At 45.3% G+C, this 56863-nt stretch carries 57 protein-coding genes (1 of these 57 cut by a window edge); 33 read left to right on the plus strand and 24 right to left on the minus strand.

Annotated elements, in window-relative coordinates; translation table 11 throughout:
* The first annotated feature begins 88 nt into the window (after nt 1-88).
* The gene (locus tag NDI35_RS13825) at nt 89-262 is read left to right on the plus strand and encodes a hypothetical protein (protein WP_445313237.1); all 174 of its coding nucleotides are present in this window, start codon (nt 89-91) and stop codon (nt 260-262) included.
* 404 nt (nt 263-666) lie between these two features.
* Here NDI35_RS13825 and NDI35_RS13830 read toward each other — a convergent pair whose 3' ends face one another.
* Complete coding sequence (locus NDI35_RS13830) at nt 667-3603, minus strand: CBS domain-containing protein (protein ID WP_445313238.1); 2937 nt, start codon at nt 3601-3603, stop codon at nt 667-669.
* Nucleotides 3604-3919: 316 nt separating this feature from the next.
* On the opposite strand from NDI35_RS13830, the gene psbZ reads away from it, so the two are divergent.
* The 6 genes from psbZ to NDI35_RS13860 all read left to right on the plus strand — a co-directional run bounded on the left by psbZ (nt 3920) and on the right by NDI35_RS13860 (nt 9250).
* Nucleotides 3920-4111, plus strand: coding sequence for a photosystem II reaction center protein PsbZ (gene psbZ, locus NDI35_RS13835; protein WP_190735314.1), 192 nt, complete (start codon nt 3920-3922; stop codon nt 4109-4111).
* Between the two features lie 220 nt (nt 4112-4331).
* Nucleotides 4332-4925, plus strand: a complete 594-nt coding sequence (gene ribH, locus NDI35_RS13840) for a 6,7-dimethyl-8-ribityllumazine synthase (RefSeq protein WP_333209091.1) — start codon at nt 4332-4334, stop codon at nt 4923-4925.
* Nucleotides 4926-5138: 213 nt separating this feature from the next.
* Complete coding sequence (gene rimO / locus NDI35_RS13845) at nt 5139-6449, plus strand: 30S ribosomal protein S12 methylthiotransferase RimO (RefSeq protein WP_333059616.1); 1311 nt, start codon at nt 5139-5141, stop codon at nt 6447-6449.
* 774 nt (nt 6450-7223) lie between these two features.
* Nucleotides 7224-8711, plus strand: coding sequence for a DEAD/DEAH box helicase (locus NDI35_RS13850; protein WP_445313239.1), 1488 nt, complete (start codon nt 7224-7226; stop codon nt 8709-8711).
* A 90-nt stretch (nt 8712-8801) separates the two neighbouring features.
* The gene (locus NDI35_RS13855; protein ID WP_445313240.1) at nt 8802-8987 is read left to right on the plus strand and encodes a hypothetical protein; all 186 of its coding nucleotides are present in this window, start codon (nt 8802-8804) and stop codon (nt 8985-8987) included.
* A 2-nt stretch (nt 8988-8989) separates the two neighbouring features.
* Nucleotides 8990-9250: a hypothetical protein gene (locus NDI35_RS13860; protein WP_445313241.1), complete on the plus strand. Its 261-nt coding sequence runs from the start codon at nt 8990-8992 to the stop codon at nt 9248-9250.
* Nucleotides 9251-9385: 135 nt separating this feature from the next.
* Here the strand turns inward: NDI35_RS13860 and NDI35_RS13865 are convergent, their stop codons facing one another.
* Nucleotides 9386-9946, minus strand: a complete 561-nt coding sequence (locus NDI35_RS13865; RefSeq protein WP_445313242.1) for a hypothetical protein — start codon at nt 9944-9946, stop codon at nt 9386-9388.
* A 397-nt stretch (nt 9947-10343) separates the two neighbouring features.
* Here NDI35_RS13865 and NDI35_RS13870 point away from each other — a divergent pair, with 397 nt between their 5' ends.
* The 3 genes from NDI35_RS13870 (at nt 10344) to NDI35_RS13880 (ending at nt 13288) form a co-directional block, all read left to right on the plus strand.
* Nucleotides 10344-11546, plus strand: a complete 1203-nt coding sequence (locus NDI35_RS13870) for a Coenzyme F420 hydrogenase/dehydrogenase, beta subunit C-terminal domain (RefSeq protein ID WP_445313243.1) — start codon at nt 10344-10346, stop codon at nt 11544-11546.
* A gap of 98 nt (nt 11547-11644) precedes the next feature.
* Nucleotides 11645-12679 (plus strand): M28 family peptidase, encoded by a 1035-nt coding sequence (locus NDI35_RS13875; RefSeq protein ID WP_445313244.1) that lies wholly within the window; start codon nt 11645-11647, stop codon nt 12677-12679.
* 186 nt (nt 12680-12865) lie between these two features.
* Nucleotides 12866-13288, plus strand: coding sequence for a leucine-rich repeat domain-containing protein (locus NDI35_RS13880; RefSeq protein ID WP_445313245.1), 423 nt, complete (start codon nt 12866-12868; stop codon nt 13286-13288).
* A gap of 69 nt (nt 13289-13357) precedes the next feature.
* On the opposite strand, the gene NDI35_RS13885 is transcribed toward NDI35_RS13880, so the two are convergent.
* The 4 genes from NDI35_RS13885 to NDI35_RS13900 all read right to left on the minus strand — a co-directional run bounded on the left by NDI35_RS13885 (nt 13358) and on the right by NDI35_RS13900 (nt 15128).
* Entirely contained in the window at nt 13358-13693 is a 336-nt protein-coding gene (locus NDI35_RS13885; protein ID WP_445313246.1) for a XisI protein, read from the minus strand.
* Complete coding sequence (locus NDI35_RS13890; protein ID WP_445313247.1) at nt 13681-14100, minus strand: XisH family protein; 420 nt, start codon at nt 14098-14100, stop codon at nt 13681-13683. Before NDI35_RS13890 ends, NDI35_RS13885 begins: the two co-directional genes overlap by 13 nt.
* A gap of 145 nt (nt 14101-14245) precedes the next feature.
* Entirely contained in the window at nt 14246-14617 is a 372-nt protein-coding gene (locus tag NDI35_RS13895) for a DUF2237 family protein (protein ID WP_445313248.1), read from the minus strand.
* Between the two features lie 49 nt (nt 14618-14666).
* Nucleotides 14667-15128 (minus strand): GNAT family N-acetyltransferase, encoded by a 462-nt coding sequence (locus tag NDI35_RS13900; RefSeq protein WP_445313249.1) that lies wholly within the window; start codon nt 15126-15128, stop codon nt 14667-14669.
* A 320-nt stretch (nt 15129-15448) separates the two neighbouring features.
* Here NDI35_RS13900 and NDI35_RS13905 point away from each other — a divergent pair, with 320 nt between their 5' ends.
* The 6 genes from NDI35_RS13905 (at nt 15449) to NDI35_RS13930 (ending at nt 20586) form a co-directional block, all read left to right on the plus strand.
* Nucleotides 15449-16030 (plus strand): TetR/AcrR family transcriptional regulator, encoded by a 582-nt coding sequence (locus tag NDI35_RS13905; protein WP_333210500.1) that lies wholly within the window; start codon nt 15449-15451, stop codon nt 16028-16030.
* A 9-nt stretch (nt 16031-16039) separates the two neighbouring features.
* Nucleotides 16040-17545: an efflux RND transporter periplasmic adaptor subunit gene (locus NDI35_RS13910; RefSeq protein ID WP_445313250.1), complete on the plus strand. Its 1506-nt coding sequence runs from the start codon at nt 16040-16042 to the stop codon at nt 17543-17545.
* Nucleotides 17546-17579: 34 nt separating this feature from the next.
* A complete protein-coding gene (locus tag NDI35_RS13915) occupies nt 17580-18212 on the plus strand; it encodes a Vat family streptogramin A O-acetyltransferase (RefSeq protein ID WP_445313251.1) in 633 nt (210 codons plus the stop codon).
* A gap of 46 nt (nt 18213-18258) precedes the next feature.
* Nucleotides 18259-18591 (plus strand): DUF2834 domain-containing protein, encoded by a 333-nt coding sequence (locus NDI35_RS13920; protein ID WP_333210506.1) that lies wholly within the window; start codon nt 18259-18261, stop codon nt 18589-18591.
* 41 nt (nt 18592-18632) lie between these two features.
* Complete coding sequence (devC, locus tag NDI35_RS13925) at nt 18633-19787, plus strand: ABC transporter permease DevC (RefSeq protein WP_445313252.1); 1155 nt, start codon at nt 18633-18635, stop codon at nt 19785-19787.
* Between the two features lie 61 nt (nt 19788-19848).
* Entirely contained in the window at nt 19849-20586 is a 738-nt protein-coding gene (locus tag NDI35_RS13930; protein WP_445313253.1) for a DevA family ABC transporter ATP-binding protein, read from the plus strand.
* Here NDI35_RS13930 and NDI35_RS13935 read toward each other — a convergent pair.
* The gene (locus NDI35_RS13935) at nt 20576-21823 is read right to left on the minus strand and encodes a methionine gamma-lyase family protein (RefSeq protein ID WP_445313254.1); all 1248 of its coding nucleotides are present in this window, start codon (nt 21821-21823) and stop codon (nt 20576-20578) included. The genes NDI35_RS13930 and NDI35_RS13935 overlap by 11 nt on opposite strands.
* Before the next feature lie 80 nt (nt 21824-21903).
* Between NDI35_RS13935 and NDI35_RS13940 the strand changes: the two genes are divergently transcribed.
* Entirely contained in the window at nt 21904-22716 is an 813-nt protein-coding gene (locus NDI35_RS13940) for an acyl-CoA desaturase (protein ID WP_445313255.1), read from the plus strand.
* A 362-nt stretch (nt 22717-23078) separates the two neighbouring features.
* Nucleotides 23079-23897: an acyl-CoA desaturase gene (locus NDI35_RS13945; protein ID WP_445313256.1), complete on the plus strand. Its 819-nt coding sequence runs from the start codon at nt 23079-23081 to the stop codon at nt 23895-23897.
* A 128-nt stretch (nt 23898-24025) separates the two neighbouring features.
* Here NDI35_RS13945 and NDI35_RS13950 read toward each other — a convergent pair whose 3' ends face one another.
* The 10 genes from NDI35_RS13950 to NDI35_RS13995 form a co-directional block, all read right to left on the minus strand.
* On the minus strand, nt 24026-24871 hold the full coding sequence (locus tag NDI35_RS13950; RefSeq protein WP_333078794.1) for an ABC transporter permease: 846 nt from the start codon (nt 24869-24871) through the stop codon (nt 24026-24028).
* Nucleotides 24872-25011: 140 nt separating this feature from the next.
* A complete protein-coding gene (locus NDI35_RS13955) occupies nt 25012-25923 on the minus strand; it encodes an ABC transporter permease (protein WP_333078793.1) in 912 nt (303 codons plus the stop codon).
* A 154-nt stretch (nt 25924-26077) separates the two neighbouring features.
* A complete protein-coding gene (locus tag NDI35_RS13960; protein WP_445313257.1) occupies nt 26078-27208 on the minus strand; it encodes an ABC transporter substrate-binding protein in 1131 nt (376 codons plus the stop codon).
* Nucleotides 27209-27429: 221 nt separating this feature from the next.
* The gene (locus tag NDI35_RS13965; RefSeq protein ID WP_445313258.1) at nt 27430-28560 is read right to left on the minus strand and encodes an ABC transporter ATP-binding protein; all 1131 of its coding nucleotides are present in this window, start codon (nt 28558-28560) and stop codon (nt 27430-27432) included.
* Nucleotides 28561-28816: 256 nt separating this feature from the next.
* Nucleotides 28817-29482, minus strand: coding sequence for a DUF4340 domain-containing protein (locus NDI35_RS13970; protein ID WP_445313259.1), 666 nt, complete (start codon nt 29480-29482; stop codon nt 28817-28819).
* A gap of 156 nt (nt 29483-29638) precedes the next feature.
* A complete protein-coding gene (locus NDI35_RS13975; RefSeq protein WP_445313260.1) occupies nt 29639-31780 on the minus strand; it encodes a GldG family protein in 2142 nt (713 codons plus the stop codon).
* A gap of 146 nt (nt 31781-31926) precedes the next feature.
* Nucleotides 31927-32829, minus strand: a complete 903-nt coding sequence (locus NDI35_RS13980; RefSeq protein ID WP_445313261.1) for an Rpn family recombination-promoting nuclease/putative transposase — start codon at nt 32827-32829, stop codon at nt 31927-31929.
* Nucleotides 32830-33022: 193 nt separating this feature from the next.
* Nucleotides 33023-33814 carry an ABC transporter permease gene (locus NDI35_RS13985; RefSeq protein ID WP_333372953.1) on the minus strand — a complete coding sequence of 264 codons (792 nt, stop codon included), beginning with the start codon at nt 33812-33814 and terminating at the stop codon, nt 33023-33025.
* 49 nt (nt 33815-33863) lie between these two features.
* Nucleotides 33864-37046 carry an ABC transporter ATP-binding protein gene (locus NDI35_RS13990; RefSeq protein ID WP_445313262.1) on the minus strand — a complete coding sequence of 1061 codons (3183 nt, stop codon included), beginning with the start codon at nt 37044-37046 and terminating at the stop codon, nt 33864-33866.
* Between the two features lie 314 nt (nt 37047-37360).
* Nucleotides 37361-37570, minus strand: coding sequence for a hypothetical protein (locus tag NDI35_RS13995; RefSeq protein WP_445313263.1), 210 nt, complete (start codon nt 37568-37570; stop codon nt 37361-37363).
* A 172-nt stretch (nt 37571-37742) separates the two neighbouring features.
* Here NDI35_RS13995 and NDI35_RS14000 point away from each other — a divergent pair, with 172 nt between their 5' ends.
* Nucleotides 37743-37940, plus strand: a complete 198-nt coding sequence (locus NDI35_RS14000; RefSeq protein WP_332970604.1) for a helix-turn-helix transcriptional regulator — start codon at nt 37743-37745, stop codon at nt 37938-37940.
* A 73-nt stretch (nt 37941-38013) separates the two neighbouring features.
* Here the strand turns inward: NDI35_RS14000 and NDI35_RS14005 are convergent, their stop codons facing one another.
* The 3 genes from NDI35_RS14005 to NDI35_RS14015 form a co-directional block, all read right to left on the minus strand.
* On the minus strand, nt 38014-38658 hold the full coding sequence (locus tag NDI35_RS14005; protein WP_445313264.1) for a Uma2 family endonuclease: 645 nt from the start codon (nt 38656-38658) through the stop codon (nt 38014-38016).
* Nucleotides 38659-38771: 113 nt separating this feature from the next.
* Nucleotides 38772-40415: a WD40 domain-containing protein gene (locus tag NDI35_RS14010; protein ID WP_445313265.1), complete on the minus strand. Its 1644-nt coding sequence runs from the start codon at nt 40413-40415 to the stop codon at nt 38772-38774.
* A 164-nt stretch (nt 40416-40579) separates the two neighbouring features.
* A complete protein-coding gene (locus tag NDI35_RS14015) occupies nt 40580-40786 on the minus strand; it encodes a hypothetical protein (protein ID WP_445313266.1) in 207 nt (68 codons plus the stop codon).
* Between the two features lie 253 nt (nt 40787-41039).
* Here NDI35_RS14015 and NDI35_RS14020 point away from each other — a divergent pair, with 253 nt between their 5' ends.
* Both NDI35_RS14020 and NDI35_RS14025 read left to right on the plus strand, forming a co-directional pair.
* A complete protein-coding gene (locus tag NDI35_RS14020; RefSeq protein ID WP_333065927.1) occupies nt 41040-41438 on the plus strand; it encodes a DUF4160 domain-containing protein in 399 nt (132 codons plus the stop codon).
* Between the two features lie 137 nt (nt 41439-41575).
* On the plus strand, nt 41576-42055 hold the full coding sequence (locus NDI35_RS14025) for a DUF2442 domain-containing protein (protein WP_445313267.1): 480 nt from the start codon (nt 41576-41578) through the stop codon (nt 42053-42055).
* 76 nt (nt 42056-42131) lie between these two features.
* Here the strand turns inward: NDI35_RS14025 and NDI35_RS14030 are convergent, their stop codons facing one another.
* Entirely contained in the window at nt 42132-42830 is a 699-nt protein-coding gene (locus NDI35_RS14030; protein WP_445313268.1) for a pirin family protein, read from the minus strand.
* A gap of 116 nt (nt 42831-42946) precedes the next feature.
* On the opposite strand from NDI35_RS14030, the gene NDI35_RS14035 reads away from it, so the two are divergent.
* The 3 genes from NDI35_RS14035 (at nt 42947) to NDI35_RS14045 (ending at nt 45395) form a co-directional block, all read left to right on the plus strand.
* Nucleotides 42947-43285, plus strand: coding sequence for a winged helix-turn-helix transcriptional regulator (locus tag NDI35_RS14035; RefSeq protein ID WP_333042695.1), 339 nt, complete (start codon nt 42947-42949; stop codon nt 43283-43285).
* Nucleotides 43286-43355: 70 nt separating this feature from the next.
* Complete coding sequence (locus NDI35_RS14040; RefSeq protein WP_445313269.1) at nt 43356-43754, plus strand: DUF4112 domain-containing protein; 399 nt, start codon at nt 43356-43358, stop codon at nt 43752-43754.
* A gap of 669 nt (nt 43755-44423) precedes the next feature.
* Nucleotides 44424-45395, plus strand: coding sequence for an IS110 family RNA-guided transposase (locus tag NDI35_RS14045; protein WP_445313270.1), 972 nt, complete (start codon nt 44424-44426; stop codon nt 45393-45395).
* A 27-nt stretch (nt 45396-45422) separates the two neighbouring features.
* Here NDI35_RS14045 and NDI35_RS14050 read toward each other — a convergent pair whose 3' ends face one another.
* Nucleotides 45423-46445, minus strand: a complete 1023-nt coding sequence (locus tag NDI35_RS14050; protein ID WP_445313271.1) for a threonine aldolase family protein — start codon at nt 46443-46445, stop codon at nt 45423-45425.
* A gap of 82 nt (nt 46446-46527) precedes the next feature.
* Between NDI35_RS14050 and NDI35_RS14055 the strand changes: the two genes are divergently transcribed.
* The 5 genes from NDI35_RS14055 (at nt 46528) to NDI35_RS14075 (ending at nt 50878) form a co-directional block, all read left to right on the plus strand.
* Nucleotides 46528-46740, plus strand: coding sequence for a DUF2997 domain-containing protein (locus NDI35_RS14055; RefSeq protein WP_445313272.1), 213 nt, complete (start codon nt 46528-46530; stop codon nt 46738-46740).
* An 11-nt stretch (nt 46741-46751) separates the two neighbouring features.
* A complete protein-coding gene (locus tag NDI35_RS14060) occupies nt 46752-47534 on the plus strand; it encodes a nucleotide exchange factor GrpE (RefSeq protein WP_445313273.1) in 783 nt (260 codons plus the stop codon).
* Nucleotides 47535-47554: 20 nt separating this feature from the next.
* Complete coding sequence (locus NDI35_RS14065; RefSeq protein ID WP_445313274.1) at nt 47555-49153, plus strand: Hsp70 family protein; 1599 nt, start codon at nt 47555-47557, stop codon at nt 49151-49153.
* A gap of 109 nt (nt 49154-49262) precedes the next feature.
* On the plus strand, nt 49263-50120 hold the full coding sequence (locus tag NDI35_RS14070; RefSeq protein WP_445313275.1) for an HIT family protein: 858 nt from the start codon (nt 49263-49265) through the stop codon (nt 50118-50120).
* 188 nt (nt 50121-50308) lie between these two features.
* A complete protein-coding gene (locus NDI35_RS14075) occupies nt 50309-50878 on the plus strand; it encodes an Alr1449 family protein (protein ID WP_445313276.1) in 570 nt (189 codons plus the stop codon).
* A gap of 91 nt (nt 50879-50969) precedes the next feature.
* On the opposite strand, the gene NDI35_RS14080 is transcribed toward NDI35_RS14075, so the two are convergent.
* On the minus strand, nt 50970-51524 hold the full coding sequence (locus tag NDI35_RS14080; protein WP_445313277.1) for a GNAT family N-acetyltransferase: 555 nt from the start codon (nt 51522-51524) through the stop codon (nt 50970-50972).
* 514 nt (nt 51525-52038) lie between these two features.
* Here NDI35_RS14080 and NDI35_RS14085 point away from each other — a divergent pair.
* The 4 genes from NDI35_RS14085 (at nt 52039) to NDI35_RS14100 (ending at nt 56558) form a co-directional block, all read left to right on the plus strand.
* The gene (locus tag NDI35_RS14085) at nt 52039-53211 is read left to right on the plus strand and encodes a DUF262 domain-containing protein (RefSeq protein WP_445313278.1); all 1173 of its coding nucleotides are present in this window, start codon (nt 52039-52041) and stop codon (nt 53209-53211) included.
* A 6-nt stretch (nt 53212-53217) separates the two neighbouring features.
* On the plus strand, nt 53218-54279 hold the full coding sequence (locus NDI35_RS14090; RefSeq protein WP_445313279.1) for an MAE_28990/MAE_18760 family HEPN-like nuclease: 1062 nt from the start codon (nt 53218-53220) through the stop codon (nt 54277-54279).
* 84 nt (nt 54280-54363) lie between these two features.
* The gene (gene ilvA, locus NDI35_RS14095) at nt 54364-55896 is read left to right on the plus strand and encodes a threonine ammonia-lyase, biosynthetic (RefSeq protein WP_445313366.1); all 1533 of its coding nucleotides are present in this window, start codon (nt 54364-54366) and stop codon (nt 55894-55896) included.
* A 164-nt stretch (nt 55897-56060) separates the two neighbouring features.
* The gene (locus NDI35_RS14100; RefSeq protein WP_445313280.1) at nt 56061-56558 is read left to right on the plus strand and encodes a DUF29 domain-containing protein; all 498 of its coding nucleotides are present in this window, start codon (nt 56061-56063) and stop codon (nt 56556-56558) included.
* Between the two features lie 74 nt (nt 56559-56632).
* On the opposite strand, the gene NDI35_RS14105 is transcribed toward NDI35_RS14100, so the two are convergent.
* On the minus strand, nt 56633-56863 hold the 3' portion of the coding sequence (locus NDI35_RS14105; RefSeq protein ID WP_445313281.1) for a DUF5615 family PIN-like protein. It continues 117 nt past the right edge of the window; 231 of the gene's 348 nt are visible here — the last part of the coding sequence; the start codon falls outside the window, past its right edge; its stop codon occupies nt 56633-56635.

Raw genomic sequence — 56863 nt, forward strand, 5'->3', positions numbered from 1 at the left:
TAGAAGTTAGAGGAAAAAGAGGAGATTACCCTACACAACGTATTAAATTCAAGTCCAGTCACCCGACTTAATATTTTGTTACATACTTATGGATTTTCCCGCCGACCTACTTACCGCCTTTGGGTTATTTCGCAGAGTTAAGGCGGATGTTCGATCGCTCGGAACCATCATTTTTGCTTTAGCTGTGCTATTTTTGCATCTGGCGATCGTTTTAGGCAAATGTTCCACCAATTCTATCTCTACCAGGTGTATTAAAACTTAATACAATATTTTTCCAATAAAAATCCCGCTCTTGTGGAACGGGAAAGCCATCAGGGTGCATCTATATGTATGTCACTATAACTCATAGGGGGTATAACCCCTCGTAGCTTTATCGAATCTTTACGATCACAAAATTTTTGTAAAGATTGAGGTTTTTAGTTGACGGATCAGCGGTTTTATGAAATTAAAATGGAAAATGCTGACATTTATAAAATCCAGTGAGTTTGCAAGGAGAATTGCGATTAAACCAGGAGCGCGCTGTTTTTTCACCTTAATTCTACAAATATCAATAATGTGCGATCGCCTGGTTAGCCTGTTTGGGATTTAAAACTAAAAATTTAGTAGAGTGCGTCAGCAATTAGCTAATCAAGTAGAGAAAAAATAACGCCCTGCTGACGCACCTTACTAAGCTTGAGGATAACGTTGTGCTAAGAAAGAGATAGCAGCAGCCCGATCGCCCAAATCGCCATCCAACCTCGCCGCCAACAAATCATCCAACATTCGTTTAAACCCAGGCCCCGGCTTATAACCCAAAGCCTTCAAATCGTTGCCATTTAAAGGCGGCTCAACATTCGCCCACCTGGTAAGATATTCCCAAATTTGGCGGCGTGCACTTCGCGGACTTTGTAGGGCGATCGCAATTAACACCGGCAATTCATAATTCCTCAACAGCAACACCAATTGACTCGGCAACTCGCACTTAGGCAAATTCTCTGCTAACTGCTTCTTTCCCGCTTCCAAAACTTCCAACCGCTTAATACTGTCAGCAGGTAACTGAAGATTTGCAGCCACCTTGCCGCGATATTCCGGCGCTAAATAAGCTATCAAAACTTCCAGCCGCATCTGCCAATCGGGAATATTGATAATGGGGAATGGGGAATGGGGAATTGGAAATGGGGAATGGGGAATGGGGAATAGGGAATTATCTCTTCCTTCTTCCTTCTTCCTTCTTCCTTCTTCCTTCTTCCTGACATCCGTTACATCCGTTACATCCGTTACAGAATCCGTTGCCGAACTTCCTTCTTCCTTCTTCCTTCTTCCTTCTTCCTTCTTCCTTCCTTGCAAACACCGATCGAGCAAACGCAGTTGCCGCCACAACTCCCTATCCAACTCCAAACTAGGATGAATACAGCGCAAAGCCTGCAAATCTCCCAGCATTTGCAAAGCAACTTTCCAGTACGGGGCTTGCAAAATGTATTTCAATTCGCTTTTGAGCCGAGTTTCCAAAGCCGGAGCTCGGCCGTTTTCCCCCTGAATTCTGTAATAAATCCCGCTGGCCAAAGCGTTGCGGATGTATCCTTCCGTCTGCGGCTCAATTTCAAACCCCAACCGCACCGCAAACCGCACAGCGCGATAAATTCGCGTCGGATCTTCGATAAAACTATTAGCGTGCAAAACTCGAATTTGCTTCGATTCCAAGTCCAGCAAACCGCAAAAAAAATCTAACAATTCGCCGCTGCGAGGAGCACCCAACCGCACAGCCAGCGCATTAATTGTAAAATCCCTGCGGTACAAATCTTGGCGAATTGAACTCGCTTCAACTTCAGGATTTGCAGCCGGATAAGGATAAAATTCAGTGCGAGCCGTAGCAATATCCACCCACAGCGAGCCGAAAGCAGAGTCTTTGTGCCACAAAAGCGCGGCGGTTTGAAATTGACCGTGAACGTCCAAACGCGAATCTGGGTAAAGTTTTTGCAGCGATGCAGCCAACTCGACACCAGCACCGGAATCGTCGGAACCGCACTTTCCATCCACAACCAAATCAATATCTGTTAGCGCCACTGTATCATCCGTGGCTAAGAGTAAATCCCGGACTGCTCCACCCACAATATAAAGTTGCCAGCCGCGGTTTTGGGCAATATTGGCGGCGATCGACAATAATTGCCATAATTCGGGACTGATGCGCGATCGCAACAACTGCTCAACCGATTCGGGCACGGCACAATAAGACAATTCTGCATTGCTTCCCCTGTCTCGCGCTTTTTGCTGGTGCAATTCCCGCAACACATCAGTCCGGGTAACAATTCCCACCAGTTGACCGTTTTCCAATACTGGCAAGCGCCCGATATCGTATGTCACCATTAAAGATTCAATTTCCGGCAGCAAGGTATCTGGGGCGATCGTTTTTAACTGCGGACTCATGTAACCCTTGACGGGGGCGTGACTGAAACCGTGGTGCAGGGCAATGTCAATGTCGCGGCGCGAGATAATGCCGGCGAGTCGATCGCCCGCATCGACCACAGAAAGCCCCGAATGTCCGTAACGTAGGAGGATACGGTGAGCTTCCCCTACCGATGTTTCCGGGCGAATACTCCGCACTGGAGACGACATTAACTCCCGCGCTGTCGGAGGGTGGGGAATTTGAGTTTTGAGTTCGTCAGCTAACTGATTTAAAGTCAGCAGGGGATCAACATCGCGGGTGGCGAGGGAAGCGGCGCGGGCGTGGCCTCCGCCACCGAAGGGTTTGAACAATTCGCTGAGGTTTGTTCCTTCGATGCGCGATCGACCGATAATAGTTAATCGATTGGAAAGTGGGGATTCGGAATCGATGTTGCGGTTGTTTTCGTTTTCGCCCAATTTATAAACATTACCTAACAGCAGAGCATCGGTTTCAGTTAAATCGAGCAAGCGAGAAGCCAGCGAAGAAAGTCCCGGAACATAAGCTTCAGTAGATAGCAGCACCCAGGCTACGCTGTAACCGTGCAAAGTTTCCGATCGCAAATTATTCAGCGCTTCTCTCAGCAAATCTTGCAATTGAGGAGACAAACCGGGTTCTACATATTCAGCTATTACCCCCAAACTCGCTCCCTGTTCCATCAACCAGGCCAAAGCTATTGCATCTCGCGCAGTTGCGCCCTCAAAGGTAAGGGAACCTGTATCGACGTGGATGCCGAGGGCCATTACTGTTGCTTCCGAAGGCAGAAGGCGGAAGGGTATGTCGCTGTTTTCTGCTTGATTTTTGAGCTTTTCGACAATTAATGTTGTGCTGGCTCCGACTGCTTCGATCTGCGTAACAGTAGCGGGGATGTCTGAATGCGCCTCTAGGTGGTGGTCGAAAATAGCAATTTCCCTTACTTGTGGCAAATCCAGCCACTCGGCGGCTTTTCCCAAACGATCGCGCCCGGAGGCATCAACTATAGTAATCGATCGAATTTGTTGGGGATTGACCGATCGGCGTTCAATCAGTGGGTACTCGTCGCGGTGTAGCGCCAAAAAATCCCGCACTGTCGGATGACACCCACCCGTCAATACGATCCTGCTACCGGGGCGCAGCACGCAAAGTCCCACCGCCGCCCCCAAGGCGTCAAAATCTGCTGTTGTGTGGCACAAAACTAAGTCCATAGCCGAAAATCCCGCATCTCTAACTCAAACAGTAGCAATTTCTCGCCCTCTGAAACCGGATGTGTCGATCGGGCTTTAAGTTAACCTTTCCAGTTTTCTGTGCTGTAGCGAACAATGATAAAATTGATAAAAATCTTAAGAGCCGCTGACGCCTGTTCGCGCAACGCCCGAATTTGCACTGGTTCTTTCGTATCAATCAACCGACAATTTCTCGATCAAGTATCGGGAAACTGTCAAAAACTAGAATTTGGAAGATTTTTTTCGGTTCTGGGAAACTATTTCCGATCAACGCACGGTTATATCGAAAGGAGAAAAGATGTTATCAATTCTGTTTCAAGTGGTTTTACTGGGTCTGGTACTGCTGTCTTTTGTGATGGTCGTTGGCGTGCCAGTTGCTTATGCCTCTCCCCAAAACTGGAATCAGTCTAAATCCCTGATTTATGTCGGGTCGGGTCTCTGGTTTTTGCTGGTTATTGCAGTGGGTGTATTGAACTTTTTAGTCGTTTAATTTCACCCAACTCTATCGAATCAAGAAGGTAAAAGATAGAAGGATGAAGGCATTCACCAGCGATTGAAAGGCATTCGGCAGAAGCTAGGAATTTTCCAGACCGCGCGACCCTGTATGTTTTTGCACTTGAGATTCACATGAGATGCCGCAGCTTTCTGACTTTTGCCTTCTCACAAACAAAAATCTAAAATCTAAAACCTAAAATCTAAAGTAGAGCACTATGACTGTTTTCGAGGGAACTTTTACTCACACCGAATCTTTGCGATTTGCGATTGTCATCGGTCGTTTTAACGATTTGGTGGTTAACAAACTTTTGGAGGGATGTCAAGATTGTTTGAAACGCCACGGGGTTGATATTAATCCTCATGGCTCTCAGGTGGACTTTTTTTGGGTTCCGGGAAGTTTTGAGATTCCTTTGGTGGCGCGCCAAGCTGCTCTTTCTCACCGCTACGATGCGGTAATTTGTCTGGGTGCGGTAATTCGGGGCCAAACTCCTCATTTCGATTTTGTGGCTGGTGAGGTTGCTAAGGGAATTGCTGCTGCTGCTTTTCAGACAGGGGTGCCGGTGATTTTTGGGGTGGTGACGACTGACACGATGCAGCAAGCTTTGGAAAGGGCTGGAATTAAAAGCAATTTGGGCTGGAATTATGCGATGAGTGCTTTGGAAATGGGCACTTTGATGCGCCAAGTTAAGGGTTTGGGAACACACTCTTACGATCATCGATTAACTACTGGGTCTGCTGCTCAAGTGCTTTCGGGCGAAGCAAATCTGGCGATCGCCCCGGATGTATCGTCGGATCAAATCCCCTCGTAAGTTGGGCTAGCAGTATTTTTTAGCTAAAAAACATCAAGATTTGCATCGGGAAAAATCTTAAGACTCTTGTGGGGTGGTGATTAGGCCCGCCCGCAAGGTCAAAATTCCACTGGTCGCAGCCGATCGACAAATTAGACCAGTATCTTGCCAATTGGCAATGAGTGTGATATCATAAAATGTTCTTAGAAATAGCGCAACACTAACTATTACTGCATGGCAACGAAGCCAACGATCGCATTTACTCACCTCGGCTGCGAAAAAAATCGCATCGATACCGAACACATGATCGGCTTGCTGGCTCAAGCGGGCTATCAAGTCGATTCTAATGAAGAATTAGCTGATTATGTTGTAGTCAATACTTGCAGTTTTATCCAAGCTGCGCGAGAAGAGTCGGTCCGCACCTTGGTAGAATTGGCCGAAGCTAATAAAAAAGTAGTCATCACCGGCTGCATGGCACAGCATTTTCAGCAGGAATTGCTGGACGAATTGCCCGAAGCAGTCGCAATTGTCGGCACTGGCGACTATCACAAAATAGTCAATGTTATGCAGCAGGTGGAAAAGGGCGATCGAGTTTCCCTCGTCTCCTCAGAACCTACTTACATCGCTGACGAAACTACTCCCCGCTACCGCACGACATCGGAAGGTGTCGCGTATCTGCGAATAGCAGAAGGCTGCGACTATCGCTGTGCATTTTGCATTATCCCGCACTTGCGCGGAAATCAAAGGTCGCGCACGATCGAATCTATCGTCGCCGAAGCTAAGCAATTAGCCTCCGAAGGGGTAAAGGAAATTATCTTAATTTCTCAAATTACCACCAACTACGGCAAAGATATTTATGGCGAACCGAAACTAGCCGAACTACTGCGCGCTTTGGGTGAAGTAGATGTACCTTGGATTCGCATGCACTACGCCTATCCTACAGGTTTGACTCCGCAAGTTGTCGCAGCCATCCGCGAAACGCCCAACGTTTTGCCGTATTTGGATTTACCCCTGCAACACTCGCACCCGGAAATTCTGCGGGCGATGAATCGGCCTTTTCAAGCTGGGATCAATGATGCCATAGTCGATCGGCTCAAGGCAGCACTTCCCGGCGCCGTGATGCGGACAACTTTTATTGTTGGCTTCCCCGGCGAAACCGACGAACACGCAGCACACTTGCTGGAATTTGTCAAGCGCCATGAATTTGATCACGTAGGAGTTTTTGTATTTTCGCCAGAAGAAGGAACCCCAGCCTTCAGCTTGCCCCAGCAAATACCAGCAGAAATAATGGAAATGCGGCGCAATTCGGTAATGGCGGCACAACAACCTATATCATTGAAGAAGAATCAAGAGTCTGTCGGTCAGGTAGTTGATGTCCTGATAGAACAAGAACAACCAGAGACAGGCGAGTTGATTGGTAGATCCGCTCGGTTTTCCCCAGAAGTAGATGGACTCGTCTATGTGACAGGAGAAGCGCGGCTGGGTTCAATCGTATCTGTGAAAATTACTGGTGCAGATGTCTACGACCTCTACGGTCAAGTGTAAGTATTGCTGGAACTGTTGCCTGAGACGGTGCGGCGAACAAAAACCGGACACGAGCCAAAAATGATTAGCGGATTGTGCAACAAAAGTAACGGTTAGTACACAATTGTGCAAAGATATGTAGCAAAGGGGTTCTAAACTTTTTTAGCCCCTCTCTGGCAATCGACCCTCCCCGTCGGGGTGCGGTAATCTCTACAGAACATCGGAAAATTTTAACGAATTTAATGTTTTGTTTCTGAATGTAAAGAGTTATGATGATAACAAGCCAGAAATAAGCGGGGATAATTTGAGATTGCTTCGCCGTCCGCCCTACACCACAACGGTATCCCGAAAGAGTGTTGAGATGGATAGGCGGTAACGGTCGCCCCATCCCCCGCTCAATCCCGCAGGCGACGGATTGCGGGATAGCGCCTGAACCAAACAACCTGTTACTACTATGTAGTGAAGTGGGGCTGGTCATGATCCTCACTATAAAATGCCTAAGAGGGAAAGCTTGCAAGTACCTCAAAGGAAGTCCAATGTCCTGCTTTAAGAATGTTGGAAGCCTATAACCCGACCCCTGGCGGTTGGTATCGGTGATGTCACAAAATCAAAGACGGCTGTCGAATTGGTAAATTTAGTCACCATCGACGGAGCTGCCCTATACTCGATTGCTATTTAAGAAGGTGCGCGCAGGCGCAGCACCATAAAGAACTCTTATGAGTTCCTGCCCTAGAGCAGAAATCCGCATCCGAGTTGGGCAACTTAGAAGGCTAAGACTCGTTATTAGGAGCATTAATGAATTTATTGTTTGAAGGCTTAGGTCTTTCGGAAGAACTCGTTCTCCATCTGGAAACACTAGGCTTTACAGAACCTACTCCCATCCAAGTACAAGCAATTCCGCACCTGTTAGCAGGTCGCGACGTTGTGGGTCAAGCCCAAACAGGGACAGGCAAAACGGCAGCATTCTCGTTGCCCATCTTGGAGCGGATTGATTTAGATGTGACTGCGGTGCAAGCACTGGTGCTGACGCCGACTCGCGAATTGGCGATGCAAGTAACTGAAGCCATCCGCGATTTGAGCGGCATCAGCAGCGACGGCCCGGTAAAAGTGGGTCGCTCTCTGCAAGTTCTGACAGTGTACGGCGGTCAATCGATCGATCGTCAAATGCAGCGTTTGAAGCGCGGCGTTCACGTCGTTGTCGGTACACCCGGACGCATACTGGATATGCTCAGCCGCGGCAGCCTGAAACTAGACAAGGTAAAGTGGCTGGTTTTGGATGAAGCTGACGAAATGCTGAGCATGGGCTTTATCCAAGATGTGGAAAAAATCTTGGATGCTGCACCCAAAGAACGTCAAACGGCATTTTTCTCGGCGACGATGGAACCTTCCATTCGGAAATTGGTGGCGCGGCATTTGCGTAACCCAGTCAACGTCACCGTAGAACAGCCAAAAGCAACGCCCAAGCGCATCAGCCAAGGCGTGTACATGATTCCCCGTGGCTGGTCGAAGGCAAGAGCCCTACAGCCAATCCTAGAAATGGAAGACCCGGAATCTGCACTGATTTTTGTGCGGACTCGGCAGTCGGCGGCAGAACTCACCAGCCAACTGCAAGCAGCAGGTCACAGCGTTGACGAGTATCACGGTAATTTGAATCAGGCACAGCGGGAACGTTTGTTGCATCGGTTCCGCCAATGTCAGGTGCGCTGGGTAGTGGCGACTGATATTGCGGCGCGGGGTTTGGACGTGGATCACTTGACTCACGTGATTAACTACGATTTGCCCGACAGTGTGGAAAGCTACGTTCACCGGATCGGACGCACGGGCCGGGCTGGTCGCGAAGGAACGGCGATTACGCTGATTCAACCGGTCGATCGCCGCAAACTGCGCTTGATTGAACGCCACGTTCGATCGAGCTTGACGGTACGAAACATTCCGACACGCGCGCAAATTGAAGCACGTCAGTTGGAAAAGATGCAAGGTAAAGTTCGTGAAGCTTTGGCTGGCGAACGCATGGCATCTTTCTTGCCTCTGGTGTCTCAGTTATCCGAGGAGTACGACTCCCACGCGATCGCCGCTGCTGCTTTGCAAATGGCTTTCGATCAAAGTCGTCCTGCTTGGATGGGCGCGGATTACGCTCAACAAGAAGATCCCCCGATTGGTGGAGAAAACAGCGTCAAGCCAATCTTGATCAAGAAGCGGGCTAAGACTGGTGCACCGAGTAATTCTGTACCAGCGCCGACTTTTTCTGGAGCACCGAGTGCTCCTGTTCCCCAGAACAGCTAATTGGTAGGGTGCACAATGTGCACCTTATTTAGAATTTTTGTAGAGATGCGATCGATCGCATCTCTACTTTTTTTATGGGTGTGAGACTCTATGGGGAATAAAAATCACAAAAAAGCTCTTCGTTCGTTGAACAAGCGGATTGCAGAACATGGAGAAAAGATTAGACTGGAATATGAGAAGGATTTTCCCGATGAAGGCTTAATCCGGCATTGGGAAAGTGAAATTCGAGCTTTTGAGAAAGGAATTCAGCAAGCTTTAAAACGATTGGGTAAATAAAGATGCAAGTTAGCGATCGGACAATTTATGTAACTAATTATACACTGAGAACGTTAATTGATGAATTGGGTACAGAGTGTCAAAATGTGATTACTTTAATCCATCAGCTTCAGTTACCTGATTTGAGCGATCGACAAAAAGCTGAAATTCTAGCAGAGTTCCTGAGTGCTGCAATCCATCTCAACGTTCACTGCGGAGAGGATTTTCAGACACTAATTGCTGAGCAAATGGCACAATTGTCGGATGATGATGAAGAGGATTAAGGAGACGCGGGCGATCGCACATGAGGAAAAAGCCCTCCAGTCAACTCACAGAAAGGCTCAAAATCCTAATAAATAAGGAATAAAGTCCTTATTACAAACTTGTCAACCTGGACTTTTGCACAGTTGTTTAATATTTCAGTTGAGCTGCGTGCTCACAATAATTTTTTGCACGCGATCGCCCTTAATTTCCACAATCAAATTAGAAGCCTTTTGGTCATTGCTGTAAGTCAAGCGAGTCACTCCACTTTTAACAGATTGCGACCCGTAACCGTAAGTTTTAACGACTTTTTGGCTGTTATCTCCTAGCTTCACACCATCAATTGTCAGAAACTTGGGATTGGTAGTAGAAACTAAATAAACTTTGCCCTCCCATGCTGCTACCGTCAATCCTGAGTAGGTTAGCGTGCGAATCTTGCCGCCGATGCCAGGCCCAGCAGGTTTAGTTTCGTCGCGCTGCGGTTTTCCCAACTTACGTTTTGCCTCTTCTACAGGCATCCCCAACCGAACGCCGCCAATCCCTAGGCGCGAATAGTTCAGCGCCGCCGGCTTTTGTGTCGCGCTGAGCATTCTTTCTAGAGTCACAACAGTTTGATTCATAGTGGGGACAGGGCGCACTAAAGCAGCAAATCCTAAGCTCGAAATTGCGAGATTCATCATGATGCCCGCGACGGCTGTTGTCACAAACATTTTTACCATTTTTTTATAGCTTTATTTGGCAATGTATTCGCGCGATCGCCCGCTAGATCCGGATTGATACTAATAGGACTTATACAAACACTCCTAGACGCACGGCGATCCTCTGAAACCGAATTTTTTTTACCAAAACTACACAAAGAAACCCGGTTTTTACCATAAATCTTAGGTTTAACAGCGACGTATTCAGCAAGAAACTGGGTTTCTAGCGCAAGCTAGGTAAGTCCTGACTAATATTTTTTAAGCTTTGAAAACCGCCAATTTCGGGCGAACCGAATTTTCTCCCGCACAAGCTTGCGTCCGCCTGCGAGGACTGAAAGAAAGAATAAAGGAGGTAAATCAACGGAAATTGCTGTGATATCCTAACAAAAGCCATATCTGCATAAAATAAGTAATTTAGATGACCGCAACAGATTCTACTAAGCACCAAAAATCCAAAGCCCTCAAACCGGGTAGCCGCCGCCCCGCTAAAGAACTTTGCAGCGAGTGCGGTTTGTGCGATACATATTACATCCATTATGTCAAGGAATCTTGTGCTTTCTTAACACAGCACATCGCGGAATTAGAAGAAGAGATTCACGGGCGATCGCGCAATCTCGACAATCCCGACGATTGGTATTTCGGAGTCAGTCAAAATATGATGGCTGCTCGGAAAAAAGAGCCGATCGAGGGCGCTCAGTGGACGGGAATCGTCAGCACAATTGCCATTGAAATGCTCGAAAAAGGAATTGTAGAAGGCGTTGTTTGCGTCCAAAATACTAAAGAAGACCGCTTTCAACCGATGCCGATTATTGCTAGAAATCGCGAAGAAATTCTGGCAGCAAAAGTCAACAAACCAACTCTCTCTCCCAACCTTTCAGTATTAGAACAAATCGAACAATCTGGGATGAAGCGGCTGTTAGTAATTGGTGTCGGCTGTCAAATTCAAGCTTTGCGAACAGTCGAGAAAAAACTCGGTTTAGAAAAGCTCTACGTTTTAGGAACTCCCTGTGTAGATAATGTCAGCCGTGCAGGCTTGCAGAAATTCCTAGACACGACTAGCCGCTCTCCTGAAACGGTGGTTTCTTACGAGTTTATGCAAGACTTTAACGTTCACTTCAAACACGAAGATGGTTCGGAAGAAAAAGTGCCGTTTTTCGGGCTGAATACTAAGGAATTGAAAGATGTTTTTGCTCCTTCTTGTTTGAGCTGTTTTGATTATGTGAATTCTTTAGCAGATTTAGTTGTGGGCTACATGGGAGCACCCTTTGGGTGGCAGTGGATTGTGGTGCGAAATGACACCGGGCAAGAAATGTTAGATTTGGTAACGGATCAGCTAAATACTCAGCCCGTGATGTCTCAGGGAAACCGAAAAGAGGCGGTTCAGCAAAGCATTCCGGCTTATGAAAAAGGGGTGACTTTGCCGATGTGGGCGGCGAAGTTAATGGGAGTTTTTATTGAGAGAATTGGGCCGAAGGGTTTGGAATATGCCCGTTTTTCAATTGATTCTCATTTCACTCGCAATTATCTGTACGTGAAGCGGAATTACCCGGAGAAATTAGAGGGTCATGTGCCGGAATATGCTAAGCGGATTGTCGGGCAGTATAAGTTGCCAGATGTGTAAACTTGTAGGGTGCGTCAGTCAGGATTTGTGGGATTCTTGAAAAAATAACGCTAACTGACGCACTCTAATACTCAAGGATAGCAAAAGATAGAAAACAAATGCACTTGGGAACAATCGGATTATGGAATCGCGGAACGTTAACTAGACTAGCTATCCTTAGTACAATCTTAATTAGTCTGATTAGTGGTATATGGTTGAGTATGATTGCAATGCCAGGGAAAAGCTACAGCGGGACAATTCCTCCTTTAACAGCACAGGAAATCTCGCTCCGAGATGCTTTACAGCGCGATGTGGAAAAGCTCTCTGGTGAAATCGGAGAGCGCAACTTTATACAATATAAAAAACTTGGAGAAGCTGCTGACTTTCTCGAAGCATCTTTTCAAGCTGCTGGCTATAAAGTTGAACGACAAGGATATAAAATTGATGATAAATTTTATTATAACATAGAAGTGCAGATGCCAGGGGGAAAAAAGGCAGATGAAATAGTTGTAATTGGGGCACATTATGATTCTGTGGTGGGGAGTCCAGGGGCAAATGATAACGCAACTGGGGCGGCGGGAGTGCTGGCTTTAGCGAGAATGTTTGCAGGTAAAAAGCCTGAAAAGACTGTGCGTTTTGTTGAGTTTGTGAATGAGGAACCGCCTTTTTTCTGGACTGCTGATATGGGGAGTTTGGTTTATGCCAAAAGATGCAGAGATCGTAATGAAAAAATTGTTTCGATGCTCAGTTTAGAAACAATTGGTTATTACTCAGATGCCAAAAACAGTCAGAAATATCCAGCACCATTAAACCTTTTTTATCCTACATCGGGGAATTTTATCGGATTTATTGGCAATACATCCTCAAGTAAACTGGTTAGAGAGGCGATCGCATCTTTCCGCCGCCATGCTGAATTTCCTTCGGAAGGTGCAGCAATTCCGGGTGGCATTCCTGGTGTTGGTTGGTCCGATCAATGGTCTTTTTGGCAACATGGTTATCCAGGGCTGATGGTGACAGATACTGCTCCCTATCGCTATCCTTACTATCACACGGCGCAAGATACACCCGATAAGGTTGACTGGGAACGGACGGCGAAGGTGATAGCTGGATTGGAAAAAGTTGTGGCCGATTTGGTGGGAGTTGATATTAATTAGTTGTGTAGTGCGGCTCAGGGAAATATCATCGCTCGGCAGAGAATATCAGGCCAAGTGGCGCACCTATTAATTAGTATAAGTTGCCTGAGTGACGTGATTCAGAAAGTTTTTAATAGATGTTTTGCAGGGACACGGTAAGGCTGTGTCTTTGTTTTATACAGTGGGAAAAATTAGAGGTAAAAGATTATGACACTCATAGTTGTAGAGAAACACATGAAGTTACAAAAGTCGATCGCACTTACTTGTTGTGTGCTTCTAGCATTATCTGGAAATGGACTGTCTGGCAAGGCTGCAGAAACGCGATCGGGAAACAGTAGACGAACATTTGCTGATTGGTGTCGCGATCGCGCTTCTTTGACTCCTGAAGTTAAACATACTGTTGATGTGCTGTTGAAGGAAGCAGGGACTACTGAGTGCGATGCGGCTAATCAGAAAGTTTCGAGTTTCACGTATCTCTCCCTCTACAACAATCAAATCAGCGACATCAAAACCCTAGAATCCTTGACTAACCTGACTGAAATCATGCTCAGCGGAAATCCGATACCTCCCAAAACTTGCCCTCTCAAACCAGAGTCTATATGTCAGTGGGAACCACAAACTGAACCCTAAAAATTTAGTAGAATTACACCCGCTCGCACTTAAATATTTCAGTCGCGAATCAAACCACATTTTGTATTACTATGCAACTCCAAATCCTGTATATTCACGCGCATATGGTGGCTGAATTCCTAGCACAATATCCTCTTTTGGTACTCCCATTTCTACCAATTCATCAGCAATCTGCCTGTCAGTTTGATTTCGCTGAATCCAGATTTTGCCATTTTTAATATCCAAATGAAACACACAGTTATACACGCGGCGGTGTCCGTCCCATCCTAAATCGATGGCTAGATAGCGATCGTTTTCTCGATCAAAAATTGTTTCTACCTCAATTTCTCCGTTAATTGGTGCTATCTTGCTGTCTTCAATTAGGAGTTTTTGAATGCACTGACGGTAATGCTCTAGTCGATCCATGTGACTATTGCCTCCTGAACTGGGTTATACACAATAAGCTTGACTTGATGTTGTCTAACCGACGCTTGAGGTAACTCCCGACTGAAAAAAGATTCGTAAGTTGCGATGGGAACTGCCAAATATAAAGTGCGATCGGGTTGGAGCTTTTCTAAGACTAAACGGTAATTTAAAAATTGTCCCAACGCGGTATGAAAATCAGAGAGAGCTGAAGCGCTTAAAAAACTCTTGACTTCTACTGCAATTTTTTTTCCTGATTTTTCCGCACCGATGAGTCGTTCAGCTCCCAAATCGATTTCGACTCTCTCATTCTCAGCAAATTCTAGCCTGAGAGGATCGTGAGTAACCACCCACTCAGATTTTTCAAGACCTCGCTTCACAGCATTATGAAATAGATCCTTAGCTGACACTCGTTATACCTCACCTCTAAACCTATCTTAACTGATTGGAGTAAACTTGTAGGATACGTCAGTGAAGAACGCCTGAACTATTGAAAAAATAACACCAATTGACGCACCCTACAGTTTGTATAAGAACCCCATCGCACCTCCCTTCCTAGAAATCAGCAGCGTGCTGCTTCAATTCATCCAAAGAAACGTATTCCAAAGTCAAGGCGTGAGTCGCAGCCAAAACCACAGGCGGCGCAACTCCCGCATCCATTGCTTCCTTCCACCGAGACGCACACAAGCACCAGCAATCCCCAGGCTTCAAACCGGGAAAGTTAAATTCGGGAACCGGAGTGCTCAAATCATTTCCATTCGACTTTGTGAATTGCAAAAACTCTTCTGTCAGTTGAGCACAAACAGTGTGAGCCCCAAAGTCGCCACCACCTGTATTGCATTTGCCGTCCCGATAATACCCCGTCATGGGCGAAGTGCAGCAAGTCTCTAACTTTCCGCCCAGCACATTTGTAGCTTCCGTCACCATCGCAACTCCTGAGTAAAACTCTTCGATCTAATTTTACACAAATCGTTGTTTATATATTTTTTTCCATCGCAAAGTTGATGAATTTTTGTCCTCTGCGTTCTACTTCTTGTTTTCTAATCACAATAAATCCCTGGCTTTCAAAAAAAGATCGAGCTGTAATGCTGGCTTCGGTAAATAACTTGTTAATTCCTAAGTCTTTGGCTTGTGACTCAATTTGTTTTAAAATTAGCCTGCCAACTCCTTGTCTTTGAAAATCTTGATGACAGTAAAAGCGATCGATATGGCCGCTTGCTTCTAATTCCCCAAAACCTGCAATTTTCTCACCCTCTTCTGCTACGAAAGTAAATTTACTGCTTAAACTTTTAGTCCAACTTTCAATATCGATATCTGCTTGTGCCCAAGCATCTACTTGTGCTTTTGTGTAATCGCGGATGTTTACTTCGTGTACCGTGTCGTAAAACAGTTTTACAATTTGTTGGGTATCACCGATTTCGTAGGTTCGTACTCTCATAAATTATCTCACTGCGATCGCTTCTTTAATATTAATTTGGGATTTTTAACCGCTTCGCAACACGGATGGATGTTGGCTTTTACCATTTTGTCTCATTTCTTGCAGGGCGATCGACCAAAAAATTCTTCCCTAGCCCTTGACAAACTCTACTACTCTGTGTTCTATTAAATATAACGACTGTTCGATATATATCAATCCTGCCCGCTGACCCAAAAAATCAATTTTGTAGTGATTGATACTATATCGCACGTTCGATATAGAATTATCAGACCAATAAATTTTAGACTTTAGATAATCTAAAATCTAAAATCTATTCACCCATGCCAAAAATAGTTGACCGCGATCGATACCGTAAAGAACTACTAAACAAATGCTTTGACATATTTGCCGAAAAAGGTTACTCATCAGTAACTATGCGGGAAATTGGGTCAGAAATCGGAGTTTCTACAGGAACCCTTTATCACTACTTCCCGAGTAAAGAAAGTTTGTTCGAGCAGTTAATTGAATACTTGAGCTATGAAGATACAAAAGAAGAAGCAATTGCCGAACTGGGAAATCCGCCAACTTTAGCAGAAAAAGTTGAAAAACTGATGGATTACTTCAGCAAAAATGAAGATTACATCCTGAAAAGTCTGTTAATGACATTTGAGTTTTGCCAACAAAAAACTCGTCAAGAGATTGACAGCAATCAAGCACTTCAGGAATCGGGAAAGCGTTACGAAGAGGCAGTCAGTTGCTACTTAGGTATCTCAGATCCAGCAATCGCTAGATTTATCATCTGTTATGGTGACGGTTTGCTGGTAAGAAGGTTTTATCAAGGTGAAAGAATATCTGTTGCAGAACAATGGACTTTATTAAAAGAGATGTTGCTCGCTTATTTAGACAAAAATAGCTGCAAGTAGAGGACAAGTATGAATTTTCAAGCTTGGATAGAACCTAAAAATAGATTAGTAATCGGAATGGCAATTGCTGCCAGCATCATTACCAGCGGTACAGCTTTTTATGGGATTTCTCAGTTTGCACCGTTGGCTAAAAATACTGAACCTTTGCGTGCGGAAATACCACCACCGAGGAAAATAACGGCATTGGGAAGATTGGAACCGCAAGGAGAAGTGGTTCGCTTGGGAGTATCGCAGAGTTTAGATGGCGATCGCATTTCCCAGCTTTTAGTCAAAGAGGGCGATCGAGTCAAAGCAGGACAACTAATCGCTATTTTGGATGCGCGCGATCGGCTGCAATCTGTTTTAGATGAAACTCAAGAGAAAGTCAAAGTTGCTCGATCCCGTTTAGCACAAGTAAAAGCTGGTGCAAAGTCTGGAGAACTTGCCGCACAATCTGCCACAATTGCCAAGCTAGAAGCGGAACTGCAAGGCAACAAAACTGCACAACAAGCAACAGTCGATCGCCTGCAAGCACAATGGCAAGGCGACAGAACCGCACAGCAGGCAACTATCAGCCGAATCACGGCCCAGTGGCAAGGGGAGAGGAAAGCACAACAGGCAACAATTAGCCGAATAGCGGCACAATGGCAAGGAGAAAAAACTGCACAAATAGCAGCGATCGACAAATTGCAAGCCGAGTTTAATAATGCTAAAGCTGAAGATTTCCGACATCAGCAACTCGCGGGTGAAGGTGCAATTTCTCAATCCGTAAGAGATACTAAGCGGCTGGCATTAGAAACAAGTCGCCAGGAAATTAAAGAAGCACAAGCTAATCTCAGCCGAATTAATAATACGGCAAAGCAGCAACTTGAAGAAGCGCAAGCAAACCTCGATCGCATTAACAATACAGCCAAACAGCAAATTAACGAAGCAGAAGCAAACCTAACTCGCATTAACAGTACATCAATCCAGCAGCTTAACGAAGCTCAAGCAACACTCAAACGCATTCAAGAAACTGGCATCGAACAACTAGAAGAAGCGAAATCAACTCTTGACAAAATAGCCGAAGTGCGCCCCGTGGACGTGCAAGCAGCCGAAGCTGAGATCGAAAGTGCGATCGCCCAAGTGAAGCGCGCCCAAACCGAGTTAAATCAAGCTTCCATCCGCGCGCCAAATGCTGGAAAAATTCTGAAAATTCATACTCGCGCTGGTGAAAAAATAAGCGATGACGGCATTATAGACTTAGGAAAAACTGACCAAATGGTAGTCGTTGCGGAAATTTATCAAACCGACATCAGCAAAATTAAGCTAGGACAAAAAGCAGCGGTTATTAGCCAAGCATTCTCAGGAGAGTTGCAGGGAACTGTCAAAGAGATTGCGTTAAAAGTAAGCAAACAAAATGTGTTTAGCAATCAACCGGGAGAAAACTTGGACAGCCGAGTAGTGGAAGTAAAAATTCACCTGAATCCTGAAGCTAGCAAACAAGTTGCGGGATTGACCAATTTGCAGGTACAAGTAGCAATTAAACAAAACTAAAGTCTTTACTAAAAACCTTGGAGGATTGAAAGTTATGGCAGAATTTGGCCCCAACCCAAACCGACCTTATCCGATGGCAGACCAGCGCAGGGTTTGCTTTATCAAAAACTTCATAAAATCCCCCAATATTATCGTCGGCGATTACTCATATTATGACGATCCAATAGAGCCAGAAAACTTTGAGAAAAATGTACTTTACAATTACGGCAGTGACAAATTAATTATTGGTAAATTTTGTGCGATCGCCACTAACGTCAAATTCATTATGAGCGGTGCAAATCACAAATTAGACGGCATTTCTACCTATCCTTTTCCCGTCTTTGGGAATGGTTGGGAAACAGCCATGAATCTATTAATCGAACTGCCAAGTAAAGGCGATACTGCGATCGGCAATGACGTTTGGATCGGCTATGAATCGGTGATTATGCCGGGAGTCAAAATCGGCGACGGTGCAATCGTTGCCGCCAAAGCAGTTGTAGTAAAAGATGTTCCCGCTTACACAGTTGTAGGTGGAAACCCCGCACATTCAATCAGACAGCGTTTCAGCGATGCTGAAGTTGCACAACTATTAGAAATTCGGTGGTGGGATTGGGAAATTGACAAGATTTCTCGCAACATTAACTTAATTATGCAATCTGATATTAAAGCGCTCAGTAATGCTGAGTAAACTCGAAAATATAGCGATTTAAAATTAACAACCTGGAGGTTTCCCAATGCTTCAAATTGCATACTTAGTTCTCTGTATTCTGGGCACTGCTTTACCGTATTCCCAGTTTGTCCCGTTTCTCTTAGAAAAAGGGTTGAATATTAACGCTTTCTTCGGACAATTGTTTGCAAATCAAATATCCGGCTTTTTTGGGATGGATGTAATCGTCTCTGCCGTGGTTTTTTTGTTTTTTGTATTTAGCGAAGGTTCGCGTCTGAGAATGAAAAACTTGTGGATTTATATTGCCACTTTACTGGTTGGTGTATCCCTGGGTTTGCCTTTATTTCTCCTAATGCGACAACGCAAACTTGAAGAAACAGCTTTAAATAACCAACAATAAATTCCCAATTCCCAATTCCCAATTCCCAATTCCCCAAATTTATGTTTCGCAAAACACCCCTTGCCTGGTTGCAAGTAACGAGAGAAAAAACCCGCCTCGCTGTTGCTATAGCAGGAATTGCCTTTGCAGATATTCTGATTTTTGTGCAACTGGGGTTTCAAGATGCACTATTCGATTCTGCCGTTAAGCCACACCAAAGTTTACAGACAGATTTAGTTTTAATCAATCCTCAATTTGAAACTTTTGCTGCGGTAAAAGACTTCAACCGAGAGCGACTTTACCAAGCACAAGGAGTAGAAGGAGTAAAATCCGTTACTTCCTTATATATTGGTATGGGAGAGTGGCGAAATCCCACAACCCGCACTACTCGATCGATTTTAATTTTTGGAATCGACCCCGGCAACATAACATTTAATTTGCCTGATGTCAATCAAAAATTGCCTCAAATTCAAATGTTTAATCATGTGTTGTTTGACCAATCTTCTCGACCTGAATACGGCGAAATTGCCAATATTTTTCACAAACAATCTACCCTCGAAACTGAACTCAATAAACGCAATATTCAAGTAGGAGGAGTCTTTACTCTCGGTACTTCCTTCGTGGCTGACGGCAATGTCATTGCCAGCGATTCTACATTCATGAACTTATTTCCCGATCGCACACCCGATCAAGTTGATGTCGGCTTAATCAACCTACAACCCGATGCCGATATCAAAAAAACCCAGTCAATGCTCAAAGCTATATTGCCCGATGATGTCAAAGTTTTAACCCTAGCAGAATTTGCAGAAATTGAAAAAGCTTATTGGGCAAATGCTACTCCGATCGGCTTTATTTTCGGATTCGGTACAATTATCGGATTCGTTGTTGGTCTGATTATTGTTTACCAAATTCTTTACTCGGACGTTTCCGATCACTTAGCGGAATATGCGACTTTAAAAGCAATGGGATATAGCGATCGCTATTTAGTCGGAGTCTTAATTCAGGAAGCTCTGCTATTAGCTGTATTAGGTTTTATGCCGGGAATTGTTTTAGCCAACGGGCTGTATTCGCTAGCACAATCTGCCACTTTACTGCCAATTGCGATGACCACAAATCGAGCGGTTGTAGTGTTAAGTTTGACGATCGTGATGTGTACCGGTTCCGGCGCCCTCGCCCTCCGCAAACTCCAATCAGCCGACCCTGCAGACATCTTCTAATCTGCGTCCATCAGCGTCAATCTGCCTGCATCTGCGGTCAAAAAAACTCCCAAAAATCACCATGCAAACCCTAAATTTTCCCGCTAACCCAACTACCGCAACCGAACCAGTAATTTCAGTCCAAAACCTCAACCATTACTTCGGTCAAGGCTCTCTCAAAAAACAAGCCTTATTTGACATAAATCTCGACATCAACCCCGGAGAAATAGTCATTATGACGGGGCCCTCTGGTTCCGGCAAAACAACTTTATTGACAATGTTAGGTGGGCTGCGTTCGGCTCAAGAAGGCAGTCTCAAAATTCTTGGGCAAGAAATACACGGAGCTAGCAAAACTCAGTTAACTAAACTCAGAAAGCAAATTGGCTATATTTTTCAAGCACATAACTTGATGACATTCTTGACAGCCAAGCAAAACGTGCGAATGTCTTTGGAACTGCACACAGAAATGCTAAATCAGAATATGGATGCTTTGTCAATAGCTATGTTAGAAGCAGTGGGTTTAGGAGAGCGGGCTAATTATTACCCCGAAAATTTGTCGGGAGGGCAAAAACAAAGAGTTGCGATCGCCCGCGCGTTAGTTAGCCGCCCTAAAATAGTTTTAGCGGACGAACCAACCGCCGCTTTAGACAAAAAATCCGGGCGAGATGTCGTAGAAATTATGCAAAAACTAGCAAAAGAACAAGGCTGCACGATTTTGCTAGTAACGCACGATAATCGCATTCTCGATATTGCCGATCGAATTATCTACATGGAAGACGGCCGTTTGGCAACAAATCCGCCTCTGGTAATTAGTGATTAGTCACTTTATTTGCTGGGCCCACAGCCTCGATCGCAGTTTCAAGAGCGATAGATACATGAGTCCAATGAGTCCCCCCCTGACAAAAAGCCACGTAAGGCTCCCGCAGAGGCCCGTCAGCCGAAAACTCCGACGTACTCCCATCAATAAAAGTACCCCCAGCCATCACTAACTGACTTTCATACCCGTGCATCGGAGCCGGCACCGGATCTAAATAGGAACCGACGGGGGAATTTTGCTGAACAGCCCGACAAAAAGCAATTAACTTATCAGCAGAACCGAATTCGATCGCCTGAATCACATCTCGTCTTCTAGCCAAAGGCATAGGATTCACTCGATAACCCAACTTATAAAAAACATAAGCCGTCAAATGATTTCCCTTCATCGCCTCCCCCACACAACCGGGAGCCATAAACAAACCCTGAAACAGCAACCGATTCAAATCAAAAGTTGCGCCGCCGCTGCTGCCGATTCCCGGCGCCGTCAAGCGACAAGTTGCCGCCTCCACTAAATCAGCCCTCCCGGCGACGTAACCGCCCGCAGGGACGATCGTACCCCCCGGATTTTTGATTAAAGAACCAGCCATCAGATCGGCACCCACAGCAGTAGGTTCGCAATCATCAACAAACTCCCCGTAACAATTATCAACAAAGCAAATTGTGTTAGGATTCTGATGTTTGACTACGGCGACGATTTTTTCAATCTCAGAAATAGACAAACTCGACCGCCAAGAATAGCCGCAAGAGCGCTGGATAAAAACCAGGCGAGTCTTTGCTGAAATAGTAGAGCTCAGTGCCTGCCAATCCAAACTTCCTTCCCCAGTTAGAGGCAACTCACGGTAACTAATGCCAAACTCAAGCAGTGAACCTTGACCTTGCCCCCGCAAGCCGATCACTTCTTCTAAAGTATCGTAGGGAGAACCAGCCACTGCCAACATTTCATCACCAGGACGTAGGATGCCAAAAAGAGCACAGGCGATCGCGTGAGTACCCGAAACAAACTGTACCCGGACAGCCGCCGCCTCTGCCCCTACCACTTCGGCAAACACGCCGTCCAAAGTCTCCCGACCCAAATCATCGTGGCCGTAACCCGTAACCCCTGCAAAATGGTGGACTCCAACCCGGTGGCTGCGAAAAGCTTTTAAGACTCGTTGAAGATTTTGCTTGACTGTAGTGTCAATACCAGAAAAAATCTGAAAGAGTGCCTGTTCTGCTTCCTGTAGCCGTGAAACGCTATTCATCTATACCTCGCTCACCCTTTGCGTGCGCGCTGTTCATTATGGCGTAGATGCGGCCCCTAGTTTGTAAACATAATATATTCATGACGATTGCAACTTCCAAAAAAACTTCTCCTGATTGGCCTGTCGTAGGCTTTATGGCCTTTCTGCACATCGGTGCTTTATTTGCTTTGCTGCCGAGTAATTTTAGCTGGTCTGCGGTCGGGCTAGCAGTATTCCTGCATTGGGTAACAGGTGGTTTAGGAATTACTCTCGGATATCACCGCCTCGTCACCCACCGCAGTTTTCAAACACCGAAATGGCTAGAGTATTTTCTAGTTATTTGCGGTACCCTTTCCTGTGAAGGTGGCCCGATCGACTGGGTAGGAATGCACCGGTTACACCACATACATTCCGACACCGAAACAGATCCCCACGATTCCAATCAAGGCTTCTGGTGGAGCCACATGGGCTGGATGCTGTCGGATCTCCCGATCAGAGTTGAAATCCCCCGCTTTACTAAAGACATCGGCGACGACCCAGTATACAAGTTTCTCCAAGCATATTTTATCCCCATCCAAGTTGTCTTCGGTGTGTTGCTTTATTTATTAGGCGGCTGGTCTTTCGTGGTTTGGGGCGTGTTTATGCGGATCGTGGTGGTGTTCCACTGCACTTGGCTGGTTAACAGCGCTACCCACAAATTCGGCTACCGCACCTACGAGTCGGGCGATAGCTCGACCAACTGTTGGTGGGTGGCTCTGCTCACCTACGGCGAAGGCTGGCACAACAACCACCACGCCTTTCAATACTCGGCTCGCCACGGTCTCCAATGGTGGGAAATCGACTTCACCTGGATGACAATTCAATTGCTGCAATCGCTGGGTTTGGCAACCAAAGTGAAATTAGCAGAAAAATAGCGATCGGCAATTAGTCATTGGTTGTCGCTCATCAGTTCTGGACTAATGGCTTGTGACCAATGGCTAATCTTGTTTTTGCGATCGGTATAGGTTGGGTTGAACAGAGATCGAATCCCCTGGTGCGATCGACCCAACCAAAACCAGAATCAGTTATAATAGATTTGGGAACAAAAAATTTTGTTTAGCATCCAAAATTTTTATTGTTAAGACAAAACGGTAAATTTTTTCAATTCTAATCCAAAATCTATCATTCATTCATTATTTATTAGTTTGGGCAAGTGTTCAACAAAACAGTTCACTACCTCAATCAAAACTTGTATGCGTGAATTCAGCTCGGCATCTCATCAGAAATCAAAAAGAGAATGACAATTGCAACGCAAGAAAAACTCCAATACAATTGGAAGCACGTTATTAGTTTAGCAGGACTTCATATCGGCGCTTTATTCGCACTGCTACCCAGTAACTTCAATTGGACAGCAGTTGGTTTAACAGTATTCATGCACTGGATAACCGGCGGTTTGGGAATAACTCTCGGATGGCATCGAATGCTCACCCACCGCAGTTTTCAGACACCAAAATTCGTAGAATACTTTCTAGCATTTTGCGGAGCCCTTGCCTGTCAAGGGGGAATAATTGATTGGGTTGGGCTGCACCGATTGCACCACACCAACTCTGACCAAAATGCGCTCGACCCTCACAATGCCCAAAAGGGTTTTTGGTGGAGTCACATCGGCTGGATGCTATATAAAGGTCCAGCTCACGCTGAAATTTCTCGCTGCACAAAAGACATTTCGAGCGACCCCTTTTACCAGTTTTTGCAAAACTACTTTCTCCCCATTCAAATCGCATTTGGCGTGTTGCTTTACTTAGCAGCAGGCTGGCCTTTTGTAGTTTGGGTAATTTTTGTCCGCTTAGTTGCGGTATATCATTGCACTTGGTTTGTTAACAGCGCCACTCACAAATTTGGCTACCGCACTTACGAAACGGAAGATAGTTCTACTAACTGTTGGTGGGTTGCACTGTTGACTTACGGCGAAGGCTGGCACAACAACCACCACGCTTTTCAATACTCTGCGCGTCACGGTATGAATTGGTGGGAAATAGACTTCACTTGGATGACAATTCAAGTCTTGGAAGCACTAGGTTTGGCTACTAAGGTGAAATTACCAGCAGCAAAGTAGCAGCCATTTAGTCCTAGACGCAGAACCTCTGTAGGGTTTTAACTGCGTACCTTACCGCCTCAGAAACCCGGTTCCTCAAAGAAACCGGGTTTTTTGGTGAGTAATAACCAATGACTAATGACCAATGACTAATGAGTCCGTTTTTGCTCGCCCCGGCCGCGCAAATATTCCGCTAAAAACGCCAATCCTCCCGAACCTACTATCAACAGCACGCTGAGAGCATTAATATCAGGTTTTACCCCAGTCCGAATCCGGCTAAAAATTTCCATCGGCAGAGTTGTAGTCCCGCTACCTGCGGTAAAACTCGCAATCAAAAAATCGTCCATGCTGAGAACAAAAGACAGCAGACAACCCGAAACAATTCCGGGTATTAATTGAGGGAGCAAAACCTGAATAAAAGCTTCAACAGGCGTGGCACCCAAATCCAAGGCAGCCTCTTCTAAATACGGGTTTAAATCGGCCAATCTAGTAGAAACAGCTAGGGCGATGTAAGCCAGACAAAACACAATGTGAGCGGCGACAATTGTCCACAAACTCAGAGGAATAGCCAGCGCTGCTAAAAATACCAGAGTAGCAACTGCGGTAGCAATATCTGGAATAATAATCGGCAAGTAGGAGACTCCCTGATATAAACTCTTGCCAGGAAAGCGGTAGCGGGCTAAACCAACTGCCATCAAAGTGCCGAGTACAGCCGAGATTGCAACTGCACAAACAGCCACTGTTAAGCTGTTTCTCAGGGCAACTAAAATCCGCGTATCGCTAAATAATTTAACGTACCAATCTAAAGTAAATCCTTCCCAGCCGGCGCTAAAACGCGATTTGTTAAAGCTGTAAAATGTGAGTACCAGGATGGGCAGGTACATATAAAAAAACATCAAAACGGCAAATATTACCTGCCAAGAAATCTTAAATTTAGGTTTTAAGTACATATCGGCTTGTATTTCCTCCTGTGGATTTTCGGCTGTCTTTTCCATTTCTCGGTAATCGGTAATTGGTAATTGTTAATTGGTAATAGATTAGGATTGTTTTCTTCCTTCTTCCATCGAACTGACATCAGTTACATCCCGTACATTGCTCGTTGCCGAACTTCCTTCTTCCTTCTTCCTTAAACATCCTAAACTGCATTACGATCGCCATATTTGAGCAAGAGGGCAATTCCGATACTCACTGCAAAGATTAACACCATACTCAGAGCAGAACCCAGCCCCCAATTTTGAGTGGCCCCCAAAAACTGATTGTAAATCAAACGAGCCGCCGTCATACTCGAAGCTCCACCGAGCAACTCCGGATCGACAAAATCGCCCAAACTGCTAATAAATACTAGCAAAGAACCCGCAGCAATTCCCGGCATCGTCTGAGGTACTGTCACTTTCCAGAAAGTTTCCACTGGATTCGCACCCAAATCCTGAGATGCTTCTAGCAACCTGCGGTCTAACTTTTCCAATGAAGCGTAGAGAATGGTCACTATATAAGGCAAATAACTGTAAGCCATGCCGATTAAAACTGCGGAACTTTGATTAAGCAATTCTAGAGGAGGAATGCCTACAAGTGCCAGCACCGAGTTGAGAACCCCCGTAGGACGCAGAATTGTAATCCAAGCATAAGATCGCAACAGCGAAGAAGTCCACAGCGGCAACACAAACCCTAACAAAGTTAAATTCCGCCACTTTTTCGAGACATTGAGGGCGATCCAGTAAGCGACGGGAAATCCCAGCAGCAAACACAGAATAGTAGTCCCCGTTGCGAAAAAGAGCGATCGACCCATCACCTGTAAATTCAGCGGCTCAAACACTCGCAGGTAATTGCCGATTCCCGAAGGATTCACCAAATCTCCTGGCTTAATATTCGGCACCAAACTAAGCTGAAAAATCACCAAAGTTGGTATGACTAATAATAAAAGCAGCAACAAGCCCGAAGGGCCGAGCAATGTTAGTGGCCCAGCCCAAGCAGACCACGGGGAAACAGTTTCAGCCTTCAAAGAAGAATTGGGAGGAATAGGAGGGGGAGTTCTAGTTGAAACAGCCATAGATCAATTTTTTTGAGTTTTTAACCGCTGATGAACGCGGATTAACGCGGATATAATACGGATAGAGTGGGCGATCGGCTGTACGGGGGCGGGTTGATGTAAATATTGGGTTATAACTAGAGATTGCCTGTAGAACCCGCCCTCCGTTTGATGATTAGCCGCTGGTTAATTTAGTCCAATAGCGATCGTACACGTCTATAAATTTTCCTACCGGAGCCACACCTTCGCAATTTTTCAAAGTAGCCTCAGAAGGGAAAAGAATTTCATTTTCGCGGACTTCCGGCGTCAGCAAACTAAAAGCATCTTCCGAAGGAGTTGAGAAACTGAGCCGTTCTACTAAAGAAGCAGCGACATCGGCTTGCAGCATAAAGTTAATCCACTTATAAGCTGCTTCTGGATTGGGAGCACCTTTAGGAATTACTAAAGTGTCAGTCCACAGAGAAGAACCGCTTTTTGGCACAACATAGCGCAATTTGTCATTATCTGGAATTACCTCATTAGCATCAGAAGAATAACACATAGCTACCTTCAAATCCCCCGTCAGCATTTGCGGCCGCCAAGCATCAGTGGTAAAAGATGCGATCGCCGGTTTGAGTTCCACCAACTTTTCGTAAGCTTGTTTCACTTGGTCTGCGTTCGTAGAATTGAGAGAATAGCCCAACATCCGCAGCGCAGCACCCATCACTTCTCGAACATCATTTGCCAGCGTCATTCGCTTTGCTAACTCCTGTTTATGCTGCCACAAATAGTCCCAATCTTCTGGCTCTTCTTTGAGTTGTTCGCTGTTGTAAATTAAGCCTGTGGTTCCCCAACTCAAAGGCACGCTGTAGCGGTTTCCTGGGTCATAAACAGGGTTTTGGAACTGTTTTTTGAGCCGATCGAGTCCGCCCAAAATCGAGTGGTCTAACGGGGTTAACAGCCCCAGTTCCGTCATCTGAATCACCATGTAGTCAGACGGGTAAATGATGCTGTAGGCCCGGCCACCGCCAGCTTGAACTCTAGCCAGCATCGCCTCATTGGAGTCAAATACATCTGCAACCACGCGAATGCCGGTTTTTTCGGCAAAGCGATCGAGCAAAGCTTCATCGGTATAGCCTGCCCAAGTATAGATAAAAAGTTGGTCTGCCGAACCTTTGACGGGAGGAGCAGATTGTACGTCTGCAAGTCGCCAGCCACAACTCGAAAGAGCTAACCCGGAAATTGTCGCCGCCGAATTTTTTAGGAACTGACGGCGTGTAGAATTAGCCGGGAAAATCCTGGAAATTGGTAAGTTAGTCGGAGGCACAGTTAGATTTTAGATTTTAGATTTTAGATTTTAGATTGGGGAATTGGGGATTGGGAAATTCGATTTTAGATTTGAGAATTTGTAATAAGGAATAATTGGTAATGGGGGAATTCTCCCCTTCTCCCCCTCTTCCTTCTTCCTTCTTCCTTCTTCTTGATATCCGTTACATCCGTTACATCCTCCGAAAGCGAATCCGTTGCCGAACTTCCTTCGTTTCCCAATTATGCTCGATCGGTCAAAGCGAGACAATCAGTAGTTCCCCAATAAGCGTAAATCGGCGTGTGCGGGTCTGGGAAAGAACCGCCGGTATTTGGCTGGCGTACAGTAATTTTATCGCCCGACGCCAACTCAACGACGTAATGAACGTGCGTGCCCATGTACATAGTATTTTTGAGCCGCCCTTCAAAACAGTTGACCGACACTTCCGGCTGGTAGAGATTCAAATATACTTTTTCCGGCCGAACGCTGACCACAACAGAGTCGCCTGTGACACCACTCCACATATCCGACTGCTGAACGACTATTTTCAGATTGGCTGATGTGCGAACTGTGATAGTCGATCGGTCGATCGATTCTACCGTACCCGCAAACAAATTCGTATCGCCAATAAAATCCGCCACAAAAGCCGTCTGCGGGCACTCATAAATTTCTTCAGGAGAGCCAATTTGCTCGATCCTCCCCTCGTGCATCACCGCAATCCGGTCAGACAGACTCATCGCCTCTTCTTGGTCGTGAGTCACCATCACAAAAGTCAAACCCAATTCTTGATGCAAATTCGACAGTTCCAACTGCATCTGCTTCCGCAACTTCAAATCCAGAGCACCCAAGGGTTCGTCCAGCAGCAAAACCGCCGGTCGATTTACCAGAGCTCTCGCCAAAGCCACCCGCTGCTGCTGGCCGCCCGACATTTGACCGGGAAACCTGTTGGCGAAAGATTCCATTTTCACCAATTGCAAAACTTCCCGTACCCGTTCTTCAATTTCTCCTTTCCCCAGCTTTTTGATCCGCAATCCAAAAGCGATGTTATCCCAGACATTCATGTGTCCGAACAAAGCATAGCTTTGAAACACAGTATTTACCGGACGGCGGTAAGCTGGAGTGTTGGTCATCGACTGGCCGCGAATCATCAATTCGCCCGCCGAGGGAGTCTCGAACCCAGCGATTAACCGCAGGGTCGTAGTCTTGCCGCAGCCGCTAGGCCCGAGGATGCTAAAAAATTCTCCTTGGCGGATGTTGAGGTCAACTCCGCGGACTGCGGTTTCGCCGTTAAATACCTTAAAGACCTTGCGGAGTTCAACGTCAAGCGCTGTATCCGTTGCTGTCGTACCTTGGTTGAGTGCTGTCTGAAACATATTCGCCCTTTCCTGGGGGTAATGCACGCCACTTAAATACAGTTTAAGTTTAGACTTTTCTGTATTTTAGGTGAGGAATGTTGGATGTAACAGGTTTTGGGATTTGTTCTTTAAATTCTATCCCAGAGCGCACCATTGTCAGCAACAGGCAAGATCCCTGTTCCACTAGAAAATTCACTCTTGGTGGAACAGGCCGGAAAGCCTGTTCATAGAACGCTTATTGAGAATGGTGCAACATCTCAGATCGATCGACCATCTATTGATTCTCTGGACTTGGCGTGGGAGAGGGTTTTTGCGGTTTCTCTGTTTTGGGTTCTTCTGCTTTTTTCCACTCTGACAAAGGTCGCTGGACGGCATTTTTAAAGTCAAAAGGCACTAGCAGCACGGGCAAATTTTCGGCTGAATTTTGAGGGGGCGCTTCCGGCGGATTGGCTTGAGCGTACAAGAAGCGGCCGCTAAAGTCTGTTTTGCCTAAAACTAGGCGGTGAGTTTCCTGGTTGTCCAGTTTTACTGTGACTGTAGCTTGGGGTTGGTCGAGACCGAATTCTGGCAGTTGAGCAGCAGTAGTATTAATCGTGCGATCGCTCTTTCCTGTTGCCAGCCTGTCTAGCAAAAAATCCACCGATGCCTGACTCGCGTGTGCTTGCACTGGCAATTTCATTTCCCAGCTAGACTTGCCTCCTTTTGTAGCATAAACTCGTTCAAAAGTCAATATTTTTTCGGGAGTTTTGACTGTAAAGAATTGTATGCGATCGGAGTTAAAAGCAAAAATTTTCTGTTTTTCTTCCTTAGCGGCTTCCTGTTTCGGAGACACTTGCATCTCGAACAAAGCAACCAGCCCAGTCATGCTCAACGCGACGGCTATCAATACTAATGTATTTTTCTGCAATTTCATAGTAACAGCGAATTGGGCATTGGACATTGGGCATTGGGCATTGGGCATTGGGCATTGGGCATTGTTAACTGTTGACTGTTGATTAATGTTATGGGTTATTTGTTATTAGCCACAGCAAAGGATTAACAAATGACAACTGTCAACTGACAACAGTCAACAGTCAACAGTCAACCGTCAACTAACTTATCTTCTCTTCCACCAGATAGCGCCGCCAATTCCCAGTCCGAGTAAAGGCCACATTAGCCAAGCTAACACCAGCAATCCTACTTGAATGGCCGTCATGTTAATACGGCGGTTGGTAGCTTTTTTCGGACTGATAGAAAAGCTTTGCTGGTCTGGTTTACTCAACCAACTGACTGAATTGAGAAACACGTCGCTATTGAGTTGTTGGTCAAACCAACCGTTAGTCACAAATTGAGATGTGCCAATTACTACCATTCGCGATGTTTTTCTAGGAGTTGAAGGCGCGGAAGGAGTTGCGGTTGGACTGGGAGATGCTGTGGGAGATGCTGCGGGTGTTGGTGTTGGCGAACTTTCTGCAGGTTCTGTGGGAGATGCTGTGGGAGATGCTGTGGGAGATGCTGCCGGTGTTGGCGAAGTCGTCGGTAATGCTGGAGGCGTAGCTTCTTGCGAGACAATCACTGAATAGCTGATTGGGGAAGCTGTTGGCGAAGTTGTCGGCGATGGCGAAGTTGTCGGCGATGGCGAGTCGGTCGGCGATGGCGAAGTTGCCGGTGATGGCGAAGTTGTCGGTGATGGCGAAGTTGTCGGCGATGGCGAGTCGGTAGGTGATGGCGAAGTTGTCGGCGATGGTGAATCTGTCGGTGATGGCGAAGTTGTCGGCGATGGTGAATCTGTCGGTGATGGCGAAGTTGTCGGCGATGGTGAATCTGTCGGCGATGGGGAATCTGTCGGTGATGGTGAATCTGTCGGCGATGGGAAATCTGTCGGCGATGCTTGGGGTGAAGGCGATGGCGTTGCCGGTGATGCTTGAGGTGAAGGCGAGGGCGAAGTTGGTGTTGGTGAAGGTGAGGGCTTTAAGGGAGTGCTGTCAGTGGACGATCGAACTAAAGCTACACCTAATAATAGCGGGCCTTGTCGATCGGTCTTCTGATCGAACTCCAATTTCCTCGTCGTCAAATCACTTTCCGCCCAACTTTCCTGACTCGTCCAAATCAGAGGTTTTTCCTCTATCCCTTCTACTGGAGAAATTTCCAAAGCACGCGCAAACGGATAAAATGAAATGCCGGTGCCAAAACTTTGAGTAATCGGATGTTCGCCGTAGCGCCTGACTGTCGGAACCGTGGGGCCCAGACCAAATCTTTGACCAGTGCCCGAAGCATCGATGGCCAAACGGGCGTCTAGTTTGACGCCCCATTCTTGCAGAAATTTGTCCAATCCCGTATCAATTGCCGGGTCTACCATTAACAATAAACTGCCGCCGCGATCGAGATAAGCTCTTAGTGCTTTAATTTCTGTATCGGAAAACGGTTTGTCCTGCCCAGGAATGATTAAAGCATCTGCATCTTCTGGCACTTCTTTGCGTTCGGTCAAATTCAGCGTTTGGGCGTTGTAGTATTTATCTTTCAAAGCTTTTTCAGCTTGCTGAATTCCGCCTTGACCTTCTTTTATCGGGCGGGCTCCTTTGCCTTGCAAAAAGTAAACTGTAGCAACGCGAGTGCTCAGGATTTCTTCTAAGGCATTGGTCAGTTTTATCTCTGAAAGACCTTGATTTGGGTCGCTACCAAAAGCAGTGCCACCTTTTTGCAGAACTTGTTTTTTGTCGCCGGATTGCAGGTAAACTTCTCCGATGCTGGTAATGCTAAATTCCCGCGCTTTTCCAGGTTGGGCCTGCGGGTCAACAAACTCGAATTGGAATTTTTCGCCTCCCTCGCGTTTGTAGCTTTGCAGCAATTCTTTAATTTGGGGGTTTTGGATGGGGTCAAATACCCAAACTTTGACTGTTTGTTGCAGGTTTCGCAGTATTTGTTGAGTCTGCGGGGCGAGGGTAAATTGTTGGCTTTCGGTTAAGTCGATGCGGACGGGATAGCGAACGGCTATGAAGTTAATTACTCCGAGAATCACAAAGACGGCGAGGGTAGCAATCAGGGCGTTAGTGCTGGCTTGAGTGGAACGCTGCCCCCAAAAGCTTTGTTCGTAACTCAAATATAGCAGCCAAAGTGCGATCGTCACTGCTCCGGCAATAACTAAACCGACTGTCAGGGGGTCCCATACTCCAGATACAAGTGCTGCTGTTACCCCCGCTGCGATGAGCAGGGGGCCCAGCAAAAAAACATATTTCCAATTTGTTTTGCTAATTTTCATAGGGTAAATATTGAGGGAAAAATTTCCGGGTCGAGGATGTTAAGCTCTCGCGCATTTAAATTGCATATTCTGGGCGGGCGTCCGCCCACCCCACTCATTGTTTTATTGTTTTTTGACATACAATTTAAATCCCGCAACAGCTTATTCTATATCGCATTAGCCTGCAACCATGCTGTTAAATCTGACGGCTTGTTGAAATCCAGCACGGCATCTCCTAGTGCTTCTAATTCCTGTATCCCTAATTGACGGATGCAGTTTTCGGTTTCCGGTTGTATTGTGCCTAAACGCTTCACTAGCTGACGCAATATTAACGATAGTTGAGCAGTTTTTGTCACCTGTTCTCTGGCTACATCTATGGCAATCTGCTGGTCTTGAATCCACAGTTCTTGCTTCTGCAATTCATTTAATTCTTCCTGAGTGAAGTTTTCCTCGCTGGCAATTCTAAAAGCTTTCTGAATTTCGGGAACTGCACTGAGTGTTTCTGGTACTGTCTGCAGAGTGCTGGTATTTTCGAGAAAGTAAATCCATTGATCTGCGGCTGTTTCTAATTCTGCTAATTCCTTGCTAAATTTGGGCAGTTCGATAAATACTAATTCTATTTCAGTATCTGGACACTCAAACTGTTGCTCTTTTTCTTGGAAAACAAACTTTGACATAAATTCCGGCTGATTTTCAAACATTTCAAAGTCGGCAATTTTCAATGAAATTACTGTTTTTAGTCTTTCGTAGCGTTCTTTTCCTGTTAATTGCTGGCTGTAGCTTTTGGCAGCGTTGTACAAAACTCTGTTTCCAAAGGAAGGCACGTTGATCAGTTGAATTTCAACTAGGGCGATTCTGCCGCCGTTAATTGTGGCTTTGACATCTAGGTGTGTGTCTTGGGTTGCCAGAGTTGGAGGTTCTGGTTGGGAGTCGATTATTTCTAAGTCTTCGATGACCGGCTGGGCTTCATAAAGGATAGCGTTTAAAAAATTAATCAGGATGTCTTTGCTGTCGTTGGAACCGAATATTTTTTTGAACGCAAAGTCGATTTTTGGATTGATAAATCTCATTATTTCAAGAAATTAGTGGAATAACTAACATTAATTGGGGATGGGGAATGGGGAATTGGGGATTGGGAATGGGGCATTGGGAATGGGGAATTGGGCATTGGGAATTGGTGGTGTTTCCTTTAATGTGCAAGTATCCAAATCTCCTACTTTCCCACTCTTTCCTCTTTATTCCCCGAAGCCTTCCATGATGCTTTTAGGAACGCTGATATCGCAGCGCATCGATGGATTGGGCGGTCAGAAATACTCCTAAAATGATGTAACTGGCAAACATAATTAAACTGCTGGTATCGAAAACTCCCTTGACAAGATTGGTGTAATTTGTTAGGAGCGACAAATGTCCTAATGCCGTTCCGAAGGGGCCACCGATACTGACGGCGACTGCATCGATCACCCAGAGAAATAATACTAGAGTGAAGGTGAGGATGGCTGATAAAATTGTGCTGTCGGTGAGGGAGGAAATAAACATTCCGAGGGACAATACTCCTGCTGCTAGTAAGATTAAGCCACCGTGTCCTAGCAGAAGAACTCCGGGGGGTACGGGCGGGGTTGAGGAACTGAGGGCGATCGCCTCGCAGAACAGCAGGGGCAGCAACATGGTGGTATAAAATGTTAAAACGCCGAGGAGTTTGCCGGTAGCAACTGCCCAGTTTGTTAAGGGCGATGTGGCTAATAGTTCTAAGGTTCCCCGTTTGCGTTCTTCAGCGTAAAGCCCCATTGAGAGTGCGGGTAGTACGAACAACGAAAGGGAACCCATAATTCGCAGAAAGAGTTGCAGGAATTCGTAGGCTACGTCAATGGGAGGTTCGGTAATTCCCATTTGGTCTCGCTGGCCGATTTGAGGAATTAACCCGTCGGGGGCGAGGAGGATGGCTATTAAAAAGTAGCCGGTGATTAGCCAAAAGACTGCTGCGATGGCATAGGCTAATGGCGATGCAAAATAGCTTTGTAGTTCTTTGCGGTAAATGGCGATAATATTACTAATCATTACTAACCTTGAGGAATTGGGAAGGGGTAATTGGTCATTGGTAATTGGTTTATTCTGAGTTGCCTGCAGGTGGTGTTTCGCTGTCGTTGCTATCCTTTTGCTTCCTTTCTATTTGCCGCTTTTTGGTCATAGGCGACTGTTCGATCCGAGAATCGCTACTCGGTTGTGGCTTTTTTTTAAGTGGCCGATTTTTTACAACTTGTTGGGATTCTGGTTGAGAATGCTCGCTCGACTTTGGTGAATCTAAAATCGGTTCGGGTTCTGGTTGAGAACGTTCGATCGACTTTGGTGTTTCTGAAACTTCGAGATTTTCGACAACCGCTGCTGGTTGAGAAGGCTCGATCGACTTTGGTGAATCGAAAATCGGTTCGGATTCTGGTTGAGAATGCTTGAGCGACTCTACTGTTTCTACAATAAGTAGATTTTCGACAACCGGTTCTGGTTGAGGATGTTCTAGCGACTCTACCGTTTCTGAAACTTCTAGATTTTCGACAATCGGTTCTGGTTGAGAAGGCTCGATCGACTTTGGTGAATCGAAAATCGGTTCGGATTCTGGTTGAGAATGCTCGATCGACTCTACTGTTTCTACAATAAGTAGATTTTCGACAACCGGTTCTGGTTGAGGATGTTCTAGCGACTCTACCGTTTCTGAAACTTCTAGATTTTCGACAACCGGTTCTGGTTGAGGATGTTCTATCGACTCTACTGTTTCGACAATGAGCAGATTTTCGACAACCGGTTCTGGTTGAGGATGTTCTATCGACTCTTGTCTTTCTACAGTTTCCAGAAAATCTGCCACTGGTTGCATTCCTGGTTCTAAATCGCTTATTTCCTCTGCTGTTTCTGTAATTGGTTCGGATTCTCGTTGAGAATAGTCGATCGACTCTTGCCTTTCGACTATCGGTTCTGGTTGAGGATGTTCTATCGACTCTACGGTTTCTACAACTTGCAGATTTTCGACTATCGGTTCTGGTTGAGGATGCTCGATCGACTCTACTGTTTCTACAACTGGTTCAGATTCTGACTGAGGATGCTCGATCGACTCTACTGTTTCTACAACTGGTTCAGATTCTGACTGAGGATGCTCGATCGACTCTACTGTTTCTGAAACTTGCAGATTTTCGACTATCGGTTCTGGTTGAGGATGCTCGATCGACTCTACTGTTTCTGAAACTTGCAGATTTTCGACTATTGGTTCTGGTTGATGATGTTCGATCGACTCTACTGTGTCTGAAACTTGCAGATTTTCGACTATCGGTTCTGGTTGATGATGTTCGATCGACTCTACTGTGTCTGAAACTTGCAGATTTTCGACTATCGGTTCTGGTTGAGGATGTTCTATCGACTCTACGGTTTCTGAAACTTCTAGATTTTCGACTACCGGTTCTGGTTGAGGATGCTCGATCGACTCTAGAGTTTCTGAAACTTCTAGATTTTCGACTATCGGTTCTGGTTGAGGATGCTCGATCGACTCTACGGTTTCTGAAACTTCTAGATTTTCGACTACCGGTTCTGGTTGAGGATGCTCGATCGACTCTACGGTTTCGACAACTGGTTCGGATTCTGGTGGAGAAGGTTCGATCGACTCTACGGTTTGTGAAACTTCTAGATTTTCGACAACTGGGGCTGGTGGAGTAGGTTCTATCGGGAGTATCTCCCTTTTATAAAAAACATTTTTTACAAAAGTGAGCATCCTGCTTGCTTGTTTAGATATCTGTAGCGAGTAAGATGATCTGGTTCCTGTGACACCCAAACTGAGATGCTTCCCTTTTATCGGCTGTACGGTTTCTGGAACTGGTTCTGATTCTGGTTGAGGATGTTCTCTCAACTCTACGGTTTCTGGAACTGGTTCTGATGCTGGTTGAGGATGTTCTCTCAACTCTACGGTTTCTGCAACTGGTTCTGATGCTGGTTGAGGATGTTCTCTCAACTCTACGGTTTCTGCAACTGGTTCTGATGCTGGTTGAGGATGTTCTCTCAACTCTACGGTTTCTGCAACTGGTTCTGATGCTGGTTGAGGATGTTCTCTCAACTCTACGGTTTCTGCAACTGGTTCTGATGCTGGTTGAGGATGTTCTCTCAACTCTACGGTTTCTGCAACTGGTTCTGATGCTGAATGAGAATCATAGAGAGACTCTTGCCTATCTGAAACTTGCCGATTTTCGACAATCGGTTGCGATTCGGATTGATGATAATCCGCGATCGACTCTTGAGTTGTTGCCGCTTCTTGCAGATTTTGATCGACCTCCGGTTCGCTGTGCACCAGATTTTCCGGTTTCTTTTCAGCCGCTGTCAGCCTTAAAAACACATCTTCCAAACTAGCCCGATTGCGGCGCATTTCGCAGAGTCCGAATCCAGAGGCGAGGATAGCTGTGGCAATTTCTCGTCCGGGTTCTATGTCCGGTTCGCACAATGCCCGCAGGCGGTAGCGACCCACTAAAAATTGATTGCTTGGAATCAATTCCACCGATCGAACTCCCCGCAAGTTTTCCAAAGAAGGCAACAGCAGACTGTTTACCAAATCCCCCTCGCCTTCAACTTCGAGTTCGTAGCCCTCTCCGGCGGCCAACTCTCCCATCAAATTTTCGGGACTACCCGCAGCGACGATTTTTCCGCGATTGATGATGGTGACGCGGTTACAAGTCATGCTGACTTCCGGCAGAATGTGCGTGGAAAGGATGATTGTGTGCTGGCCGCCAAGACTTTTGATTAAATTGCGGACTTCGATGATTTGTCGGGGGTCGAGGCCGACGGTTGGTTCGTCTAGGATAATCACTGGCGGATCGTGGACGATCGCCTGCGCGATACCTACGCGCTGGCGAAATCCTTTAGAAAGCTTGCGGATTAAAACTTTGCGTTTATCAACCAGGCCGCAGCGTTCGATCGCGGAGGTAACTCGTCGCGCGCGATCGCCCGCAGGTACTTGCTTGATCCGGGCGACAAAAAACAGAAACCCTTCCACAGTCATTTCTGGATACAGTGGCGGGTTTTCCGGCAGATAGCCGATGCGCTGTCTGACGGCCATCGAGTCTTCGTGAACATCCATGCCGGCGATGCGGGCCGTACCGCTGGATGCCGGCAAATATCCCGACAAAATCCGCATCGTTGTGGTTTTGCCCGCGCCGTTTGGCCCCAAAAAACCGAGAATTTCTCCTGATTCGACCGAAAAAGACACGTCCGCGATCGCTGCGGTCGAACCGTAAGTTTTGCTTAAGTGTTCTACTTCAATCATTTGTCAGAAGTCACGCGATTTTAGGTTTTAGATTTTAGATTTACTTTGCCAACCACAGGCGGGACGCCTGTTCCACGAATTTGAGAGTCCCGCCCGATCGGCGGGTCGATCGAATTTATGGCGAAATTTTTAATTTGATTTTGTCTTCCAGTGTAGTCTGGCAAGAACCAAATCTATCATAAGGGTCGATCGGACTTTGAAGCAAAATGCTAGGTAGCAGGGTGCGGAGTCCGGAAATGAGTAGCCGATGTACATCGAATCGCTACCAACCGACGCACCCTACCAGTAGAGTCCGTGCCTAACCGAACCCTCAACTAGCTGCCTTCGATGTTCTTAGACGCTGTTTCTAGGTTGATATCGGCATTAAAAACAATCACAAATTGAGCCTTGGGGATTAACTGCCCGACGATCCGCAGATAGCCGTCAGCATCGGAATGTCTGAAAAAGTGGGCTAGAGTGATTCGCTGCATATTGGGAAGCAGGCGAACAACCAACCACCTGTTAAGGCGCTGTTTGTAGGGCATAATTAAGTTTGTCTCCATTCAGTGTTGGAGCCAAAGCCAGTTCAATGCTTGTCTAGGGCGCGGACTGGCTTTTGACTTTTGTTAGACTTTGTGTCTGTCTATAGACTAAGACCTCAACTACATATAGTCAACTGAATAAATATAATCAACTGAACTAAGTACGGGATAGATAATGACGCTGGGGCAAAAGCTAAGAGAAAGACGTGAAAGTCTAGGTTTGACTCGAATACAAGTGGCAAGAGCGTGTAATGTGGTGGAATCCACAGTCATCAACTGGGAAACCGACAGACACGTCCCCAAGCTATACCCAGCACAGATGAAAGCCCTGTGCGACTTATTGAAATTCTCGATCGAAGATTTAGTAGTTTAGCTTGGGGAGTTAAGATAAAGTAGGTTGGACAATCGCGCTTTTTTGCAGAGAGGGCGATCGCTTTCTATTTGGATTACTGCTGAAATTGAGCCAACAACCAAGCCCCTACCTGTGCTTGATCTTCAGTGCGACTCCGCCGCAAAGCCTCTTCCAAGACAGCAATAGTTAATCCCGGCAAAACTTCCGATTGAACAAGCCGCCGACTGCCATTATCAGCAATAATAGCAAAGGCAATAATTTGAGATTTCTGCACGTCTACTACCCAATATTCAGCGACTTTTAACTCTTCGTAAAGCAACCGTTTTTCACCAATATCATCAGCCAAAGTTGAGTCAGCAACTTCTATGACTAAATCTGGCGGTGGGGTAACGTCAAGACTTGCGATCGAAGTTCCTTTAGGTGCTAATGGCGCTCTTTCTCCAATATAGTAAGATACGTCGGGCTGACACTCTCGGACTCCTGTTTTACGGTAGCTACAGTTATCCAAACCATTTAAAGGGATAGCTTTCGCAATACAGAACAGACTCACTCCTAAAAAAATACTTCCATTGTCTCTAGCATGATCAGGCCCTACTGACATAGTTTCAATCCTCATTTGTCCGTTGCGGTAATAGCATTTGGCTTTACTGTAAGCTGGGTCATCTGCCATCGCGATGAATTCTTCCCATGTTGCTACTACCCAGATATCAGTTGGCAATTTAGTCTTTAGTCCACTCATTTTTTTCTCCCAAATATCTCGATCGTATAACACCACTCAATCAAATGCAAACCCTGTTCTCTCTACTCTTCCTCTGCGCCCTCTGCGCCCTCTGCGGTTAAATCAAAAAAATCTCAACTCCTTTTCCAAATCTTAATTTCCCCCAACCAACCCGCACTAACAATAGTCTTACCGTCGCTGCTAATCGCCACAGCGCTAACGTAGCCAGCATGACCGCTCAAATTACCTCTCAATTCGCCCGATCGCACATCCCAAAGTCTCACACTCTTATCCCAACTCCCAGTAACCAGCGTAGTGCCATCCCGACTGAAAGCCACCGACCAAACCCCGTCAGTATGCCCGCTTAAACGCCGAATTAACTGTCCGTTTCCCGCATTCCATAACCCAACAGTGCCATTGCTGTTTCCCGCCGCTAAACTTTTGCCGTCGGGAGTAAAAGCTAGCGACAAAACAGACAAGTTTTTGCCACTAATTGTGCGAATTGCTTGACCTGTAGCTAAATTCCACAACCTAATTGAACCATCTTTGCTGCCGCTAGCTAAAGTTTTGTTGTCGGGACTAATTGCAACAGCATTCACCAACCCAGAATGCCCGGTCAAAGTCCGCAGCAACTCTCCTGTTTTCGGGTTCCAAATCTTAATCGTTTTGTCCCAACTACCGCTGGCTACAAATTGACCGTCGGGACTAACGGCAACGCTCGAAACTGCATTTGAATGCCCGCTCAAAGTGCGTACAACCGCGCCAGTTTCTAAATTCCAAATTTTCACAGTTTTGTCGTCGCTGCCGCTAGCTAACACCTTGGAGTCCGCACTCGCGGCCAATGCGTTTACTGCTTCCGTGTGACCTTGCAGGGTAGTTTTTAATTGCCCGCTGGGAAAATTCCAAACTGAGATAGTGCCGTTGCTATTTCCTGTAGTAAAATAAGCGGAAGCTAGGGCAAGGGAACTGACAACTTCCGAAGGCCCTTTGAGGGTATTTGTGGCAGCAAAGGCGATCGCACTTGCGGGCGTGCGGGGCGCATTATTCGCCGGAGTTTTTGGGTTTCCGGCAGTAGGAGATTGGGGAACTGCTGGCAGCGAAATAGTCGATCGCCATTTCATGAAAGTATTAATTTCTATTCCCGCCGCCACGATTTTATCAGAGTTTTCCTCTAACCTGACAATGCCGTTAATTGCGACAACTCGGCCTGCATCATCGAGTACCGGCCCGCCGCTCATTCCCGCTCTCACTAAGTTGTTGTATACCAAAGTATAACCGTTCCAGGGAGTTTGGCGGCCGGTTAGCTGACCTTCCGTGGCGATGAAAATCGGCTGTCTGAGAGAACCGCCGGATATCGGCCAGCCGGCCACATAAGCCTTGTTTCCCTTAGTTGCTGCGGAATTGGCTAATTGAGCCAGGGGGTAGCTTTGAGTGCTGCTGAAGGGCACGACGGCTAAATCCATTCCTGGCACTCGCCGCACGAGGCTATAGTATACAGAGTGAGCTTTGCCGTCGGGAGTTACGACCTCGTAATCGCCGGCTTTATCGATAACGTGCCAGTTTGTGAGAATATAGTATGTGCTGCCTTGTTTCTCTAAAATTACTCCTGAACCGCCTTTTGGCCCCTGGATGCGAACAGTAATTTGTTGGGCAACGGTTTTAACTTTGTCGGCGGTTAATGCGAGGGCAATTTGAGGTGATGTCAGTGGGATGAGGGCGATCGAACTCAGGGCGATCGTAGCACTCAAAATAGCCGGAATTGTTCTGCTGTAATTCATTATTGTGTAAATTTAACATACCCACATATCCACTGACGCATAACTTTTCCGGTTTGTGGCATATTGACGGTTGAGAACGCCAAAACGCCTGCGCGACGATCGAACTTTCGACATTTGCACAAGCCTAAAAATATTTGACACAGCCCTCTGGCTAGCAGAAAAATTTAGAATCGGGAACCGCACCTAGCCTCAACAATAGCCACTGGCTGATCTCTATTCTTTTCTCGGCAAATCAGAATTTGAGCCAAACGCTGATCGGAATAATACCCATTAGCCATCCAGCCGAGGGGTGCGCCTGCGATCGCGCCGACTGCTAAACCAGTGAGCAGGCTCCAAACAAGATGCTTTCTGGCGATCGGGTTTTGTTGCATAAAAAATTATCCTAAACGCTTAACTTTAGCAAAAATACCACAAATAAAATTTACTTTCTTCCTTCTATTTACTTATTTCCTAAGTAGTAACCCATGATTAAGTATCATGTTCTTCACAGTCCGCTTAAGACAATCCCAGGCAACAACAAAAGGTGCGTCAGGATTGATGATTTTTTACCAGATTTTTAGCTTCGCGCTGACGCACCCTACGCACAAGTATTAGTAGAATGCGTCACTTGACAAAACCTAACGCTTGGGTTATTATTCAATTAGGGCTTATGCCACAATCCAAAAAATAGGGGCAACAACGGGGGCGATTGCCCCTACTACAGGCAGGCTGTGCATAAGTCCTGCAAACCCTAACGTTGGAGAACAGCGTCTCATGCCCAAAGTTCTTGAAGACCGCCAGAACAATCTATTTATATATATTTATACTAACGACCATATTCCAGCTCACGTGCACATCTTCAAAGGTAGAAAAAATGATAAGAACCAGATGGAAATCAAAATTAATATTGGCACTGAAAAACAAGCTCCTAGCTTAGTTTACGCACACGATCGAATAAAGGATAAAGATTTAGTGAGCGCTCTTAGATTAGTAGCCGATAATCAAGAAATGTTGTTAAGCAAATGGCAAGAAATACATCAATGATTATGGAAAAAATAAAATTTGTTTACCAATCTGAAGCTACTGTAAAATCAGTAGTTCCGCCTTAAATTGATGAGAGATTCTGTCTTTCCGGTAACGAAAGACAGAATCCATACGGGACAAGAGTTTGAGAATATTTAATGTCGAAAGTCACAAAAGAGGAATACATGGCAGTTAAGAGCTGGGACAAAGAATTAACCGAGGAAAATCTCCGAGAGCAAATAGCCCAAGCTAAGCAAGCATGGAAAACCGCTGAGGCTACAGAACCGCGTGCCGAATCCGTGCAATATAATCAGTCTGAAGATTTAATAGTTATCAAACTGAAAAACGGCGCTATTTTTTGTTTTCCTCCAAAGCTGGCACAAGGCTTAGAAGGTGCTTCACCAGAACAGTTGGCTGATGTTTGGCTGCCTCCTTCTGGCAGCAGCGTACACTGGGAAAGCTTAGATGTTGATTTTGGCATTCCCGAACTTGTAGCAGGTATTTTTGGCACAAAATCTTGGATGGCTGAATTAGGTAGGAAGGGAGGACAGGCAATTTCAAGCTCTAAATCGGCAGCAGCCCGGAAAAATGGCAAGAAAGGCGGACGACCTAAAAAGAATATTTCTGTTAATTCTTGACATTAATTTGAGCTGTGAGATGTCAGCGACTTAAATCCCCGACTTCTTGGAGAAGCCGGGGATTTCTTGTGTAATTCTATGCCAAATCAAACAGCAAAAATTCAGCATCTTCCGTAGCTTCAATCGCCAATTCAGACTCGCCGCTAACCGCCGCCGCGTCGCCATTGTTCAAAGGCAAACCGTTGAGGAAAACCGAGCCGCGAGCAACTTGCACCCAAGCGTGGCGATTCGGCTGCAAAGTATGAGAAACCCGCGAGTCTTTATCCAAAACAGCCGCATACAAATCAACATCTTGATGCACTTTCACAGCACCATCTCTCGCATCTCGTGCCGCCACTAAACGCAGTTTTCCGTGCCTTTCTGCTAGGGGAAACTCCCGTTGCTCGTAACTCGGCTGCAAGCCTTTTGTATCGGGTAACAGCCAGATTTGCAGCAAATGAACTGGGTCTGTTTGCGAGTTATTGAACTCGCTGTGCTGGATACCCGTACCTGCACTCATCCGCTGTACTTCACCGGGTTTAATCACTGCACCAGTACCCAAACTGTCCTTGTGTTCTAATGCTCCTTCTAATACATAAGTAATGATTTCCATGTCGCTGTGTCCGTGAGTGCCGAAACCTCTGCCGGGGCTAACGACATCCTCATTAATTACGCGCAAAGAGCGAAAATTCATATAATTTGGATCGTAATAGCCGGCAAAAGAAAATGTGTGGTAACTGTCCAGCCAACCATGATTAGCGTGTCCTCTTGCTTCACTTTTTCTAACGGTAATCATTTTCTCAATCCTCAGTGAAATTTATCGGGTATTTCTTTGATGTTTTTATTTTAAACATAGTCAAGCTATTATGGTAAGTACGCACTTAAAAGTGCGGTACTTACCAAAAAGATACTATGCAAGTCCAAGAAGCAAAGGTCGATCGAGCAAATTGCCCTGTAGAACGCACTCTAGAGGTGATTGGCGGGCGCTGGAAAGTCTTGATTCTGCGGGAGTTGTTTCAAGGAGTGAAGCGCTTTAACGAACTGCAACGAGCTGTCAACGGCATTACTCAGAAGATGCTGACGCAGCAACTGCGGGAAATGGAATCAGACGCGATCGTGCACCGGGAAATTTACCTGCAAGTGCCGCCAAAAGTTGAATATTCTCTAACGCCTTTGGGCGAAAGTCTCAAACCGATTATTAATGCCATGCACGAATGGGGAATTCAGCATATTAGCGAAGATGGAAAATGAGCGGTTTCTAGATGTTTTTTTCCGTCTTCCGACAGATTTCAAATTTTCAACCTAGTTCAACAATAATAATATGAACAACATAGAGCGTCTCGCCACCCTCAACCGCATCCGCAAACTCAGCCGCCTGATGGATACCGCCATTGGCATCCCCGGCACTAAATTTCGCATTGGTTTAGACCCCATTATCGGTTTAGTTCCGGGTGCTGGGGATATCGTAGATACCGCGTTTTCCGCCTACCTAATTTATTTAGCCACTCGATTCAACATTCCCCAAAAAACTCTAGGGAAAATGATTTACAATATCGGTCTAGAAGCCGTGGTTGGTTCAGTACCTTTAGTAGGAGATATCTTCGATGCTTTTTATAAATCAAACATGAGAAATTTGGCGCTTTTAGAAGCACACCTCGAAGAAGTTGAACCCGAACTAGCCGCAGTTGCAGAACCTATTCCTGAACCTATTAAATTGTAGGCGCGGGTTTCACGCACAATAATTATAAATAACCAACAATCTCTCAAGCCTGCCCCCATCAAACGAGAAATCCCGCGCCTATTTTTCGCATTTAAAATGTAGGGGCGGGTTCACAAACAATAATTGTAAATAACACACAATCTCTCAAACCCGCCCCCACCCAACGAGAAATGCCGCGCCTATTTTTGCATTTAATATAAATCAAGGTTGATGTGGATTATTTGTTAGGTGGGGGCGGGTTTCTTAGATTGTTCATAGCTGGCCGGTATTATTTGTAAAACCCGCCCCTTGTATCTTAAAAGAGTCAGGCGCTCAAACCGTAGACCGCAGGCTATAGAACCGCAGACACGGTTTTAATCGAACCGTAGACATGGTTGTAATTGAATCGTAACACGAGTCAAGATAAAGAAACCATTAAAGTTTCTTCCTTAAGGTACACGTGACAGTAGAAAGTGTTCTGATAGGACATCAGAAATCGGTGAAGTTGGCCCGCCCCTTAGACTATTACAAGTCTGTTGCGTAGATAAGCTCCCATTACTGATGACAGGCGCATATAAAAAAACTGGACAGTATCTTAGGTGCTCGTTAAAACGAGACAGCCTGCATTCACAAGGTTAGTTAAATGCCTGTCAGGTTCTTTCATAGATAGGAGTACATCGGGAGCAAACAATGACACCCACAGTTTTAGGCATAGATATCAGTAAAAAAGACTTTCATGTCGTTTTACTGAAAGAAGAACGTGGCTCAAAACCCAAAAAGTTCACGAATAATACCGAAGGATTTGAGAGCTTGAATAAGTGGCTCAAAAAACAAGGTGTCGAAGAACTTCATGCTTGTATGGAAGCCACCAGTATTTATGGAGACGCCCTAGCTGAATTTCTGTATGAAGCAGGCTACCAGGTAAGTGTGGTTAATCCGGCTCGGATTAAAGGGTTTGCTAAAAGCGAACTTTTGCGTACTAAAACCGACTCGGTAGATGCAGCATTAATTGCTCGATTTTGTGCAGCGATTAAACCGTCATTCTGGAAGCCAACCCCGTTTGAAGTCAAGGAATTACAAGCTTTACTGCGACGACTAGAATCTTTGACTCTTATGTATCAACAGGAAGAGAATCGTTTAGAAACAGCTACGGAAACTGTAGCTAAACTTACGAAAGCTCATTTGGAGTACATCAAAGAACAACAAGCAGAAATCAAAAAAATGATTAGCGAGCATTTTGACCAACATCCACATTTAAAACAGCAGCGCCAGCTATTGACTTCGATTCCGGGAATTGGAGAACAAACTGCCGCTGTATTGTTAGCTGAAGTTGGTCGAATTGAAGATTACAAAAATGCTCGTCAACTCGCCGCTTATGCAGGTTTGACGAACTGTGAGCGTAGTTCAGGAACTTCTGTGCATGGCAAAACTCGTTTGTCTTGTACGGGAAATGTCAGATTGCGAAAGGCCTTGTATATGCCTGCGGTGGTGGCGATGCGTTGTAATCCTTTGCTCAAAGCCATGACTGAGCGATTATTGGGTCGTGGAAAGGTCAAAATGCAGGTGATTGGTGCTTTGATGAGGAAGTTGGTGCATTTGGCTTTTGGGATTTTAAAGTCCCAAAAACCTTTCGACCCCAGTTATTTGATCGCTACCTCTTGACAGGTCAAGACAGTATCTACATTTTAATCATTGATGTCGTTTAACCGCTTCCACCAAAGCAATAACATCCGCTTCCAGAGTATTAAAAGCCGTTACCAGTCTAACAGTACATTCATCCCACCGATAAAACAGAAAACCCTCAGCTAAAACCGCTGTAATTACAGATTCGGGAAGTTGAATAAAAATCTCGTTGGCTTCAACCCGATGGAAAAACTTCGCTCCCTCAACTCCCGCCAAACCTGCCGCTAATTTGGCTGCCATATTATTTGCATGAGCCGCATTCTTCAGCCACAAATCATCCGTTATATACGCTTCCAACTGCGCCGACAAAAACCGCATTTTCGAGAAAAGATGCCCGCTACGCTTGCGGTAAAAAGGGAAAGTCTTTGCTAATTCTTGATTAAAAAAAACCACAGCTTCCGCAGCCATTGCGCCGTTTTTTGTCGCTCCAAACGAGAGAATATCTACACCGGCGCGCCAAGTGACATCCGCCGGAGAACAGCCCAAACTGGCGACAGCATTTGCAAAGCGAGCTCCATCCATGTGCAGGTGCAAATTGTGAGCGCGAACTACTTCCGAAATGTGGCAAATTTCCGCTGGATTATAGACTGTGCCGGCTTCCGTTGCTTGAGTGATGCTGACGGCTGCGGGTTGTACGTGATGGACGACACCTGCACCAGCGCGATCGAGTATTTTTCCTAAAGTCTCTGCCTCTATTTTAGCATGGTTTCCTGTTACTGTCACTAACTTTGCACCGCCTGTAAAAAACTCCGGCGCGCCGCATTCATCCAGATTAATATGAGATTCCGCGTGACAGTAAACAGCCCCGTAAGGAGGAGTAACAACCGCAAGGGCCAGAGCATTAGCAGCAGAACCAGTTGCTACCGGAAAAACAGTCACCGATGTCTCGAACAAATCCGAAAATTTAACTTGCAAACGCTGTGTATATTCATCATCTCCGTAAGACATCACAGCACCGCAATTAGCCGCTGCAATCGCCGCCATAATCTCCGGCGAAACCCCGGTTGCATTGTCGCTACAAAAATTCATTAGAATAATTGGTAAATAGAATCTATAATATAACTCAACAGTCAGCAGTCAACACTCAAGCATTAAACTAAGAGGCAGAATTATGGCAGAATACCGCCAAATAGAATACCGCATCGGCAAAGACGGCAAAATTACCGAAACCGTCCTCAACGCCACCGGTTCGAGTTGCACCGAAACCACAGCCGGAATTGAAAAAGCTCTCGGAAAAGTAGAATCTCAAGACTTGCTGCCAGAATACTACCAAGGCGAAGAAAACTTGATAGTTGAACCAACGCAGACTTTAAAACAAGTTTAGAAGAGTTAAAGATGTTTGAGCTCCTCGGTGCAACAGTTGATGTAACAACAGTTCCTGCCTTCAGCTTCGCGCTGGCTGTCGGGGGCATTTTTCTCATTTTAGTCTACCTTTATGCTGCATCTGAGGCGGGAGATGCGATCGAATTTAAGTACGATACAATTCTGCGGGAACGCATGAATCAGCTAGACATTCTCGATTGGCAAGATTTAGGCGAAAAAGCAGGCTTAAGTCGCTTTGCGGTGCGCTTAGTGCGGCAGGGAGACGTGGGAAAACTCACCCTAGACCAACTGAGGCGGCTGGCAACAGTGCTGAATTTAAATTTTCAAGAGTTCGATCGCACTTTGAGCGCGCTGCCAATGTCGGCTACAATCACAACTGATCCCACCGAAATAGAAGAATTGAGGCAGCAGTGTTTCCGGTTGCGATCGGAATTGCAGCAGCAAAAAGCTCAACTAACTGCCGATTTCCGCCGCGCTACCTTTGAACAGTTGCAAACTTTGTTAACCAACTATCCCGCCGCCCGCAAAATGGCAGAAGCCAAGCCGGATATGCCCGCCAAAAATCTCTCCGCTTTGTTTACTCCCTTAGAAAATCTCTTGTCAAGCTGGGATTTTCAAACAATCGGTTCTGCGTGGGAACAAACTGCTTACAATCCGCAGTTGCACCAGCCGGATGTTGAGGATATAACCGAAGGAGAATTAGTTTATATTCGGTTTGTCGGCTATCGGGAGGGAGAGCGAATTCTTACTCCTGCTAAAGTTAGTCGCACCCTTCCAGCGGGAATGAAAAATTAAATTTAAAATTTTAAATCAACATGACTACAGTTGCCATTGACTTCGGTACCAGCAACACAGTTGTCTGCATTCTTAACCCGGATACGAAAACCCCAGAAACTTTAAGACTGGGCGAGATGTCCCGCATTTTTAAAACGAATAATTCGAGCGGAGATGTGCGAGAAGTATCTGTAGTGCCGACTTTAGTGTTTGTGAAAAATTCCGGAGAGTTGGTGTTGGGAGAAAAAGTGCGATCGCAGCGTTTGGGGCAAGCCCAGCCCGACCGCTTTTTCAAAGCTTTTAAACGCAATTTAGCTGCCGACTTTCAGCCACCACCCCGCAATATCGACGGCGAAACCTACACAGCAGAATCAGTAGCAGAACAGTTTATCAAAACTATTTGGAAACAATTATATTTACAAAATATACAGCCAAAAAAAGTAATTTTTACAGTCCCCGTTGGAGCATTTGAGCGATATCTAGATTGGTTTCGCGACTTAGGACAAAGTTTGGGAGTTGCGGAAGTTCAGGTAATAGATGAATCCACAGCCGCCGCCCTAGGATATGCAGTAAAACGCCCCGGTTCTCTAGTTTTAGTAGTTGATTTTGGCGGCGGAACTTTAGATTTAAGTTTAGTTCGTACTGCTGTAACCCCCCACTTACCCCCCCGAAGCTTGGGGGGGCTGGGGGGGGTGCGTGGCGAAGTATTGGCAAAATCCGATGCTTATGTCGGCGGCGAAGATATTGACATCTGGATTGTGGAAGATTATTTGCGGCAAATTGGTTCGTCGCGGGCAGAAGTCGGCCCAGTTGGCTGGCAAAATTTATTAGAAATAGCGGAAAAATTAAAAATTCAAGTTTCTCAAGTTAATGAGGCGAAGGAAAGCTGGTTTGACGATGAAAATTTTATGTCTTACGACTTGCAGCTAAACCGAGACAAGCTTGAGGAAATTCTGGAATCTAGACAGTTGTTAGAACAGTTGCGGGAAAGTTTAGATGAAGTTCTGAGTATTGCACAGGGAAAAGGTATCGGCAAAGCAGATATCGAACAGGTTTTGCTGGTAGGAGGAACTTCTTTAATCCCGGCTGTATCTAATTTAGTGGTTTCGTATTTTGGGCGGCAAAAAGTCCAAAGAGACAAGCCTTTTGAAGCAGTGGCGCACGGTGCTTTAGCCTTGACACAATTAGCGAGTGTTGACGATTATTTGCGCCACAGCTATGCAATACGCCTTTGGGAACCTTATACTAAAGCTTATGCTTATTCGCCGATATTTAGCAAGGAAATGAAGTATCCCTGTCAAAGTTCCGAAGAGTTGACGCTGCAAGTGGCAATTGAAGGGCAAAGGGAAATTCGGTTAGATATTGGGGAAGTTGCGGAGGTATCGCAAGCGGAGGTTATTTTTAACGAAAAAGGGCAAATGACGAGCAGTTTGCTCAACAAACAAACGGATTTTCGCTCTCTGGAAAGCCACCACCAGCAGGTTTGTGTGGCCCATTTGAACCCGCCTGGGGTATTGGGAATTGACAGGGTTTCGGTGAGTTTTGAGGTGGATGAGAAGCGGGTTTTGTTGGCGACGGTGCGGGATTTGGTGACTGGTAAGGTGTTGGTGGAAAAAGGGGCGATCGCCAAACTGCAATAATGGTAAAATTTTTAGATAACATTCGGATCTTGAAATCGGTACTAAACAAACTCTCGTCCGGATGGTGCGCGGACGGAAGAATATCGATTTAAATCAAATTTATGCCGCCATGAAAAAGCAACAAAATAAATTTAGCCACCTGACGGCAATCGAAAGAATTTATCTGTCATTTCCGGCAAGATTTTTATTGGATAAAAACTTGCTGCAAGGGAAAGTCTTAGATTTTGGGTGTGGCTTCGGCAGTGATGTTAGATTGTTGCAGCAAAAAGGCTTCGATATTACGGGTTATGACCCTTATTATTTCCCGGAATTCCCCGAAGATAAATTCGACACAATCATTTGCTTTTATGTTTTGAATGTTTTGTTTCCTGAAGAACAAGCTAATGTCCTGATGGAAGTGTCGCACCTGTTGAAACCGGGAGGGAATGCGTATTTTGCGGTGAGAAGGGATATCAAAAAAGAAGGCTTTCGAGAACATTACGTGCACAAAAAACCTACATATCAGTGCATTGTCAAACTTCCATTTAAGCCAGTTCACCTAGATGAGTATTGCGAAATTTACAAATACGTGCATTACAACCATCAAAGGAATTCTACTAATAACTGCATATTCTGCAATCCGTATAAAAACCTAATTTTGCTAACTGAATCAGCAACAGCTTATGCGATGTTTGACGGTTATCCAGCCAGCAAAGGTCATGTTTTAATCATTCCCAAGCGTCACGTTGCTAATTATTTTGAACTTCCGTTTCGAGAGCAATCGGCTTGCTGGTTTATGGCTAATAAGGTGCAAAAAATGTTAAGTAAAGAGTTTCATCCTGACGGGTTTAATGTGGGAATAAATATTAATAAACAGGCTGGTCAAAGTCGCACTCACGCGGCTATTCATGTGATCCCGCGTTATAAGGGCGATGCGGCTGGGAATAAAGGCGGAATTAGGTATGTGATTCCCAAGAGTGAAAAATAAAAGTTAGCCAATTGTGAAAAAAATTATTTTTTACCGCAGAGGCGCAGAGAACACAGAGGAATAGAGAAGAGAGGAATTCATAATTTTTGTAAGGATTGTTATATTTGAGCAAAGGGCGAGCAAAATAGAGTTAAAATGTGTTTGCAAGATCTAAAACTACACATTAGCAGCAATTTGGTGTTCTGTTTATGTCTAAGCGCAAAAATCAAGAATGGCTCAAGGAAACCCTAGAGCTCAAAGAAGACCACAATTGGAAGTCAAAGCCTGGAACTCGAATTTTTGTAGCAGGAAGAGGTGCAGTCCGCTTTGATGTCCCGGAAGATTGGCATTTTGAACCGGATACTAATTCGTTCCGGTTTACGGATAAAAAGCCGCCGGATGATGATTGTCGTTTGGAGGTTTCGTTTAATTTGCTACCACCTGGTAACTGGGCAGATTTTCCGCTGGTGCCGCTATTACAGAAGGTGGTTGAAGATGATACGCGGAATCCGATCGCTTTTGGGGAAATTATCCAATTGAAGCGGCAAACTGCCCGCGTTGTTTGGACTGAATTTAAGTTTATCGACCCTCCAGAACAGCGGGAAGCTTTTTCGCGAATCTGTATTGGATTGGGTTCTAATGTTCAGTGTTTGATTACTTTTGATTACTGGGTTGACGATGCACAGCGTTTGACTCCTGTCTGGGATACGGTGATGGATTCGTTAGTTCTGGGTTTGTTTATTAGCGACCCTCGAACGGGGTTCGCACGTCCCGACTAGACCGATTTTCTGGGAAACTTTCACCAACTAATTTTGCTAAGTGTTGGATTGGCAAGCCACCGGTCAGTAAATTTAGAACCTATATTAAACTTTACAACCGCTTTGCCATGAAAATATCTGGCTTGCCAATTCCGTTGGCGTCGGGCATCACTCCCACGATCGCAAAACCCATTTTTTGATAAAATTCGTAGGGATGACCGCGCAAATTTCTAATTTTGGCGACGTGTTCCCAAACGTTAGGATAAAGATTGATGCCTGAAAGAGTGGTTTGATTGTCTTCGTCGTCGGTGCCCACCCACAGCACGAGCCCTCCCCGGTTTTTAGCTTCTGCTGCCAAATCAGCTACGAGCGATCCACCAATTCCTTGTCCGCGAAATTCTGTTCTCACTACCAGCGGGTGCAGTTCCCAAACATTACCGTCATACTGTTTAATCCCGCCAATCCATCCCAAAACTTGATTGGTGTCGCCGACAGCAATTCGACTGATGCGATCGGCTCCCAAAGATTCTTGCACTTCTTGCAAAGCAGAATTTAGATCTGGCCAAGCATCGGGCCAATGCTCTTTAAAACCTTCAACTATTAATTTAGCTACCTGTTGAATTTTTGGCTCGTCGCCAGCACGCAAATCTGTAATTTGTACGTTCATGAATTTACATACTAAATCAAGGATTACGGACTAATACGCTCACAAACCGGATTTTATAATCGGGGTAATCGGCAAAAACGAAGTCAGGACTCACGCAGAATCTAATTATATCAAATCCGCGTTAAAAACCCTCGATCCGACTCGGTAATTGAAATCGCTACGTAACGAAGTTGCGTCTGAGCGAGCGAGGAACTAACAAATAAAGAGGGTATTTAAGCCAGATTTGATATTATTTCTTGTGCCAATCGAGCTGGAACGCAGGTTAGTAGAATACCCTTGAGGTTAAAACCAGTTTGTCGGGCGAGGGCAACATTCGCTACAGCTTGCCCGATCGCTAGCTTTCATATTTCAGTCTAGGCTAATTTTGCCATAAAATCGGATTTTGCTATCTGGTAAGGGCGATCGATATTCTGTGGAGATAGTTGGCGATCGCTAGTTTGCTAGATTTGAGGCGATCGGCTAATCCTGAAAATGCTATAATTATTAACAAGTTGTGCTTAGGGAGACTACGGAAATGCAGCTCGCACCATTTGAAAAAAAGATGTGGAAGAGTTCGCCAGCAAACACACCCAATAAAATGTCAGAGCGATGGACAAATCAGCACTACCACTTTCAAGAAACATCCATAATTACCGAGATTGATCGTGAAAAACTTCCCCGCCTTGTCGAATCATTAAAGATGTCGGGTTATATAGAAATGCGGTCATTTTACCAAAGGAGGGCGCGTTGGGATGCCACGATGAAATCGAGATTAATTGAGTCATTTATTCTCAATATTCCCGTCCCTTCAATAATTCTGTATAAACAAGATTTCAAACCTCATGAAGTCTTGGACGGTCAGCAACGAATATTCGCTATTCAGGAGTTTTATGAAAACAAACTTAAACTGACTGGGCTAGAAATTTTACCGGAATTAAACGGACATACCTACAACAGACTTCCTCTAAAAATTAGAGCTAATCTCGATCGCCGTTCCATATCATCGATCGTTATTCTTGCCGAACAAACCTCCAATCCGGAAGCGGACAAGTTCCTCAAACAAAAAACTTTTGAACGTCTAAATGCTGCCAGATTAAACTTCAGCCATCAGGAAAGGAGAAATATTTTATATCCTGGTAAGTTCAATGAACTGTTGCTAAAATTAGCGCGGAATCCAATATTTGCTGAAGCTTGGGGAATTCCAAAAGACGATAAAATTAGAGAATTAGAAACAAATAGCATTTATGCAAATATGGAGGATGCTGAATTAGTTTTGCGTTTTTTTGCCTTAAGACATATAGAACATTCTCAACTAAAATTGGCAGATTTTTTAGACTTATATATGATGAAAAGTTTAAACTTTACCACGCACGATATTATTTTTTTGGAAGATACTTTTATAGAAACTCTTACCTTAGCATATCGAGTTTACGGAAAGCATTTATTTAAACCATTCGATCCTCAATCTCAAACTTGGTCTGAACAATCCAATCGCTCCTATTATGATGTGACTATGCTTGGCTTTAACAAGCGTTTACTTGATGATTATAAATTTTATTCTCAAAGAAATAAAATTATTGAAGCAACAAAAGACCTCTTTAACAAACCAGAATCTCATTTTTTGACAGGAGATGGAACAACCAAGGCGGAGATTCAGCAGCGGCTCGGAATATTTGACGAAATGCTTTCGCAAGTTATCGGAGAATAACTTGCGATGTTTGAGGAGCTGATCGAGAAAGCTAGTGTCAAAATTTCAACTGTTCGTGCGATAATCAAGACTAACGATCGACTTAGAAGAATCGTATCTCGAGACAGTTTAAATCAACAGCAGTTGGAAGAAAATCCTGAATTTGCCGCCTTAATAGAGGTAATTCCTAGCGAAAAGGAGTGGGAAATTTACGATCGCTGTGCTGTAGTAACCCGATTGTATGCTATTTACGAGCGCTTCGTTGAGGATTTAATTTCGGATTGGTTGCGACTTATGCCGGAGTTGGTTCCACGTTATTCAGCTTTGGGAGAAAAAATCCAAAATACCCATCGAGAGGGTATAGGGCGTTTATTGATTGACATCAAAAAGAATAGGTTTCAACACCTTTCAGTTGAGAAAGTAGTGCAAGGATTATCCTGTGGAATTACTGAGAATGGAAAATACGAGTTACTTCCTGAAGCCTTTCTATTGCACGAGCAAAATTTACGGAAGGAAGTGCTAGAAACAGTTTTGAAAAATGCGGGAATTGATGAGGCATGGAAATGGATAATTAACCACAAAGAAGTTAAATATTTTGTCGAGGAAGTTCGCGGCAGTCAAAACTCTGCTGAAGGAGAACTAAAACAACTGGTTGACTATCGAAATAAAGCAGCACACGGCTCTGCAGACGAGATATTAGGAATTCAAGAACTGTTGGATTTAGCTGATTTTGTTGAGGCTTTATGTAAATCCCTCGCTGATTTAGTCACCTACAATATAATTTTACGCCAGATCGATCGAGGGCTGGTAAGGGAGATTGGAAAAATTACTGAGTGGTTCAAAAAGCCACAAGCAGGCGTAGCCAAAGTTAAAGAAGTTACATTAACTGTAGAAGAACGTGTTTTTCTAGTTTTATTTAATGATGAATTGTCCTACTGCTACTCTGCTAAAATTGAGAGCATTAAGGTTAATGATATTTCCCACAATCATGTGGAAATAACCTCGGAGGAAGAAGTAGGGCTAAAGTTCGATCGGGACGCCAGAATAGGATTGACTATTTATGTAACTAAATCAAACCAAGTTGACTGAATCTTTCGTTAACTGCGATCGCCCGATCGCCAATTCCCCGCAAAATACTAACACAAGTGCCGTACAATTATCCCACCATCCGGCATCAACCAACCTGCTAACCCCATGCTTTGCGATTACCTGGTACAAATCCTCACCGCCCGCGTCTACGATGTTGCTCAAGAAACAGCCCTAGAATGCGCCCCGAATCTATCAGCACGGCTCAACAATAAACTTTTGCTGAAGCGAGAGGATATGCAGTCGGTGTTTTCCTTCAAGCTGCGGGGTGCGTACAACAAAATGGCGCAACTGTCGCCGGATTTGCTAGCACAAGGTGTGATTGCAGCTTCCGCCGGCAACCACGCCCAAGGAGTCGCCCTCGCCGCCCGCCACCTGGGAACTCGCGCCATCATAGTCATGCCCGTAACGACGCCGCAGGTGAAGGTAAATGCGGTGATAGCGCGTGGTGGAGAGGTAGTCTTGCATGGGGACGCTTACGATGATGCCTACGCCTTTGCGCGCCAATTAGAGGCCGAAAAAGGTATGACTTTTATTCACCCTTTTGATGACCCCTACGTGATTGCTGGACAGGGTACGATCGGCATGGAAATTCTGCGGCAACATCAAAAACCAATTCACGCGATTTTTGTGGCAATTGGTGGCGGTGGATTGATTTCGGGAATTGCGGCCTATGTCAAGCGGTTGCGGCCGGAAATTAAGATTATTGGCGTCGAACCGGTGGATTCCGATGCCATGAATCAATCGCTGAAAGCCGGTAAACGGGTGCGTTTGTCGCAGGTGGGTTTATTTGCTGACGGCGTTGCTGTGCGGGAAGTGGGGGAGGAAACTTTTCGGTTGTGTCAGGAGTATGTGGATGAGATTATTTTGGTGCATACGGATGATGTTTGCGCGGCGATTAAGGATGTTTTTGAAGATACGCGATCGATCTTAGAACCTGCAGGCGCTTTGGCGATCGCAGGTGCGAAAGCTTACGTCGAACGGGAACAAATCGCAGGAGAAACGTTAATTGCTGTGGCTTGCGGCGCGAACATGAATTTCGATCGGCTGCGTTTTGTAGCAGAAAGAGCCGAGTTTGGCGAACGCCGCGAAGCCATTTTTGCAGTCACAATTCCCGAACAGCCGGGAAGTCTCCGCAGGTTTTGCGAATGTCTGGGAAAACGCAATTTAACTGAATTTAGCTATCGAATTGCGGATGAGAAAGAGGCACATATATTTATCGGTGTACAAATTCAAAACCGTGCCGATGCCGTGAAGATAGCCGCAAGTTTTGAAGATTGTGGCTTCAAAACTTTGGATTTAACTGATGATGAATTAACGAAGTTGCACGTGCGGCATATGGTGGGCGGGCGTTCGATGCTAGCGAATCATGAATTGTTTTATCGCTTTGAATTTCCCGAACGTCCCGGTGCGTTGATGAAGTTTGTCGGTTCGATGAGTCCTAACTGGAATATCAGCGTTTTTCACTATCGAAATAACGGGGCTGATTACGGGCGAATTGTGGTGGGAATTCAGGTGCCGCCGGATGAGATGCAGGAGTGGCAGGCTTTTTTGGATACGCTGGGCTATCAGTATGGGGATGAGAGTCAAAATCCGGCTTATAAGTTGTTTTTGAGGTAGGGTTTTTTGGGAAATTCACCCTCTTTATGAAGTTTAAACCGGGGCAACCAGGGGAGGATTGCCCCTACAAAAACAAATTACTCGCAACGCGAGACTAAGAAATCAGCCGGATAATGAAGCTGTTAAGTATACTTAAGGAAAGAACACTAAATTTTGATATTTTTATGCAAACACCACAAAGTGGACAAATACCGGGAATTTTAATACAAAGTCTTTATGAAACAGATTTTTATGCTTGGACTCAAGAACAAGCAAAACTCCTCAAACATCGAGAATGGAGTCAAATTGACCTACCTAATTTAATCGAGGAGATTGAGTCATTGGGAAAACAACAACGCGCCGAATTAAGAAATCGCTTGAGTATTTTGATTGGACATTTGCTTAAATGGGAATATCAAGTATCAAAAAGAAGTCGCAGTTGGGTGAATACAATTTGCATCCAGCGTATCGATTTATTAGAGTTACTCAAAGAGAATCCAAGTCTCAAACCTTACCTACAAGAAGCTCTCCAGACAGCTTACATCAAAGGAATGGCATTAGCTTCTGGAGAAACAAATCTGCCGCGAAAAACTTTTCCAGAGAATTGTCCGTATGTGTTGGAAGACATTTTTAGCGAGGCTTTTTATCCGGGTGAACCTGCAACAGATGATGTGATGGAATGAGAGCGATATTAGTTTTTGAATTAGGGCGAGCGAGTTTAAGGTGCGTCAAAGCTAAATTATACCGTTACAACTCATCATAAAGGGAGATACTGAATTTGTCCTGCCAATTCTCCCTCAAGGCTGCACTCCAAAAGTATCAGAATATCATCAATTACCCTACCAATTGGTGCATCGAAGGTAACTTCAACAACTCCTGACATTGGCTTACCTGCGGCCATACGTTCATAGGCATAGCGCGTAATCGTAGCCACATCATAAGTCAGCAAAATTCGATTTTCTTGGGCTGCCCATTCCAGCACTATTGG

This window comes from Microcoleus vaginatus FACHB-2002 (assembly GCF_040004035.1).
Classification (GTDB): Bacteria; Cyanobacteriota; Cyanobacteriia; order Cyanobacteriales; family Microcoleaceae; genus Microcoleus; species Microcoleus vaginatus_C.

Coding starts and splice junctions, on each gene's coding strand:
- NDI35_RS13825 (WP_445313237.1), top strand. CDS start 89: ATGGATTTTCCCGCCGACCTACTTACCGCCTTTGGGTTATTTCGCAGA.
- NDI35_RS13830 (WP_445313238.1), bottom strand. CDS start 3,603: ATGGACTTAGTTTTGTGCCACACAACAGCAGATTTTGACGCCTTGGGG.
- psbZ (WP_190735314.1), top strand. CDS start 3,920: ATGTTATCAATTCTGTTTCAAGTGGTTTTACTGGGTCTGGTACTGCTG.
- ribH (WP_333209091.1), top strand. CDS start 4,332: ATGACTGTTTTCGAGGGAACTTTTACTCACACCGAATCTTTGCGATTT.
- rimO (WP_333059616.1), top strand. CDS start 5,139: ATGGCAACGAAGCCAACGATCGCATTTACTCACCTCGGCTGCGAAAAA.
- NDI35_RS13850 (WP_445313239.1), top strand. CDS start 7,224: ATGAATTTATTGTTTGAAGGCTTAGGTCTTTCGGAAGAACTCGTTCTC.
- NDI35_RS13855 (WP_445313240.1), top strand. CDS start 8,802: ATGGGGAATAAAAATCACAAAAAAGCTCTTCGTTCGTTGAACAAGCGG.
- NDI35_RS13860 (WP_445313241.1), top strand. CDS start 8,990: ATGCAAGTTAGCGATCGGACAATTTATGTAACTAATTATACACTGAGA.
- NDI35_RS13865 (WP_445313242.1), bottom strand. CDS start 9,946: ATGGTAAAAATGTTTGTGACAACAGCCGTCGCGGGCATCATGATGAAT.
- NDI35_RS13870 (WP_445313243.1), top strand. CDS start 10,344: ATGACCGCAACAGATTCTACTAAGCACCAAAAATCCAAAGCCCTCAAA.
- NDI35_RS13875 (WP_445313244.1), top strand. CDS start 11,645: ATGCACTTGGGAACAATCGGATTATGGAATCGCGGAACGTTAACTAGA.
- NDI35_RS13880 (WP_445313245.1), top strand. CDS start 12,866: ATGACACTCATAGTTGTAGAGAAACACATGAAGTTACAAAAGTCGATC.
- NDI35_RS13885 (WP_445313246.1), bottom strand. CDS start 13,693: ATGGATCGACTAGAGCATTACCGTCAGTGCATTCAAAAACTCCTAATT.
- NDI35_RS13895 (WP_445313248.1), bottom strand. CDS start 14,617: ATGGTGACGGAAGCTACAAATGTGCTGGGCGGAAAGTTAGAGACTTGC.
- NDI35_RS13900 (WP_445313249.1), bottom strand. CDS start 15,128: ATGAGAGTACGAACCTACGAAATCGGTGATACCCAACAAATTGTAAAA.
- NDI35_RS13905 (WP_333210500.1), top strand. CDS start 15,449: ATGCCAAAAATAGTTGACCGCGATCGATACCGTAAAGAACTACTAAAC.
- NDI35_RS13910 (WP_445313250.1), top strand. CDS start 16,040: ATGAATTTTCAAGCTTGGATAGAACCTAAAAATAGATTAGTAATCGGA.
- NDI35_RS13915 (WP_445313251.1), top strand. CDS start 17,580: ATGGCAGAATTTGGCCCCAACCCAAACCGACCTTATCCGATGGCAGAC.
- NDI35_RS13920 (WP_333210506.1), top strand. CDS start 18,259: ATGCTTCAAATTGCATACTTAGTTCTCTGTATTCTGGGCACTGCTTTA.
- devC (WP_445313252.1), top strand. CDS start 18,633: ATGTTTCGCAAAACACCCCTTGCCTGGTTGCAAGTAACGAGAGAAAAA.
- NDI35_RS13930 (WP_445313253.1), top strand. CDS start 19,849: ATGCAAACCCTAAATTTTCCCGCTAACCCAACTACCGCAACCGAACCA.
- NDI35_RS13935 (WP_445313254.1), bottom strand. CDS start 21,823: ATGAATAGCGTTTCACGGCTACAGGAAGCAGAACAGGCACTCTTTCAG.
- NDI35_RS13940 (WP_445313255.1), top strand. CDS start 21,904: ATGACGATTGCAACTTCCAAAAAAACTTCTCCTGATTGGCCTGTCGTA.
- NDI35_RS13945 (WP_445313256.1), top strand. CDS start 23,079: ATGACAATTGCAACGCAAGAAAAACTCCAATACAATTGGAAGCACGTT.
- NDI35_RS13950 (WP_333078794.1), bottom strand. CDS start 24,871: ATGGAAAAGACAGCCGAAAATCCACAGGAGGAAATACAAGCCGATATG.
- NDI35_RS13955 (WP_333078793.1), bottom strand. CDS start 25,923: ATGGCTGTTTCAACTAGAACTCCCCCTCCTATTCCTCCCAATTCTTCT.
- NDI35_RS13965 (WP_445313258.1), bottom strand. CDS start 28,560: ATGTTTCAGACAGCACTCAACCAAGGTACGACAGCAACGGATACAGCG.
- NDI35_RS13970 (WP_445313259.1), bottom strand. CDS start 29,482: ATGTCCAATGCCCAATTCGCTGTTACTATGAAATTGCAGAAAAATACA.
- NDI35_RS13975 (WP_445313260.1), bottom strand. CDS start 31,780: ATGAAAATTAGCAAAACAAATTGGAAATATGTTTTTTTGCTGGGCCCC.
- NDI35_RS13980 (WP_445313261.1), bottom strand. CDS start 32,829: ATGAGATTTATCAATCCAAAAATCGACTTTGCGTTCAAAAAAATATTC.
- NDI35_RS13985 (WP_333372953.1), bottom strand. CDS start 33,814: ATGATTAGTAATATTATCGCCATTTACCGCAAAGAACTACAAAGCTAT.
- NDI35_RS13990 (WP_445313262.1), bottom strand. CDS start 37,046: ATGATTGAAGTAGAACACTTAAGCAAAACTTACGGTTCGACCGCAGCG.
- NDI35_RS13995 (WP_445313263.1), bottom strand. CDS start 37,570: ATGCCCTACAAACAGCGCCTTAACAGGTGGTTGGTTGTTCGCCTGCTT.
- NDI35_RS14000 (WP_332970604.1), top strand. CDS start 37,743: ATGACGCTGGGGCAAAAGCTAAGAGAAAGACGTGAAAGTCTAGGTTTG.
- NDI35_RS14005 (WP_445313264.1), bottom strand. CDS start 38,658: ATGAGTGGACTAAAGACTAAATTGCCAACTGATATCTGGGTAGTAGCA.
- NDI35_RS14010 (WP_445313265.1), bottom strand. CDS start 40,415: ATGAATTACAGCAGAACAATTCCGGCTATTTTGAGTGCTACGATCGCC.
- NDI35_RS14015 (WP_445313266.1), bottom strand. CDS start 40,786: ATGCAACAAAACCCGATCGCCAGAAAGCATCTTGTTTGGAGCCTGCTC.
- NDI35_RS14025 (WP_445313267.1), top strand. CDS start 41,576: ATGTCGAAAGTCACAAAAGAGGAATACATGGCAGTTAAGAGCTGGGAC.
- NDI35_RS14030 (WP_445313268.1), bottom strand. CDS start 42,830: ATGATTACCGTTAGAAAAAGTGAAGCAAGAGGACACGCTAATCATGGT.
- NDI35_RS14035 (WP_333042695.1), top strand. CDS start 42,947: ATGCAAGTCCAAGAAGCAAAGGTCGATCGAGCAAATTGCCCTGTAGAA.
- NDI35_RS14040 (WP_445313269.1), top strand. CDS start 43,356: ATGAACAACATAGAGCGTCTCGCCACCCTCAACCGCATCCGCAAACTC.
- NDI35_RS14045 (WP_445313270.1), top strand. CDS start 44,424: ATGACACCCACAGTTTTAGGCATAGATATCAGTAAAAAAGACTTTCAT.
- NDI35_RS14050 (WP_445313271.1), bottom strand. CDS start 46,445: ATGAATTTTTGTAGCGACAATGCAACCGGGGTTTCGCCGGAGATTATG.
- NDI35_RS14055 (WP_445313272.1), top strand. CDS start 46,528: ATGGCAGAATACCGCCAAATAGAATACCGCATCGGCAAAGACGGCAAA.
- NDI35_RS14060 (WP_445313273.1), top strand. CDS start 46,752: ATGTTTGAGCTCCTCGGTGCAACAGTTGATGTAACAACAGTTCCTGCC.
- NDI35_RS14065 (WP_445313274.1), top strand. CDS start 47,555: ATGACTACAGTTGCCATTGACTTCGGTACCAGCAACACAGTTGTCTGC.
- NDI35_RS14070 (WP_445313275.1), top strand. CDS start 49,263: ATGAAAAAGCAACAAAATAAATTTAGCCACCTGACGGCAATCGAAAGA.
- NDI35_RS14075 (WP_445313276.1), top strand. CDS start 50,309: ATGTCTAAGCGCAAAAATCAAGAATGGCTCAAGGAAACCCTAGAGCTC.
- NDI35_RS14080 (WP_445313277.1), bottom strand. CDS start 51,524: ATGAACGTACAAATTACAGATTTGCGTGCTGGCGACGAGCCAAAAATT.
- NDI35_RS14085 (WP_445313278.1), top strand. CDS start 52,039: ATGCAGCTCGCACCATTTGAAAAAAAGATGTGGAAGAGTTCGCCAGCA.
- NDI35_RS14090 (WP_445313279.1), top strand. CDS start 53,218: ATGTTTGAGGAGCTGATCGAGAAAGCTAGTGTCAAAATTTCAACTGTT.
- NDI35_RS14100 (WP_445313280.1), top strand. CDS start 56,061: ATGCAAACACCACAAAGTGGACAAATACCGGGAATTTTAATACAAAGT.